This window comes from Kutzneria kofuensis, from assembly GCF_014203355.1.
Taxonomy (GTDB): Bacteria; Actinomycetota; Actinomycetes; order Mycobacteriales; family Pseudonocardiaceae; genus Kutzneria; species Kutzneria kofuensis.
Map to the genome: position 1 here is coordinate 115344 of NZ_JACHIR010000005.1, position 57671 is coordinate 173014.

The 57671-nt window shown below is 72.2% G+C and carries 43 protein-coding genes and 1 pseudogene (2 of these 44 cut by a window edge); 18 read left to right on the plus strand and 26 right to left on the minus strand.

The window, feature by feature from the left end; translation table 11 throughout:
* Positions 1–841 (plus strand): annotated as a pseudogene (locus BJ998_RS46185) (glycoside hydrolase family 3 protein) (its annotated part extends 971 nt beyond the left edge of the window); the annotation flags it as partial.
* Complete coding sequence (locus tag BJ998_RS48400) at positions 830–1186, plus strand: cellulose binding domain-containing protein (RefSeq protein WP_246490267.1); 357 nt, start codon at positions 830–832, stop codon at positions 1184–1186. The pseudogene BJ998_RS46185 and the gene BJ998_RS48400, both read left to right, overlap by 12 nt.
* Before the next feature lie 83 nt (positions 1187–1269).
* Here BJ998_RS48400 and BJ998_RS46190 read toward each other — a convergent pair whose 3' ends face one another.
* Positions 1270–1794, minus strand: a complete 525-nt coding sequence (locus BJ998_RS46190; RefSeq protein ID WP_184870558.1) for a dihydrofolate reductase family protein — start codon at positions 1792–1794, stop codon at positions 1270–1272.
* 109 nt (positions 1795–1903) lie between these two features.
* Between BJ998_RS46190 and BJ998_RS46195 the strand changes: the two genes are divergently transcribed.
* Positions 1904–2488 carry a TetR/AcrR family transcriptional regulator gene (locus BJ998_RS46195; RefSeq protein ID WP_184870559.1) on the plus strand — a complete coding sequence of 195 codons (585 nt, stop codon included), beginning with the start codon at positions 1904–1906 and terminating at the stop codon, positions 2486–2488.
* Between the two features lie 48 nt (positions 2489–2536).
* Here the strand turns inward: BJ998_RS46195 and BJ998_RS46200 are convergent, their stop codons facing one another.
* A complete protein-coding gene (locus BJ998_RS46200) occupies positions 2537–3184 on the minus strand; it encodes a LuxR C-terminal-related transcriptional regulator (RefSeq protein WP_184870560.1) in 648 nt (215 codons plus the stop codon).
* A 474-nt stretch (positions 3185–3658) separates the two neighbouring features.
* Here BJ998_RS46200 and BJ998_RS46205 point away from each other — a divergent pair, with 474 nt between their 5' ends.
* Together BJ998_RS46205 and BJ998_RS46210 are read left to right on the plus strand one after the other, a co-directional pair.
* Positions 3659–6445, plus strand: coding sequence for an AfsR/SARP family transcriptional regulator (locus tag BJ998_RS46205; RefSeq protein WP_184870561.1), 2787 nt, complete (start codon positions 3659–3661; stop codon positions 6443–6445).
* A gap of 125 nt (positions 6446–6570) precedes the next feature.
* The gene (locus BJ998_RS46210) at positions 6571–8694 is read left to right on the plus strand and encodes an ATP-binding protein (protein ID WP_184870562.1); all 2124 of its coding nucleotides are present in this window, start codon (positions 6571–6573) and stop codon (positions 8692–8694) included.
* Positions 8695–8704: 10 nt separating this feature from the next.
* Here the strand turns inward: BJ998_RS46210 and BJ998_RS46215 are convergent, their stop codons facing one another.
* Complete coding sequence (locus tag BJ998_RS46215; protein WP_184870563.1) at positions 8705–10051, minus strand: ABC transporter substrate-binding protein; 1347 nt, start codon at positions 10049–10051, stop codon at positions 8705–8707.
* 111 nt (positions 10052–10162) lie between these two features.
* On the opposite strand from BJ998_RS46215, the gene BJ998_RS49475 reads away from it, so the two are divergent.
* The 3 genes from BJ998_RS49475 to BJ998_RS46230 all read left to right on the plus strand — a co-directional run bounded on the left by BJ998_RS49475 (position 10163) and on the right by BJ998_RS46230 (position 13601).
* Positions 10163–12502, plus strand: coding sequence for an ATP-binding protein (locus tag BJ998_RS49475; protein WP_221339782.1), 2340 nt, complete (start codon positions 10163–10165; stop codon positions 12500–12502).
* A gap of 209 nt (positions 12503–12711) precedes the next feature.
* Positions 12712–13176, plus strand: a complete 465-nt coding sequence (locus BJ998_RS46225; RefSeq protein ID WP_184870565.1) for a hypothetical protein — start codon at positions 12712–12714, stop codon at positions 13174–13176.
* Positions 13177–13277: 101 nt separating this feature from the next.
* Positions 13278–13601, plus strand: a complete 324-nt coding sequence (locus tag BJ998_RS46230; protein ID WP_184870566.1) for a hypothetical protein — start codon at positions 13278–13280, stop codon at positions 13599–13601.
* Between the two features lie 73 nt (positions 13602–13674).
* On the opposite strand, the gene BJ998_RS46235 is transcribed toward BJ998_RS46230, so the two are convergent.
* Positions 13675–13938, minus strand: coding sequence for a hypothetical protein (locus tag BJ998_RS46235; RefSeq protein WP_184870567.1), 264 nt, complete (start codon positions 13936–13938; stop codon positions 13675–13677).
* A 307-nt stretch (positions 13939–14245) separates the two neighbouring features.
* Here BJ998_RS46235 and BJ998_RS46240 point away from each other — a divergent pair, with 307 nt between their 5' ends.
* A complete protein-coding gene (locus tag BJ998_RS46240; protein WP_184870568.1) occupies positions 14246–15646 on the plus strand; it encodes a GH1 family beta-glucosidase in 1401 nt (466 codons plus the stop codon).
* Positions 15643–17925, plus strand: a complete 2283-nt coding sequence (gene yicI, locus BJ998_RS46245; RefSeq protein WP_184870569.1) for an alpha-xylosidase — start codon at positions 15643–15645, stop codon at positions 17923–17925. Before BJ998_RS46240 ends, yicI begins: the two co-directional genes overlap by 4 nt.
* A gap of 73 nt (positions 17926–17998) precedes the next feature.
* Here the strand turns inward: yicI and BJ998_RS46250 are convergent, their stop codons facing one another.
* Both BJ998_RS46250 and BJ998_RS46255 read right to left on the minus strand, forming a co-directional pair.
* Positions 17999–19930 (minus strand): alpha-L-fucosidase, encoded by a 1932-nt coding sequence (locus BJ998_RS46250; RefSeq protein ID WP_221339783.1) that lies wholly within the window; start codon positions 19928–19930, stop codon positions 17999–18001.
* A gap of 206 nt (positions 19931–20136) precedes the next feature.
* Entirely contained in the window at positions 20137–21465 is a 1329-nt protein-coding gene (locus BJ998_RS46255; RefSeq protein WP_184870571.1) for a poly(ethylene terephthalate) hydrolase family protein, read from the minus strand.
* A gap of 293 nt (positions 21466–21758) precedes the next feature.
* Between BJ998_RS46255 and BJ998_RS46260 the strand changes: the two genes are divergently transcribed.
* The gene (locus BJ998_RS46260) at positions 21759–23084 is read left to right on the plus strand and encodes a cellulose binding domain-containing protein (RefSeq protein WP_184870572.1); all 1326 of its coding nucleotides are present in this window, start codon (positions 21759–21761) and stop codon (positions 23082–23084) included.
* 130 nt (positions 23085–23214) lie between these two features.
* On the opposite strand, the gene larE is transcribed toward BJ998_RS46260, so the two are convergent.
* Positions 23215–24018 carry an ATP-dependent sacrificial sulfur transferase LarE gene (larE, locus tag BJ998_RS46265; protein ID WP_221339784.1) on the minus strand — a complete coding sequence of 268 codons (804 nt, stop codon included), beginning with the start codon at positions 24016–24018 and terminating at the stop codon, positions 23215–23217.
* 64 nt (positions 24019–24082) lie between these two features.
* Here larE and larB point away from each other — a divergent pair, with 64 nt between their 5' ends.
* Together larB and larC are read left to right on the plus strand one after the other, a co-directional pair.
* Complete coding sequence (gene larB / locus BJ998_RS46270) at positions 24083–24784, plus strand: nickel pincer cofactor biosynthesis protein LarB (protein ID WP_184870574.1); 702 nt, start codon at positions 24083–24085, stop codon at positions 24782–24784.
* A complete protein-coding gene (larC, locus tag BJ998_RS46275; RefSeq protein WP_184870575.1) occupies positions 24781–25992 on the plus strand; it encodes a nickel pincer cofactor biosynthesis protein LarC in 1212 nt (403 codons plus the stop codon). Before larB ends, larC begins: the two co-directional genes overlap by 4 nt.
* A 73-nt stretch (positions 25993–26065) precedes the next feature.
* Here the strand turns inward: larC and BJ998_RS46280 are convergent, their stop codons facing one another.
* Positions 26066–26263 carry a hypothetical protein gene (locus BJ998_RS46280; RefSeq protein WP_184870576.1) on the minus strand — a complete coding sequence of 66 codons (198 nt, stop codon included), beginning with the start codon at positions 26261–26263 and terminating at the stop codon, positions 26066–26068.
* Between the two features lie 26 nt (positions 26264–26289).
* Positions 26290–26895 (minus strand): helix-turn-helix transcriptional regulator, encoded by a 606-nt coding sequence (locus tag BJ998_RS46285; protein WP_184870577.1) that lies wholly within the window; start codon positions 26893–26895, stop codon positions 26290–26292.
* 461 nt (positions 26896–27356) lie between these two features.
* Here BJ998_RS46285 and BJ998_RS46290 point away from each other — a divergent pair, with 461 nt between their 5' ends.
* Entirely contained in the window at positions 27357–28475 is a 1119-nt protein-coding gene (locus BJ998_RS46290) for an amidohydrolase family protein (RefSeq protein ID WP_184870578.1), read from the plus strand.
* The gene (locus tag BJ998_RS46295; RefSeq protein WP_184870579.1) at positions 28472–29776 is read left to right on the plus strand and encodes a condensation domain-containing protein; all 1305 of its coding nucleotides are present in this window, start codon (positions 28472–28474) and stop codon (positions 29774–29776) included. The genes BJ998_RS46290 and BJ998_RS46295 overlap by 4 nt, the downstream gene beginning before the upstream one ends.
* 42 nt (positions 29777–29818) lie before the next feature.
* Here BJ998_RS46295 and BJ998_RS46300 read toward each other — a convergent pair whose 3' ends face one another.
* The 16 genes from BJ998_RS46300 to BJ998_RS46375 all read right to left on the minus strand — a co-directional run bounded on the left by BJ998_RS46300 (position 29819) and on the right by BJ998_RS46375 (position 51565).
* Positions 29819–31441: a carbamoyltransferase C-terminal domain-containing protein gene (locus BJ998_RS46300; protein WP_184870580.1), complete on the minus strand. Its 1623-nt coding sequence runs from the start codon at positions 31439–31441 to the stop codon at positions 29819–29821.
* A 66-nt stretch (positions 31442–31507) separates the two neighbouring features.
* Complete coding sequence (locus BJ998_RS46305) at positions 31508–32545, minus strand: TRM11 family SAM-dependent methyltransferase (protein ID WP_184870581.1); 1038 nt, start codon at positions 32543–32545, stop codon at positions 31508–31510.
* Positions 32546–32577: 32 nt separating this feature from the next.
* Entirely contained in the window at positions 32578–33504 is a 927-nt protein-coding gene (gene surE, locus BJ998_RS46310; RefSeq protein WP_184870582.1) for a 5'/3'-nucleotidase SurE, read from the minus strand.
* Entirely contained in the window at positions 33501–34640 is a 1140-nt protein-coding gene (locus BJ998_RS46315) for a glycosyltransferase family 4 protein (RefSeq protein WP_184870583.1), read from the minus strand. The genes surE and BJ998_RS46315 overlap by 4 nt, the downstream gene beginning before the upstream one ends.
* Complete coding sequence (locus BJ998_RS46320) at positions 34622–35503, minus strand: glycosyltransferase family 2 protein (protein ID WP_184870584.1); 882 nt, start codon at positions 35501–35503, stop codon at positions 34622–34624. Before BJ998_RS46320 ends, BJ998_RS46315 begins: the two co-directional genes overlap by 19 nt.
* Positions 35500–36588: a radical SAM/SPASM domain-containing protein gene (locus tag BJ998_RS46325; protein WP_184870585.1), complete on the minus strand. Its 1089-nt coding sequence runs from the start codon at positions 36586–36588 to the stop codon at positions 35500–35502. Before BJ998_RS46325 ends, BJ998_RS46320 begins: the two co-directional genes overlap by 4 nt.
* Position 36589: 1 nt before the next feature.
* A complete protein-coding gene (locus BJ998_RS46330; RefSeq protein ID WP_184870586.1) occupies positions 36590–37597 on the minus strand; it encodes a DUF362 domain-containing protein in 1008 nt (335 codons plus the stop codon).
* Positions 37518–38594 carry a glycosyltransferase family 2 protein gene (locus tag BJ998_RS46335; RefSeq protein ID WP_184870587.1) on the minus strand — a complete coding sequence of 359 codons (1077 nt, stop codon included), beginning with the start codon at positions 38592–38594 and terminating at the stop codon, positions 37518–37520. Before BJ998_RS46335 ends, BJ998_RS46330 begins: the two co-directional genes overlap by 80 nt.
* The gene (locus tag BJ998_RS46340) at positions 38594–39625 is read right to left on the minus strand and encodes a radical SAM protein (RefSeq protein ID WP_184870588.1); all 1032 of its coding nucleotides are present in this window, start codon (positions 39623–39625) and stop codon (positions 38594–38596) included. Before BJ998_RS46340 ends, BJ998_RS46335 begins: the two co-directional genes overlap by 1 nt.
* Positions 39606–40598, minus strand: a complete 993-nt coding sequence (locus BJ998_RS46345) for a radical SAM protein (RefSeq protein ID WP_184870589.1) — start codon at positions 40596–40598, stop codon at positions 39606–39608. Before BJ998_RS46345 ends, BJ998_RS46340 begins: the two co-directional genes overlap by 20 nt.
* Positions 40595–41599, minus strand: a complete 1005-nt coding sequence (locus BJ998_RS46350) for a radical SAM protein (RefSeq protein ID WP_184870590.1) — start codon at positions 41597–41599, stop codon at positions 40595–40597. Before BJ998_RS46350 ends, BJ998_RS46345 begins: the two co-directional genes overlap by 4 nt.
* Positions 41596–42504, minus strand: a complete 909-nt coding sequence (locus BJ998_RS46355) for a glycosyltransferase family 2 protein (RefSeq protein WP_184870591.1) — start codon at positions 42502–42504, stop codon at positions 41596–41598. The genes BJ998_RS46350 and BJ998_RS46355 overlap by 4 nt, the downstream gene beginning before the upstream one ends.
* Positions 42505–42514: 10 nt before the next feature.
* Positions 42515–45064, minus strand: a complete 2550-nt coding sequence (locus tag BJ998_RS46360; RefSeq protein ID WP_184870592.1) for a type I polyketide synthase — start codon at positions 45062–45064, stop codon at positions 42515–42517.
* Between the two features lie 143 nt (positions 45065–45207).
* Positions 45208–45519 (minus strand): phosphopantetheine-binding protein, encoded by a 312-nt coding sequence (locus BJ998_RS46365; RefSeq protein ID WP_184870593.1) that lies wholly within the window; start codon positions 45517–45519, stop codon positions 45208–45210.
* Positions 45516–50750: a type I polyketide synthase gene (locus tag BJ998_RS46370; protein ID WP_184870594.1), complete on the minus strand. Its 5235-nt coding sequence runs from the start codon at positions 50748–50750 to the stop codon at positions 45516–45518. The genes BJ998_RS46365 and BJ998_RS46370 overlap by 4 nt, the downstream gene beginning before the upstream one ends.
* 32 nt (positions 50751–50782) lie before the next feature.
* Positions 50783–51565 (minus strand): thioesterase II family protein, encoded by a 783-nt coding sequence (locus tag BJ998_RS46375; protein ID WP_184870595.1) that lies wholly within the window; start codon positions 51563–51565, stop codon positions 50783–50785.
* 287 nt (positions 51566–51852) lie between these two features.
* Between BJ998_RS46375 and BJ998_RS46380 the strand changes: the two genes are divergently transcribed.
* Genes BJ998_RS46380 through BJ998_RS46390 form a run of 3 tightly spaced genes read left to right on the plus strand, consistent with a single transcriptional unit; the run spans position 51853 to position 57208 of the window.
* Positions 51853–54948 (plus strand): non-ribosomal peptide synthetase, encoded by a 3096-nt coding sequence (locus BJ998_RS46380; RefSeq protein WP_184870596.1) that lies wholly within the window; start codon positions 51853–51855, stop codon positions 54946–54948.
* The gene (locus BJ998_RS46385; protein ID WP_184870597.1) at positions 54930–56267 is read left to right on the plus strand and encodes a UDP-glucose dehydrogenase family protein; all 1338 of its coding nucleotides are present in this window, start codon (positions 54930–54932) and stop codon (positions 56265–56267) included. The genes BJ998_RS46380 and BJ998_RS46385 overlap by 19 nt, the downstream gene beginning before the upstream one ends.
* A complete protein-coding gene (locus BJ998_RS46390; RefSeq protein ID WP_184870598.1) occupies positions 56264–57208 on the plus strand; it encodes a UDP-glucuronic acid decarboxylase family protein in 945 nt (314 codons plus the stop codon). The genes BJ998_RS46385 and BJ998_RS46390 overlap by 4 nt, the downstream gene beginning before the upstream one ends.
* A gap of 15 nt (positions 57209–57223) precedes the next feature.
* Here the strand turns inward: BJ998_RS46390 and BJ998_RS46395 are convergent, their stop codons facing one another.
* Positions 57224–57671: the 3' portion of an ABC transporter permease gene (locus BJ998_RS46395; RefSeq protein ID WP_184870599.1), read on the minus strand. The gene runs 338 nt beyond the window's last position; the window shows 448 of its 786 coding nt (coding positions 339–786); its start codon lies off the right edge, out of view; the stop codon is at positions 57224–57226.

Below are 57671 nucleotides of genomic sequence, written 5' to 3' on the forward strand. Positions count from 1 at the left end.
CGACATGGTCATGGTGCCCACCGACTACAAGGGTTTCATCAACATCCTGCGCGCCGAGGTGAACAACGGGCACATCGCGCGGTCCCGGATCGACGACGCGAACCGACGCATCCTGACCAAGAAGTTCCAACTCGGCCTGTTCGAGCACCCGTACACCGACCGCTCGTACACCGCCACGGTCGGGTCCGCCGACCACCGCGCGCTGGCCCGGCAGGCGGTACGGGAGTCGCAGGTGCTGCTGAAGAACGCGGGTGGGGTCCTGCCGCTGGCCAAGTCGGCGAAGGTGTTCGTGGCCGGCAAGTCCGCCAACGACATCGGCAACCAGAGCGGCGGCTGGACCATCACCTGGCAGGGCGGCAGCGGAAACACCACGCCCGGCACCACGGTACTCCAGGGCATCCGCAACGCGGTGGCCGGCTCCGGCTCGGTCACCTACGACCGCAACGGCAGCGGCATCGACGGCAGCTACACCGCCGCGGTCGCGGTCATCGGCGAGACCCCGTACGCGGAGGGGCAGGGCGACCGGCCCGGCGGGCTTGGCTTGGACCAGGAGGACCTGGCGACGCTCACGCGACTTCGCGCGTCCGGGGTGCCGGTGGTCGTGGTGCTGGTGTCCGGCCGCCCGCTCGACATCGCCGCGCAACTGCCGAACTGGAACGCGCTGATCGCCGCCTGGCTGCCCGGAACCGAGGGCAACGGAGTGGCGGACGTGCTGTTCGGTGACTACGCGCCGACCGGGAAGCTGCCGATGACCTGGCCGCGGAGCACCTCGCAGGAGCCGATCAACGACGGTGACGGCCAGACGCCGTTGTTCCCGCTGGGCTACGGCCTGACCTACCCCGGCGGCGGCACGACCACACCGCCCACAACCACGACGACCACGCCCCCGCCCAGCAGTGGGTGCACGGCGGACTACACGATCACCGGCACGTGGCAGGGCGGGTTCCAGGCGGAGGTGAAGGTCACCAACCGGGGCAGCACGCCGATGGGCGCGTGGGCCGTGTCGTGGACGTGGCCGAGCGGCCAGGCCGTCACCAACGTGTGGAACGGCATGTACAGCCAGTCCGGGACGGCCGTCACCGTCCGCAATGCGAGTTGGAACGGCACGGTGGCGCCCGGCGCGTCGGTCACCTTCGGGCTCACCGGCACCGGCAGCGCCGAGATCCCGATCGTGACCTGCTCCTGACCCGAGGCCGTGGCGCGCCGGTCCCCGCGCGCCACGGCCCGGCCGCAGCGGGCGTCTCACGGCTCGACCTCCTGGGTTCGAGGTTAGGCGCGCAGCGAGTAGACGATCTCCACCGAGCCACCGGGCAGGCCCCGGGAGCTCTCGTAGGTCAACGTCGTGGCGGGATCCAGCGACTCCGTCAGCCGCATCCCCGCGCCGACCATGAACGGCAGCACCACCAGTTCCAGCCTGTCCACCGCGCCGAGCGCGCGGAAGGTCTCGATGGTGCTCGGGCCGCCGACGAGGTGGACGTCGCGGCCGGAGTTGTCGGCGCGCAGCCGCTCCAGCAGCCGGACGGGGTCGCTGTCGAAGACCACGTCGTCCGGCGCTCCGGGCGTTCGGTGGGAGCCGAGCACGAACACCTTCAGGTCCGGCCAGGGCCAGCGGTCGGCGGTCAGCGCGGGTTCGAAGGTGGTGCGGCCCATCACCACGGCTTCGCAGCCGGCGATGAACTCCCGGATTCCGTGGCTGCCGGGACCGTGCGCGGGGTCGATCACCTGGGGCGGCCAACCGTCCGGCGTGGTCACGTAGCCGTCGGCGGTCACGCACTGGCGGGCGAGGATTCGCATCAGACACTCCTAGCGAGACGGTTCGTATCGTCTCGCTAGGAGACTGCTCCCCCCGCATGCCCAGTGTCAAGACGAGACGTCTCTTCTCGTCAGAGGGTAGGATCGCGGCATGAAGCCGCCGAACGCCGCGCGTCGCAGCCAGCGGTCGCACCGGGCGATCCTCGAGGCCGCCTACGAACTGGCCCTGGATCGCGGCCCGGCGAAGGTGACCATCGACGCCATCGCGGCCCGGGCCGGCGTCGGCAAACAGACCATCTACCGGTGGTGGCCGTCCAAGGGTGCGCTGCTGCTCGACGTGCTCATCGACGCGGTGGGCGCGGTCAGCGAGATGCCGGACACCGGGGACGTGGTGGCCGACCTCACGACGCAGATGACCGCGGTCACCGACCTGTTCCGATCGGATTTCGCCCGCTTCTACACCGGCCTGATCGCCGAGGCGCAAGCGGACGACGCGGTGGCCCGCGGTCTGGCCGAACAGCTCGCCGACCGCGCGGAGGGGCCGCGGCGGCAACGCTTGGAGAAGGCCCAGCGGGACGGGCAGATTCGCGCCGACGTCGACATCGCCGCCGCCGTGGAGGCCCTCTACGCGCCGCTGTACTACCGGATGCTGCTCCGCACCGCCCCGCTGAGCGTCGACCACGTGCACGCAGTCATCGACGCGACCATCAAGGGGTTGCGGCCCAACCCGGTGTAGCGCCTCCCGCTCCGCGCGCCAGCACCGTGGCAGATCCGGGGCGAGGCGTCAGCCGCGTCCCAGGCCCGCGTCCCGGGCCAACACGATGGCCTGCGCGCGATCGGTGACGCCCAGCTTGCCCAGCACCGCGGACACCCGGTTGCTGATCGTCTTCGGCGCCAGCGCGAGGTCACGCGCGATCGCCAGATTCGACTTGCCGGCCGCGATCCGTTCCAGCACCTGCTGTTCCCGCGCGGTCAACTGCGGGAACGGATACGGCACGTGCCCGCCCAGCGGGCCGAACAGCGCCGGCAGCCGACCCGCGACGGACCGCCCGACGATCACCTCGCCGTTGGCCACCACCTGCACGCCGCGCAGCACCTGGTCGGCATCGGCGTCCGCGGCGACCAGGTAACCCCGCGCGCCGGCGTGCAGCGCCGACCGCACCGACGCGTCGTCGTCCACCGACGTGACCACCAGAACCCTTGTGCCCGGGGCGATCCGGGACACGTGACCGATCATGTCGGCCACGTCGAGATGGCCGAACTGGTGCGGGTCCACCACCAGCACGTCGGGCCGGTGCCACGCCGTCTCGGCGAACGTCTCGGCGGCGGTGGTGGCCTCGCCGACGATGACGAAGCCACCGGCCCGCTCCAACGTGGACCGGACACGGCGGCGGGCCACGGGATGGGCATCGGCCAGCAGGACGGTCACCATGGACGATCCGAATGTTTCGCCGACGTCATTCAGTTCCTCGCCGACCGCAGAGCCGGAACTGCTCACCAGCACCACTCCCTACTGCCAGGTTGCGCACCTACGCCCAACACCTGACGGCTCTCCTCGGCGGCGCGTCGACGTCAGCGTCAGCTTGTCGCCACCGATGCGGCGAAACTGGGGGTACACCGGAAGAAGAGCCTTGCTCGATCAGATCCTCACCAGCGAACCGAGTACTGCGATGTTTCATGCGACCCCTCCGACCCGGAGCAATCAGTGGGTGCCGCACCACCGTCGTGACGTCGGCGCAACGGCCCGACCGATCCCCTCCGCCAGTCGGGCCGTGCAGGGACCACGATGCGCCGACACCCCTGACCACACCTTGGCGAGAACCTTGATTCGGCACGTCAGGACCGCTGCGCCCACGACCGGGAGCCCTGGGACACACGGGAGTTCATGACACCTGAAGAGCCGCATATGGCGGTGGAGTTCCGATTGCTCGGCCCGGTGACGGCCGTCAGCGGCGGTCGCTCCGTCGACCTCGGGCCCGCCCAGCAGCGGTGCGTGCTGGCCACGCTGCTGGTGCAGGCCAATCACCTTCTGCCGGTCGAGCAGTTGGTGAACCGGGTGTGGGGACACGACCCGCCCCAACGCCACCGTGCGGTGCTCTACACCTACCTGTCCCGTCTACGGAAAACCCTCGCCACCACCGGAGTGACGATCGCCCGCCGCTCGGGTGGCTACGTCCTGAGCGTCGACGAGACAGCGGTGGACCTGCACCGCTTCCGCCACTTGGTCGCCAAAGCCCGCGCGAGCCAGGACGACCGGCAGGCCCTGGCCTTGTTCGAGCAGGCCCTCGGCCTGTGGCGGGCCGAGGCGTTCACCGACCTGGACACCCCCTGGCTGGTCAACCTCCGGACAACCCTGGACGCCGAGCGGAGGGCCGTCGAACTCGACCGCATCGACACGGCACTGCGCTGTGGCCGGCACGCGGAACTGCTGCCGATCTTGTCCACCCTCGCCGCGCAACACCCACTGGATGAACGCGTTGCCGGTCAACTGATGCTCGCCCTGTACCGCAGTGGCCGTCAGGCCGACGCCCTGCAGCACTACCACCACAGCCGCCAGCGATTGGCCGAGGAACTGGGCACGGATCCCGGCGCGCCGCTGCAGAGCCTGCACCAGCAAATCCTGACCGCAGATCCCGACCTGGCCAGCCCCACACACGGCACGGCCCGCTCACACCGGCCGCCGGTGCCGCACCAGCTGCCGGCACCACCACGATGGTTCACCGGCCGGACCGACGAACTCACCGCGCTCAGCCAGGCCCTGGACGCAGAGTCGGCGGCGACGGTGGTGATCTCAGCGATCGGTGGGGTCGGTGGGATCGGCAAGACCTGGCTGGCGCTGCACTGGGCCTATCAGCATCTCGACCGGTTCCCCGACGGGCAGCTGTACGTTAACCTGCGCGGCTTCGACCCCACCGGGCAGCCGATGCCGGCGGAGGCCGCGGTGCGTGGTTTCCTGGACGCTCTCGGCATTGCCCCCGACGCGCACCCGGTCGACCCGGATGCTCAGGCCGCGTTGTACCGCAGCCTGGTCGCCGGCAAACAGATGCTGATCCTCCTGGACAACGCCCGCGACGCCGCCCAGGTCGCGCCGCTGCTGCCCGGCAGCCCCACCTGCACGGTGGTGGTCACCAGCCGCGACCGGCTGACCGGACTGATCTCCACCCACGGCGCTCATCCGCTGGCCCTGGACGTTCTCGACGAGCCGGCGGCCCGCGACTTGCTCGCTCGCCGTCTGGGCGGTGACCGGTTGGCCGCCGAGCCGGAGGCGGTCGCGGAGTTGTTGGCTTTCTGCGCCGGGTTGCCGTTGGCGCTGACCATCGTCGCCGGCCGTGCCCAAACCCACCCGGACTTTCCGCTGGCGACACTGGCCGCCGAGTTGCGTGATGCCGCCACCCGCCTGATCGTGTTGGACGAGGACGCTCCGGCCGCCAGTCTGCCCGCGGTGCTCTCCTGGTCCTACCACGCCCTCGCCACGGAGCAGGCGCGGGTGTTCGGGCTGCTGGGCATCGCACCCGGCTGGGACATCAGCCTGCCCGCCGTCGCCGGCCTCACCGCTCTCCCCGCCGGCCGGGCCAGGGCGGTGCTGCGGGACTTGGAGCGGGTTTCCCTGATCCAGCAACAGGTTCCGGGCCGCTACCGAATGCACGACCTGATCGGCCTGTACGCCGCCGACCAAGCCCACCGCGACCACCCCGAGAACGTGCGGGAGGCGGCGCTGCGACGGCTGCTCGACTTCTACACCCACACCGCGTATGCCGCCGCCCGCCGCCTGGACCCCCACCGACCGGACATCCGGCTCGACCCGCCCGCCCCCGGCACCCATCCTCACCCACTGCCCGACGATCCGGCGGCGATGGCCTGGCTGGCCAGCGAGCACACCAACCTGCTGGCCGCCCAGCGCACCGCCACCACCCGCGCCCGGCACCACGCCGTGTGGCAGCTGGCCTGGTCCCTGACCACCTTCCACGTTCGGCGGGGGCACCTCCACGACCAGCTCGCCGTGTGGCGGTTCGCGCTGGACGCCGCCGAACACCTGCCCGACCCCACCACCCGCACTCTCGCCCGCCGGCGCCTCGGCGTTGCCTACGCCAAGCTGGGCCGCCACGAGGAGGCGATCGAGCACCTGCACCGGGCCCTAGCCCTGGCCGAACACCACCACAGCCCCGCCGAACAGGCTCACACCCACCGAATGCTCGCAATCGCGTGGGAGCGGCGCGGGGACGACCGACGGGCCCTGGACCACGCCACCCGGGCGCTGGACCTCCACCGCACCTTCGACCAGCCGGTAGGGGAAGCGCATGCGCTCAACCTGGTGGGCTGGTACGCCGGCCGCTTGGGCGAGTACGCCACCGCCCGCGCCCACTGTCTGGCCGCCCTCACCCTGCACCACCACAACGACCCTGACGGCGAGGCGCGCACCCTCGACACCCTGGGCTACATCGACCACCACACCGGCCACCACCACCAGGCCGTCCACCACTACCAGCACGCCCTCGACCTGTTCCGCAGCCTGGGCCACGCCTACGACGCCGCCGGCACACTCGACGGCCTCGGGCACCCCCATGCAGCCCTCGGCCAGCACGAGCAGGCCCGCACCGTGTGGCGGGAAGCCCTGGAGCTGTACCGGCAGCAGGGACGCGACGAGGACGCCGACCGCGTGCGGCGGCAACTCGACGCACTCGACCACGAGTAGCAACCCGGACCGGCGCCGCAGAACCAACGAATGGCTTGGGGGTGGCGCATTGGGGACGGCGACACGCGTCGGAGGCGCGGTCACGCCACGACACCACAGCGCCGTCCGTCCGTACCATCGACAGGATGTCGTCGCGCATCGCGTGCAGCCGTCGGCTGGGCAATGTCGATGTCGACTCCGCGCCGTTCGTGGGTCGGTCCCGCGAGCAGGCGCAGGCCAAGCGGCTGCTGGGCAAGGCTCGGTTGCTGACGTTCACCGGGACGCCCGGCGTCGGCAAGTCGCGGTTGGCCCGCCACGTGGCCAGGCAGGTGAATCGCCGGTTCGCCGACGGGACGTGGCTGGTCGACCTGGCCGCGCTGCAGACCGGAGAGCTGTTGCCGGAGACAGTTCTGAACGCGCTCGAAGTCCACGGAGTCTCGGGTGGGCAGCCGCTGGCGTCGCTCATCGACCACTTGGCGGACAAGCGCCTGCTGCTGGTGCTCGACAACTGCGAGCACCTGCTCGATGCCTGCGCCGAGTTGGTGGACACCTTGTTGGCGGCGGCTCCCCGACTGCGGATCCTGGTCACCAGTCGTCAGGCGCTCAACATGTACGGGGAGCGCATTATGACGGTGCCGTCCCTGTCGCTGCCCGAGGAGCCCGACCATCCGTGGCGGCAGGGGGACGGGCACTGCGAAGCGGTGGAGCTGTTCACGCTGCGGGCGGCGGAGGTCCGGCCCGGCTTCGTCGTGGCCGAGGACAACTGGTCGCTGGTGGCGCGGATCTGCCGGCGGTTGGAAGGCATTCCCCTGGCGATCGAACTCGCGGCCGCATGGCTGACCACGAAGTCGGTGGCGGAGATCTCGGTGGGACTCGACCACCGGTTCGGGCTGCTGAAGGTGGCGTGGCCGTCCGAGACGCTCGATGAGCGTCGCCCCTTTCCTCGACACCAGACACTGCGCGCCACGGTCGAATGGAGCTACAGCCAGTGCTCCTGGCAGGAGCAGACGTTGTGGGTCCGGCTGTCGGTGTTCGCCGACGGGTTCGATCTCGACGCCGCCGAGATCTGCGGTGACGCCCTGCTGCCCGCCGACGATCTCCTCGATGTCGTGGACGGGCTGATCGTGAAGTCCGTGGTGTCCCGGTGTGTGCGGGCGGGAACGGTGCGGTTCAGGCTGCCGGAGATGGTCCGCCAGTACGGCCACGCGATGTTGGACGCGAGCGGCCAGGACGTCCGACTGCACCGTACGCACCGCGACCACTACCTGAACCTGGCCGAGCGGGCCGACGCCGAGTGGTTCGGTCCGCGGCAGGGCAGGTGGCTGGAGCTGGTTCGGCTCGAACACGCGAACCTGCGAGCGGCGCTCGAATTCAGCCTCGTCACGCCGGGCGAGGCGGGGTTCGGGCTGCGCATCGCCGGCGCACTGTGGTTCTACTGGCTCGGCTGCGGCCTGCTCCGGGAGGGCCGGCACTGGCTCAACCGGGCGCTGCCACTGGCGCCGACCGGCGACCGGGAGCGGGCGAAGGCGCTGTGGGCAGACGGCTTTCTGTCCGCGTTGCAGGGCGAGGCCGACCCGGCCCTGCAGAGGCTGGCGCGCTCGTCGGAGCTCGCGTGTCAGGTCGGCGACGAGTCCCTGCTGGCGGGCGTGTCCTACGTTCGCGGGATCGTCAGCTACCTGAGCAACGACCAGTCGGGCGCGGTTGCCCACCTCGAAGAGACGCTGCGTCATGAGCGGGCCTGTGGCGAGGCCAGTGCGTGCACAGTGCTGAGCCGGGCGGTGCTGGCTCTTGCCTGCGCCCTGGTGGGCGACACCGACCGGGCCGCCTCGCTGTGCGAGGACGCCATCGCGGTGTGCCGGGCCCACCGGGACAAGTGGGTGCTGTCCTGGGTGCTGGCTGCGGCCGCGATGGTCTCGTGGAGCTGTGGAGACGTCCACGCGACGGACCAGCGGGCGCGCAACGGTCTACGGCGGAAGATGGTCTTCAGAGATCGCATCGGCAGCGCGCAGTGCGTGGAGTTGCTCGCGTGGACCGCGCTGGTCGACGGCGACGCTCGACGCGCGGCCACGCTGCTCGGCGCGGCGCGGAGCATGTGGGATGTGGAAGGCAAGCGCCTGTTCGGGTTCAGCACCTACCTGGCGTGGCACGACGAGTGCGTGGCGGGGGTCCGCGAGCTGCTCGGAGACCAGCTGTTCGAGGTCGCCTTCCGGCAGGGCACCCAGCTCGCCTTCGACCAGGCCGTGCGCGAGGCGCTGGCGAAACCGAGGTGAGGCCGGGCCGTCATCCGCCCCGGCGCTTCGCCGCGACCTTCGCCGCGAGGGCCTGCCCGGTGTCCAGTGCGGCATCCACCGTGACCCGACCGGCGATCGCCGAACTGACTTGTTGGGAGACCTGGGTTCCCAGGTCGGTGAACTCCGGAATGTCGACGAACCCGATGCCGCTCGTCGGCCGTGGCTGCACGCTCGTGTCACGCGGCGTAGCGCCCCTGATGGCCGCTTCCGCCTGCGCGCCAAACGGCGCGGTGGACACGCGGCACTCGGGGCGCTGGTAGGTCGACGCGCGCTTGCCGGACGGCACGCGGGACCAGCCGAGGCTGGCGCCCACCAGCCCTTCGTAGTCCTTGCCGCACGCCCAGGAGATGAACTTCCACGCCGAGTCCTGTTTCCCGCTGGCCTTCTCGATGGCGAACGCCCAGGTGTAGAGCCAACCGGAGCTGGCGGTGCGGACGACGGGCGCCTGCGCGTAGCCGAGTTTGCCGGCCACCGGCGAGTCCTTCGCCTCCAGCAGGCCGGCGGCCGCGGTGGAGTCGTACCAGATGGCGACCCTGCCCTGGGTCATGTCGTTGAGGCATTCGGTGAAGCCGGCCTGGGGGGCGCCGATCTCGCCGTGGTCCCGGACCAGGTCCACGTAGAACCTGGTCGCCCGCTTGAACTCCGGGGCGTTGACCTGCGCCCGCCAGTCCTGGGTGAACCAGGTCCCGCCGAAGGTGTTGACCACGGTGGTGAGCACACCGGCGAGCTCACCCCAGCCGGGCTGTCCACGCAGGCAGATGCCCCGCATGCCGGGCAGTGCGCCGTCGGCCTTGGCCGCCAGCTCCGCGACCTGCTGCCACGTCGGCCTGTCGGGCATGGTCAGTCCCCTGGCCGCGAACACGTCCTTGCGGTACATCACGAACGAGGACTCGCCGTAGAACGGTTCGGCGTACATCGTGCCGTCCGCGCCGGTCAGCGACTGGCGCATCGACTCGATGACATCGCCCTGGTCGAAGCCGGTGTCCCTGGGGAGGAACCGATCCAGTGGGGTCAGCCACCCGTTCTTGGCCCAGATCGGTGTCTCGTAGTTGCTGATGGTCGCGACGTCGTACTGGCCGGCCTGGCTGGAGAACTCCTCGCTGATCTTGTCTCGCACGTCGTTCTCGGGCAGCAGCGTGTAGTTGACCCTGATGCCGGTCTTCCTGGTGAAAGCGTCCGCGGTCAGCTTCACCAGATCCTTCATCTGAGGGTTGTTCACCATCAGGACATTGATCGACGAGTCGTCCGTCGGGTCCCCGCCGCACGCCGCCAGTCCGCTCACGGCGAGCGCCGCGACGGCCGCGCGCACGGCCAGACGCGCATGCAATGCCACCATCGATCCCACCTTCTCGATCAAGTGTCGACTGGTCGAAAGGCCTTCCCGGCACCGCCTCCCCCGCCGCGAACTCTCTACTATGGCCTAGTTATGGGCCGATCCCCAGTGCCTGTGGCGGCGACGAACCTCACCGCGGACGTGACCAGCTTTGTCGGTCGCCGACGCGAACTGGCCCAGGTCAAGCAGTACTTGTCCGCCTCACGGCTGGTCACGTTGACCGGGGTCGGCGGGGTCGGCAAGTCCCGATTGGCGGTGCGGACGGCCGCCGGTGTGCGGCGGGCCTTTCCGGACGGGACATGGTTGGTCGAGTTGGCCCAGCTGCAGGACCCCGGACTGTTGGTGCAGACGGTGGCGAGCACGTTGGGCCTGCGGGACCAGTCAGCCCGACCGCCGTTGGTCGTGTTGGCCGAGTACCTGGCCAATCGGCGTCTACTGCTGGTATTGGACAACTGCGAGCACCTGCTGGCTTCGTGCGGGCAACTGGTGCACGCGTTGCTCGCCGCCTGCCCGAAACTGTGCGTGCTGGCCACCAGCCGGGAACCGCTGGGCATCTCCGGCGAGATCGCCTGGCCGGTGCCGGCGCTGTCGGTGCCTGATCTGGCCGAACGACGGCCCAAGCGCGAATGGTCCCGGTACGAGGCCGTGACGCTGTTCGCCGACCGCGCCGTCGCGACGGTTCCGGAGTTCCGTCTCACCGCGGACAACTACGTCGCGGTGGCCGGAATCTGCCGCCAGCTGGACGGGATTCCGCTGGCGATAGAGCTGGCCGCGGTGCGACTGCGGGTCCTCACACCCCAGCAGATCCTGGACCGGCTGACCGATCGGTACGCGCTGCTGACCGGCGGCAGCCGGGACAAGGCGTCACGGCATCAGACTCTGCGCAGCTGCATCGAGTGGAGCTTCGAGCTCTGCTCGGCGGACGAGCGGTTGCTCTGGAGCCGGCTGTCGGTCTTCACGGGCAGCTTCGACCTGGACGCCGTCGAAGGTGTCTGCTCCGGCGACGGCCTGATCAAGGACGACATGCTGGAGTTGGTCGCCGGCCTGGTCGACAAGTCGATCGTGGCCACCGACAAGCATGACGCGGACCTGCGCTACCGGCTGCTCGACACGATCAGGGACTTCGGATTGCAGGAACTTCGCGCCCGTGGCGAGGAGACGCGGCTGCGGCGACGGCATCGCGACTGGTACGACGAGTTGCTGCTGCGAGCCGAACGCGAGTGGATCAGCCCACGGCAGGAGTACTGGCTCGGCCGGTTGAACCGGGAGCACCCGAACATCCGGTCCGCGCTGCAGTTCTGCCTCACCGAGCCGGGCGAGGCGGAATCCGCGTTGCGCATGGCCGTGTGCCCCTGGCGCTTCTACTGGTGGTCCCCCGGCCGGTTCAGCGAGGGCAGGCGCTGGCTCGACCAGGCCCTGGCCCAAGCAACGCAGCCGAGCGTGCACCGCGCCTGGGCGCTGCTGTTCAACAGCCAGTTGGCCGTCGTCCAGGGCGACTTCGACACCGGCAGAGCCCTGCTCGCCGAAGGCAAGGCGCTCGCGGAGCGGCTGGGCGACGCCGACAGCCTCGGCCGGCTCGGCTACGCCACGGCTCACCTCGCGCTGTGGGCCGGCGATGTCCCGGCCTCGATCGTGGCCTACGAACAGGCGCTCGCGGCCGGTTCCTCGGACCTGAGTCTGCGAGTCGACACCCTGCACGCCCTCCTGGTGGCCGTGGCCGTCGCCGGTGACGCGCAGCGCGCGCGGACGTGCCACCAGGAGGTCCTGAGCATCACCGAGCCCAACGGGGAACGCCGGCACCGGTCGCACTCGCGGTGGGCTTTCGGGCTGTCCGCCTGGCAGCAGGGCGATCTGCGCCGGGCGGCCGAACTGCAACACCAGAGCCTCCGGCTCAAGCACGGGCTGAACGACGTCCAAGGCACGGCATTCTGCCTGGAGGCGCTGGCGTGCGTCGCCGCCGCGGACCACCGCGAGCGAAGGGCCGCGACTCTGCTCGGCGCCGCCGAGATGTTGTGGCGGTCCATGGGTACTTCCCTGGCTCCGTTGCGGCCCGTCTTCGACTACCACCAGGACTGCGTGCGACGCGCCCGTCGCGCGCTCGGCGAGAAGAACTACCAGGCGGCCTTTCACGCTGGTGGCAGGCTGACGCTCGACGAGATGGTGGCCTACGCCCTTGAGGAACGTCCGGAGCCGACGTCGGCATTGCCCGCCCAGGGACCGACACCACTGACCGCACGCGAACAGCAGGTGGCCGAGCTCATCGCCCGGGGGGCGAGCAACAAGGAGATCGCGCACGCGCTCGTCATCAGCCAGCGCATGGCCGAGAACCATGTGGAGCACATCCTGGCCAAACTCGGTGTCACCTCGCGCATCCAGATCATGGCCTGGTTCCGCGAACAGCAGTCTGTGTCGCGGTCACCGGCGACGGGAGACGCGCCGCCGTCGAGTCAGTGACACGACCACTGTCGACACGAGCCGAGGCCCGGCGCGCGGAGTTAACTCTTGACGATCCATTTGAGACTTGGCGCGACCGTGCGACCATCTTGTTCGTGAATCATCTTCACGTTCGATGGTCGAGGCCGGACCTCGTGGTCATCCATGCGCCAGCGCGTCCACGGCGGCGGACGAACCGCCGCAGACGCGAAGCGCAGTAGGAGGACCACATGAAACCGACCCGCTTACTCGGCGGCATCGTCGCCGTCACCAGCAGCGTGCTCCTGGCAGTCCCCGCCTACGCCGCCAGCGGCCAGGTCGACGGCAACATCACCGTGGGCGGCTCGAGCTGCTCGTGGACCAACGCGACCACCAGCGACGTGCCGCCGAACACCCTGACGATCGACCACACCACCGTCCACCCGAGCTGCAGCGGCAGCATCTCGGCGAGCCTGACCAACGACCCGACGGTCACCTTCGACGACACGGCCGGCACGGCAACCGCGCCCGAGGTCGATGTCAACGGGACGGTGCTCGGCATCACCTGCTCGTACAAGGTGACCAGCGTGTCGTTCTCCCGCCAGGGAACGGCGCGGAACTACACCGGCGGCCCTTTCACCGCCAACCTGAGCAGCGGCGGCGCCCTGTGCCCCGCCTCGGAAACCGTCAACTCCGCCTCGTTGTCCTTCCACTGACCGGTAGCCGCGGGGCGACTCCTCTTCACGAGGGGTCGTCCCACGGCGCGCCGGTATTCGCGATAACGAACCGATACGCGGGCCGGCTAGCGTCGGGCCACATGCGCAAACTCGCTCTGCTTCTGGTGTTTCCCTTGCTGCTCGCCACCGGAGTGATCGCCCACGCGGCGACCGGCACCGTGGACTTCTTCGGGGGCACCTACCCCGACCTGAAGAACCCGCCCACGGGCCAGTGCATCATCACCGCGCCCCCGTTCCCGGGACCGCGCGGCCTCGACAACTACACCAACGCCAAGGTGACGGTCTACGAGAACAACACTTGCACCGCCGCCGAAAACAGCTGGGTCGTGCAGCCCGGCAAGCACTTCGAGCTCAGCGGCACGTGGTACCCGATCATCTCCATCGTCGCGGTCAAGGTGGGCTGACCCCGACAACCGCCGCCCCCGCCTCGACCACGTGCGAGGCGGGGGCGTTGTCGTTGGTGGACAACGGCGCGGTTCACGGTGACCATCCGGCCCATCGGTTGATCAGCGTGCGCGACGCACAGCGGCGGACGAAGTCCAGGACGAAGCGGTGGCGGCCGCCGTGGCGCGGGCGGTCGAGCGCATCGTCCACGTGGGACGACGCCAGCAGCTCGACGTCGGCGGTGGCGGCGCGCTGGGCAACGAAGACGACCATCTCGACCGTGCCGCGGCGGCCGCCGGTGCTGCGGGGCAGGGCGGCTTCTCGCGCCCCGGCCTCACGCGGCCGGCGCGGTTTCAAGTTGAACATTCGAAGCGCTTCGAACACGCCGGGTAACGGCAGGCCGGACCGCGCCGGACCGACGTCCGCCCCGGCAGGCGGCCAGGGAGACGAGGGCGGTTCTTCCCCATCGCGTGGTGAAGCGCTTAGATGATCTGACGTGCACGATGGCCCGTCACGGGTTCGGCAAGGTCGCTGGTCCGCAGAACTTCCCCACTGGTCGGACGGTTGACATGATCCCCTGGTTCATGTCAGCGTCGATGCGCTTCGACGTCCGCTCCGGAGACCGGCCTTCCCCAAGGGGTTTGCCCAGGAGGTATCGCGCCCCATGAGCGTTCCCGCTTTCCCGGTGCTGCCCGCCGGATTTCGGTTCGGCGTCGCCACCGCCGCCTACCAGATCGAGGGTGCCCACGACGAGGACGGCCGTGGCCCGTCCATCTGGGACACCTTCAGCCACATCCCGGGACGCACCCTCAATGGCGCGACCGGTGACACCGCCTGCGACCACTACCACCGCTACCGTGAGGACGTGGCCCTGCTGCGCGGGCTCGGCGTGGACAGCTACCGGTTCTCGATCTCCTGGCCCCGCCTGCTGCCGGAGGGTGTCGGCCCGGTCAACCCCAAGGGTCTGGACTTCTACGACCGTCTGATCGACGAGTTGCTGGCGGCCGGGATCGCACCCGCCGTCACGCTCTACCACTGGGACCTGCCCCAGGCCCTGGAGGACCGCGGTGGCTGGCGCGTGCGCCGGACCGCCGAGGCGTTCGCGGAGTACGCCGCCCTCGCCGGGCAGCGCTACGGCGACCGGGTGGCGCGCTGGATGACCCTCAACGAGCCGTTCTGCTCGGCCTTCGTCGGCTACGCCGAGGGGCGGCACGCGCCCGGCGCCACCGAGGGCCGCGGCGCGCTGGCGGCCGCCCACCACCTGCTGGTCGGGCACGGCCTCGCGGTCGCGGCGTTGCGTGCCGCGGACGCTCGGGAGGTCGGGATCGCCCTCAACCTCGATCGCATCCATGCCGCCTCCGACAGCCCCGAGGACCTCGCGGCGCTGCGTCGCGCCCAGGTCCTGCACAACGACATCTGGGCCGAGCCGCTGTTGGCCGGCCGCTACCCGGAGCACGAGGCCGAAACCTGGGCCGGCCTCGCCGACGGCCCGTGGCGGCGGCCCGGCGACCTGGACCTGATCGGCGGGCCGCTGGACTTCCTCGGCGTCAACTTCTACCGCCCGATCACCGTGGCCGCCGCGCCCCACCGCGAGGCGGATCCCGCGCTCCGCAGTGCCGTGGACATCGGCGTCGCCGAACTGGACCCTTACGGCACCCGGCACACCACCATGGGCTGGCCCGTTGTCCCGGCCGCGTTCACCGAGTTGCTGCGCGAACTGCACTCCCGCTACCCGCGGCTCCCGCCGGTCTGGATCACCGAGAACGGCTCCGCGGAGGTCGACGCCGTCGCCCCCGACGGTCTCGTCCACGACACCGACCGGATCAGCTACCTGGCCGAGCACCTCGCCGCCGTCGCGGACGCGATCGCCGCCGGGGTGGACGTGCGGGGCTACCACGCCTGGTCGCTGCTGGACAACTTCGAGTGGGCGCGCGGCTACGACCAGCGTTTCGGCCTGGTCCGCGTCGACTACGACACCCTGACCCGAACGCCCAAGGACAGCTACCACTGGTACCGGGGCCTGATCGCCGCGCACCGCGCGCGGACGGAGGAACCTGCCCGATGAAGTTCACCGACGGCTACTGGCTGATGCGGCCCGGCTGCACCGCGCGCTACGCCGCCGAAGTCGCCGACGTCCAGGCCGACGAGCACCGGTTGACGCTCTACGCGCCGGTCAAGCGGGTGCTCAGCCGTGGTGGCACGCTCAACAGCCCGCTGCTGACGGTCGAGTGCTGGTCGCCGGCCGAGGGCGTGATCGGGGTGCGCACCACTCACCACGCCGGATCGGTTCGCCGTGGACCCGAGTTCGCTCTGCCCGGTGCCCAGGAGGACGCCGGGAAGGTGCATCGGGACGGCACGGTGGCCGAGCTGCGCTCCGGCGAGCTGACGCTGCGGGTGGACACCTCCCAGCCGTGGCGGCTGGAGTTCACCGCCGACGGGCGGACGCTGACGTCGGTGGAGGAGCGCGGCACGGGTTTCGTGACCGACGCCGAGGGCCGCCACCACATGCTCGGTCAGCTGTCGCTGTCGGTCGGCGAGCTGGTCTACGGGCTGGGCGAGCGGTTCACCCCGTTCGTCCGCAACGGTCAGACGGTGGACATCTGGCAGGCCGACGGCGGCACCAGCAGCGAACAGGCCTACAAGAACGTCCCGTTCCACCTGACCAACCGCGGCTACGGCGTGTTCGTCAACCACCCGGGCCGGGTCAGCTACGAGGTCGGCTCCGAGGCCGTCGGCCAGGTTCAGTTCAGCGTCGAGGACCAGTCGCTGGAGTACTTCGTCGTGTACGGGCCGACGCCGAAGGAGGTCCTCACCCGCTACACCGCGCTGACCGGGCGTCCCGCGCTGCCCCCGGCCTGGGCGCTGGGCCTGTGGTTGACCACGTCGTTCACCACCGCGTACGACGAGGCCACCGTGACCCGCTTCGTCGGCGGCATGGCCGAGCGCGGCATCCCGCTGAGCGTGTTCCACTTCGACTGCTTCTGGATGCGCGACTACCAGTGGTCCGACTTCACCTGGGACGAGCGGACCTTCCCGGACCCGACCGGCATGCTGGCCCGGCTCAAGGAGCAGGGGCTGCGGATCTGCGTCTGGATCAACCCCTACATCGCGCAGAAGTCGCGCCTGTTCGAGGAGGGCCGGCAGGCGGGCTACCTGGTGCGCCGCGCCGACGGCAGCGTGTGGCAGTGGGACCTGTGGCAGCCCGGCATGGCGCTCGTGGACTTCACCAACCCCGCCGCCCGCGACTGGTTCACCGGAGAACTGCGCACGCTGCTCGACCAGGGCGTCGACTGCTTCAAGACCGATTTCGGCGAGCGCATCCCGACCGACGTCGTCTGGCACGACGGCTCCGACCCGGAGCGGATGCACAATTACTACACCCACCTGTACAACCGGGCCGTGTTCGAGCTGCTGCGCGAGGAACGCGGCGAGGGCGAAGCGATGCTGTTCGCCCGCTCCGCCACGGCCGGCGGCCAGCAGTATCCGGTGCACTGGGGCGGGGACTGCGAGTCCCACTTCAACGCGATGGCCGAGTCGCTGCGCGGCGGGCTGTCCCTCGGGCTGTCCGGCTTCGGCTTCTGGAGCCACGACATCGGCGGCTTCGAGGGCACACCCACCCCGACCGTGTTCAAGCGCTGGGTGCAGTTCGGGCTGCTGTCCTCGCACAGCCGCCTGCACGGCAGCAAGTCCTACCGGGTCCCGTGGGACTACGGTGACGAGGCCGTCGCGGTCACCCGTGAGTTCACCCTGCTCAAGCACCGCCTCGCCCCCTACCTGCACCGCGCGGCCCAGCAGGCGCACGCCACCGGCATCCCGGTGATGCGCGCGATGGTGCTGGAATTCCCCGACGATCTCGCCGCGGCCACGCTCGACCGGCAGTACCTGCTCGGCGACGACCTGCTCGTCGCCCCGGTCTTCACCGACGACGGCACCGTCGACTACTACGTCCCGGACGGCACCTGGACCAACCTCCTGACCGGCGACCGGGTCACCGGCCCGCGCTGGGTGCGCGAACAGCACGGCCACCACACACTGCCGCTGCTGGCGCGCCCCGACTCGGTCATCCCGCTGGCCGCCCACGACCAGCACCCGGTCTCGGCCTGGGCGGACGACGTCGAACTGCGGGTCCATGCCTTCGCCGACGGAGCCGAACGCACGGTGGTGATCCCCAGCGCCGCGGGACCAGGCGAAACGGCCCGCTTCCATCTGCGCCGCGAGGGCGACCTCCTGCGGGTGACCACCGACAGTCCGCACCCCTGGCGGCTGCGCCTCGGCGGACCGGACGGACCCTCGCACGCCAGTCCCGCCGGCACCCGGACGGCCGAGTTCCCGTTCCCGACCTGAACCCGGGGCGAACGGCTGCCGGTGCCGGGCCACCGCGGTCCGCGGTGGCTCGGCACCGGTGCCGAGCGGGTGATCAGCTGAAGGGCCGGTCGTATGCCTGGAACTCGCGGATCGACGCCCAGCAGCCGGTGTCCAGTCCGGTCACGGTCACCCGCAGATGGCGCGCGGTCGCGGTGAACGGCAGGGTGTGCACCTGACCCGTGTCGGTGTTGTTCGTCCGGTCGACCACTGTGGACCAGGTGTGGCCGTCGGTCGATCCCTCGACCCGGTAGCGGTAGGTCTTGCCCGGGAACTCCCAGGCGATCCGCGCACCGGTCAGCGCGGTGGCGGCGCCGAGGTCGACTTGCAACCAGTGGCCGGTGGCGCCGTCCGCGGCGCACCAGCGGGTCGCGGTGTCGCCGTCGGTGGCGCGCGCGGCGATGTTGCCCTTGCCCGCCTCCTCGCTGTCCGCGGAGGTGGCCCTGCCGACGGCGATGTCGGTGGCCACGACGGGCCGGTCCAGCACCACCGCGACCACGGAGTCCTGCGGGTGCACCGTGCGGTCGATGCCGGTGATGGTGACCGTGCCGTCCGAACCCACGGTGTAGGGCAGGGCCCGCCCGCCGGGCACGGCGTAGACCCGTCGCACCATGGCATCGCCGATCGACGGGGTGGTGACCGCCCCGCCGGCCCGGCCGGGCAACAGGTGCACGTAGAACGTCTTGTCCCGGAAGGTGTAGCCCACCTGGCCGTCGACCGGGTTCCACGGCCCACCACGGGTTCCGTACACCGCCTCGTCCACATCGGACAGGAAGGCGCCGACCCGGGTGAGCACCGCCGCCGAGTCGGCCGGCACGACGCCGTGCCGGTCCGGCCCCACGTTGATCAGCGTGGTCATGTTGCGCACCAGGGCATTGACCACCACGGCGAGGATCTGGTCGTAGCTCATCACCGACGCTCCCGCGGTGTAGCCCCAGGCGCCCCGGATGGTGAACGTCTTCTCCACCACCCCGGCCCGGATCGGCCCGGTCGGCACCGAGCCACCCTCCTCGACGCCGTAGTCACCGGCCCAGCCCGAACGCGGGGTGACCACGACGTTCGGCTGGTGCGCGCGGACCATGCCCATCAGTCCCAACGGTTTCCCGGTGGCGGGCTCGGTCTCGCCGTACCCGCCCACCGGCCACTCGTTGGCCGGGTCGCGGTACCGGCCGGGTTCCCAGAAGAACGCGCCGTCGGCGTCGCTGCCCTGCTCGGCCAGCCAGCCGCCGTCCCACCACAGGTCGTCGATCGGGCCGTAGTCGGACACCAACTGCTTGACCGCCTGGTACACCTCCTCCTTCATCACCTGGGCGTTCGCCCGGTAGTCGAAGCTCGCCGGGTCGGCGCCCTCGTAGTTCCACGGCGGGGCCGACAGGGCCGCGCCCCTGACGTTGTAGTAGCCGGGATAACGCCAGTCGATCGGCGAGTAGTACAGCCCGAGTTTCAGGCCGGCGGCGCGCACCGCTGACACGTAGCCGGCGACGAAGTCCCGGTTCAGCGGCGCCTGCGCGCTGGTCCACGCGTTGGGGTGCGAGTTCGGATACAGCCCGAACCCCTCGTGGTGCCGGGTGGTGAGCACCACGTACTTCGCGCCCATGGTCCTGGCCAGCTCGACCCAGGCGGTCGGGTCGTACTGGTCGGCGGTGAACTGCTGCGGCGACGGGCTGGTGAGGAACTCGCGGTACACGCTGGGCTTGACCTGCGCGCTGCGCTCGTACCACTCCCCCTGGGCCGGGCCGGCGTAGACGCCCCAGTGGATGAACATGCCGATCTTCGCGTCGGCCAGCCAGCCGACCGTCGCATCGGACTGTTGCGCCAGCCCCTGGTCGATCTGCGGCACCCGCAGCGCCGGTAGCGGCACCCCGGTCGGGGTGGTCGCGGTGGTCGCGGCCACGGCGGGCGCACCGGTGGGCAGGACGGTCAGGGCGCCGGCGGCGGCCGCACCGGCGAGAAAACGGCGACGGGGCAACGGTTCGGCAGGGGACATCGGCATCAACCTCCGGTGGCGGGCAGGAGGGAGGGACAGCCGAGCGCGGCGGCGGCCCAGCCCACGCAGGACATCCGATCTTTCGCGGACGCTACAGCGGGCCGGACCGCACCGTCAAGGAAACTTCTCTGGCACCGCAACCGTACTGCCGTCGATTCGTGAAACAATCGAATCGACACATCGGATCTCTGGTGCCGCGGCAGGAATCAGCCGAAACTCCACCGTTGGTTGCTGCCGCCGTTGCAGGACCACAGTTCGACCGGCGCGCCCTCGGCGGTCGAGGAACCGGTCACGTCCAGGCACAGCCCTGACTGCGCACCGGTGACGGTGCCGTTGGTGTTGAGGTTCCACTGCTGGTTGGCCTGGCCGTTGCAGGACCAGACGATCACCTTGGTGCCGGGACTGGTGCCCCGGCCGTTGGCGTCCAGGCACAGCGTGGTGCCGGCCAGCGTGACGGTCAACTGGGCTGCGGTGGTACGCGTCCAGGTCTGCCCGGCCTGCCCGTCACACGTGCCGATGGTCACCTGCGCACCCGGTGTGCCGGTCGAGGGCGCGGCAAGGCACTTGGCCGCGCCCACGGCGTGCAGCGCGCCGGTGTTCCCGCCTCCTGGCGCGCTGCCGCCGGGCACGTACGGGCACTTGGGGGAGTACATCGAGATGGAGCTGGGATCGGGAGGCGCCGGGCACAGGAAGGGCGTGTACCGGATGTCGTTGTCGAGGAAGGTTTTCAGCCAGGGGATCAGCAGTTTCATCTCGACGTTGTTGGGATGGGTGTAGTACACGTGGTCGGCGCCGGCGATCTGGGCGAAGTCGCTCTGCGTCGAGGCGGGCATGGTGGCGTAGAGGCCGCTGAGGTAGGACGGCGTGACCACGGCGTCGTTCTGACCGCCGATCACCATCGTCGGCACCGTGTCCGTGGCCAGCGACAGGTTGCCCACCGGTGAGCCGGGCGCGAGACCGACCGCGGCCTTGAGCGCGGGCTGCCTTTCCGCCGCGAGCATTGCCCCGGCCCCGCCCGCGGAATGGCCGAGCACCGACAGGCGGTTCGGGTCGACCCGGTCGCGCACCGGGCTCTGCGTGGTCAGATAGTTCAACGCGGCCAACAGTTCGGTGCCGCGGGCGTCGGCGCTGTCGGTGCGGGTGGTGGTCTCCACGCCGATCACGACGAAACCGAACGAGGCCAACCACGGCCCCATCCACGCTTCCTCGTCGGCGAACAGCGCCGAGTAGCCGGGCACGATCGCCAGCGCGCCCCAGGTGCCCAGGCTGGTGTCGGTCGGGTAGTACACCATTCCGCCGTTGAACCCGTAGCCCGCCGGCACGCTCGTCGACGCCGTCGCGAACGGGCCGGTACGGGACTCGATCATCGCTACGGTCGGATCGGGGCCCCGCTGGTACGGATTGCCCGCCGTGGTGTCCCATGGCTGGGCGAGGGCGGGCCGCGCCGCGAGCACGCCCGCGGCCAATGTGGTCACCACGGCCAGGATCGCCACGACGATCCCGGCCAGCCGCCGGGTTGTCCCGCCTCGTCCCATGATCGCCTCCAGCCAGGGGACATTCCACCCGAGGGTGACAAGAAGGCTGCGTCACCTCAACAACGACCGCACACCGGCGAGAGCCACCGCGCCCGCACGCCATCGGATCGCCGCTGGACACTCGCCTGTTTCGATCCCTTCGACGCGGGCGCCGCCGCACCGTTCACCGGCGGCGACCGGGAAAGTTACACCCGTGAGGCGGGGTTCTTCGCGGCCACGGCGCCCGGCCGTTGACAGCGGCCGACGGTTCACCGCGCAATGGACGCCGACGAGCAACGTCCGGAAGGGGTGTCATGCGCAGGTCGCGCGGGACCAGATTCGTGCTCGGCGCCAGGGTGCTGGCGGTGACCGCGTTCGCGGCCGTCGTCGGTCTGCTGCTGTTCCAGTCACCGGCCGCCGCGCTCGACGTCACCAGCACGCCGTCGCCGGTCACCGGCAACGCCACGTACTTCAGCGGCCTCGGCTCGCCGTACGGCGGTTGCGGGATACCGCAGGCCAACCTGGACAGCCAGGACTTCGTGGCGTTGAACGTGTTCAACACGCCCGGCAACTACGGCATGTTCCCCCGCCCGGTGCCGTCGTCGCAGTCCAGCATCCTGGGCATGTTCGACAACGGCCTCAACTGCGACCGGTACGTCCAGGTCACCATCGGCGACTACTGCACCGGCACCAACGACGGCGCGCAGAGCCAACCCTTCTGCCGCAACGGTTCCTGGGTCAGCGACAAGTACAACGGGGCCACGCTGACCATGGTGGTCGCGGACAGCTGCGCCGACTCCAACGCATGGTGTCGGGACGACCCGTACCACCTGGACCTGCACCAGGACTCGCTGAACCGGTTCGTGTTGAACGGCGCCCCGGTGGGCAGCGGGCTGGCCGACCACTGGAACAACCGCCACATCTCCTGGCAGTTCGTGCCGACGCCGAACTACACCGGCGACATCCAGATCGGTTTCCTGCAGGGCGCGCAGACCTGGTGGGGCGCGACCGCGATCTCCCACCTGCCCAACGGCATCCACGGTGTGCAGTACTTCGCCAACGGCGGGTGGACCAACGCCACGATGGACGGCGACATGGGGCAGGCGTACATCCTGTCCCCCACGACCTCCGGGGGCACCCAGTTCCAGATCCGCGTGCTGGACGCGAACGACACCCTGATCAACAACGGCCGGGTGTACACGTTCTCGCTGCCGGCGTCCTGCGGCACGCAGTGCGCCGCGGCCTACACGCAGGTCAGCTACACGACCGGCGACGGTGGCGGTGGCACCACCACGACCACTCCCCCGTCCTCGACCACCACGACGCCGCCCACCACACCGCCCGGCGGGTGCACGGCGAGTGAGTCGGTCACCAGCAGCTGGCCCGGCGGTTTCCAGGCCAGCGTCACCGTCACCAACACCGGGACGGCACCGATCACTTCCTGGACCGTCAACGGCACGTTCCCCGGCAGCCAGACCGTCGCCAACTCGTGGAACGCCACGGTCACCCAGTCCGGCGCGCAACTGAGCGCCCGCAACGCCGGCTACAACGGCACCATCCCGGCCGGCGGCAGCACCAGCTGGGGCATGACCGTCAACGGCGCCAACCAGCCACTGACCAACCTGACGTGCCAGACCTGAACCACGGCAGCCGAAACCGCCGCAAGGAGCCCGCCCCCGACTCGCACCCGGCCGGGAGTGGGCTCCGTAACGCGCACCACGACGGGCACGGTTCCGCGCTGCTCCCGGCGTGAGATCGGCTGCGCCCGGATCAGTGTCCGGACGGCGGCTCGCCGGTGCGGAAGACGTCGTTCATAGAACCTGAGCGGAAGGCGGCCACGGTGAGCGGCGACGAGTCGAATCCGGCGCGGCGTATGGCTTCCCGCACCTGCTGGCTCGCCTCCGCCTGCGCCACAAGGGATGCGTCGACCTCGACACGCACCGCGTCGCCGAGGTCACGGACGCGGAGGTCGCGTACGCCGGGCAGGGCCGCCCGCACGGCGATCTCGGCGCGTTCGACGCGGGCGAGGCGGGCGGGAGTGATGCTGATGCCGTAGGCGACCCGGCTGGCCATGCACGCCGCGGCCGGCTTGTCCCACACGGCCAGTCCCCAGTGCCGGGCGACCTCTCGCACCATGTCCTTGCGCAGCCCCAGATCGGCCAGCGGGGTGCGGGCGCCGCGCTCGGCGGCGGCGGCGATGCCGGGCCGGAAGCCGTCCGCGACGTCGGAGGCGTTGGTGCCGGTCGCGATCGTGTCGTAGCCGTAGGCCGAGGCGAGAGTCACGGCGGTGTCGGCGAGGACGCTCTTGCAGAAGTAGCATCGGCTGCGGCCGTTCTCCCGGTATCCGGACTCGGCCAACTCGTCGGTACGCGGGGTATGGTGAACCACGCCCAGGCCGGCGGCGAAGTCCCGCGCCGCGACGAGTTCGGCCGCGGGCAGCGAGGGCGAGACGGCGGTGATGGCGGCGACGTGAGTGGACCCGAGCGCGCGGACGGCGGCGGCGAGCACCACGCTGGAGTCCACACCGCCGGACAGCGCCACCAGTGTCCTGCCGTATCCTGACAGCTCCGCCATCAGGTGTTGAGCGTGGACACGAACGTCCATCCTGGGCCCCCAAATCCGGCGAGTGAGCGAGGAAATGACAATATCCCGGCCCGAAGGCCGCGACGACGGCAACGCGCTGCGGCTCGACCTCGACCGGGCCGCGCGGACCGGCGATCCCGAAGTCGTGTACGGCGAAGGCAAGACGCCCGACCAGGTCGTGACCGCGCTGCGCGCCCTGCACCGGGCTCATCCTGGACATCCGGTGCTGGCAACGAGGTTGTCCGCCGAGACGATCGACGCGTGCCGGGAGTCGCTGCCGGCGGCCGAGATCGACCCGGTCGGGCGGACCGCGATGCTGGGCCACGGTCCGATGCGAGGCCGGGTCGCGATCGTCGGGGCGGGCACGTCCGACCTGCCGGTGGTGCGCGAGGCGGCGACGACCGTGCGCGCGTTCGGGGCGGAGCCGGACGAGATCGTGGACGTCGGCGTCGCGGGCCTGCACCGCCTGCTGGCCCAGCGCGACCGGATCGCCGGTGCGGACGTGGTGATCGCGGTCGCCGGCATGGAGGCCGCGCTGCCCTCGGTGCTGGGCGGTCTGGTCGGCACGCCGCTGATCGCGGTGCCGACCAGCGTCGGGTACGGCTGGCACCTCGGCGGGCTCACCGCCTGGCTCGCGATGCTCAACAGCTGCGCGCCCGGCGTGCTGTCGGTCAATGTGGACAACGGGTTCGGCGCGGCGGTCGCCGCCGCCAGGATCGCCCGAACCGTCGCCGACGCGAGGAGGACCGACCGGTGAGGCTGCTGTGGGTGGACGCGGGCAACGGCGCCGCCGGGGACATGCTGCTGGCCGCCCTGCTCGACGCCGGAGCGCGGCTGGACGTGGTGCGTGACGGCCTGCGCCGGCTCGCCGTCGAGCCGATCGGCCTGGACGTGCGGAGTGTGCGCCGGCACGGGCTGCGGGCCACCCAGGCGATCGTGGACGCGCCGCCCGGCGCCCACCACCGCAACCTCGCCGACATCCTGGCCGTGGTGGACGCCGGCGGGTTCGACGAACCGGTGCGCCGGTTCGCGCACGACACGTTCACGCGGCTGGCCAGGGCCGAGGCGAAGGTGCACGGCGTCGACGTCGCCGAGGTGCACTTCCACGAGGTCGGCGCGCTGGACGCGATCGCCGACGTGGTCGGCTGCACGCTGGCCCTGGCGGACCTGGACCTGCTCGGCGCCGCCCGGAGGGTGGTGTCGCCGGTCGCCGTCGGCTCCGGCGTCGTCACGGCGGCGCACGGGCCGATCCCCGTGCCCGTGCCGGCGGTGCTGGAGCTGTTCACGCAGGCCGGCGCGCCACTGGCGGAACACCGGGCCACCATGGAGCTGTGCACGCCGACCGGCGCGGCGCTGCTCTGCACGCTCGCCACCGAATGGGGAACCGTGCCCAGCTGCGTTCCGGTGGCGACCGGGACCGGGGCCGGCAGCCGGGACCCGGCCGGCCATCCGAACGTCGTGCGCGTCCTGGTGGGCACGGCGGCCGCGACCGCCGATCCGGTCACCAGCGAGATGTACCGGATAGACACCACAGTCGACGACCTGGATCCCCGGCTGTGGCCGGACGTGCTGGACGAGCTCGGCCGCGCGGGCGCCGCCGACGCCTGGTGCACGCCGGTGCTGATGCGCAAGGGCCGGCCCGGTCACGTGCTCAGCGCGCTCGTGCCGTCCGACCGGGTGGACCTGGTGTGCGAGCTGGTGTTCGAGCACACCACGAGCCTGGGCGTCCGGATATCCCCGGTACGCCGCCGCTCGCTGCGCCGCGACCAGGTCGAGGTGACCGTGGACGGCGCGGTGGTGCACGTGAAGCGCGGACTGCTGGGCGGTCGGGTGGTCACGGTCCAGCCGGAGTACGACGATGTCCGCCGCGTGGCGGCCGCAACCGGGCGCCCCGTCGCCGAGCTGCTCGACGAGGTCCGGCACACCGCCCGGGACGGCCAACGGCGTCAGTCGCCCGACCGGTAGGGGCCGAAGAACGGCTGGGCCGTCCACTCCTCGCACCGCGGGTCGCCGTCGGGGAAGTCCAACAGGCCGGCGGTCACGGACGGCAGGACCAGGTCGAGCGGTGTCGGGTCCAGTCCCGGCACGAGTATCCGATGTGGACGGTCAGCCCGGACTGGTCGACATCCCGGGCCGAGCAGTACTCGGCCAGCCGGAACAGCACCGTGGAGATGCCTACCATCACCTGCTCGACGGTCGCCAGCCGCCGCTGGACGTCCGTCGCGGCTCCGGTCACCAGCCAGTCCTTCCGGTACGCGCCGGTCAGCCGGCGAGGGTCAGCGGCGTCAACTGGCCGGCCATCGCGGCCCGGGTCAGTTCGGCCTTGTTGCCCAGCTGGAGCTTCTTGCGCGCCCGCTTCACGTACGTGTCCACGGTGTGCTGGCTGATCCCCAGTGCCCGCGCGACCTGGTAGTGGGTGCGGCCCTGGGAGATCTGGGCCAGCACCTGGCGTTCGCGGTTGGACAGCACGTCGGCCGTGTCCGGACAGGGAATCTGCGCGCCGTCTCCCTCGGGGAACCGGCGGCCGGCGGCGACGCAACGCACCGCGTTGAGGATCGTGGCCAGCGAAGCCGAGGAGTGCACGTAGCCGAGCGCGCCCGCGGCGAACCAGTGCTGCGCGTCCGCCGGATCGGTCGACCTGCTCACCACGAGCACCGACGACACCGGCGCGACCGCGCTGATGTCGACCGGATCGGGAAGGCCGCGGACGCTCACCACGACGACGTCGGCCGGCTTCGCGTCAGCCGGACCGGCCCAGCGCTCGTCGTCCGGCCCCGGGACGACTTCGAACTCGTGGACGGTCCGCAGCAACTCGGTGAGCCCGAACGCGAACAGCGGATCCGAGCCGAGAATACGCACGACGTTCATTCATCCCCCCGGACGCAGAATTAGCGAAACAATCCCAGAAGCATCCGGGAGCATTCCTATTCATTGCCCATTCCGGCCGAATTACTTGTGACTGTCCCCTCGATCATTGACCGCCCCCAGTCGGATTAATTGCGATGCTAGTTGCGCCCCGACGACCTGTCAAGGGAAACATCTGTGCCATATCCGGCCGTGGCCTGGAGATACTCGGCAGCTGTAGCCGATTCAGGGGACTTGTCGCGACGACCGCCGACGATATGTTCTTGACACCCTCTGTCCGATGTGTGCGGCCTGGCGTGCGTGGCTGGTCCGACCCACTGACGTACCGGCAATAGGGCGAAATCGATCGGCGTTCGGGTGATCGGAGGTCACATTCACTCCGCCGAACGGCGTCCATCGAAAGGATGGCGACACGGATGCCGGAAGTCGCACGGCGACTCAGGTACGACGCGGACAGTCACCTCATGGAAACTCCGGGTTGGCTGGAAAGCTACGCCGACGAAAAAATCCGCCCCCGCCTCGCGGAATTCGGCCCCTCCTCCCTCAACAGCGACATGGCGGACGCGCTCGCCTTTTCCACCCTGCGCAAAGAGGAGCGCTGGTTGCAGGAACAGGCAGAGGCGAATCCGTTCTCGGCGATGGGATGGGCCGCGCTCGGCGCGGTCGACCCTCAGGAACGCCGCCGAATCCTGGACATCCTCGGCTTCGGCGCCCAGCTGGTGCTGAGCACGTACGCCGGCGGCCAGTTCCTCACCTCCACCGACCTCGAGCTGCGCACCGCCGCGGCGATCGCGCACAACCGGGGCGTGGCGGACTTCTGCTCGGCCGACCGCCGGCTGCTGCCGGTCGGCATGGTTCCGCTGGACGACGGGCCCAGCGCCAAAGCCGTCCTGGACCACGCGCTGTCGGTCGGCTGCTGCGCGATCTGGATCGCGCCCACCCGACCGACCGGCAACTCCCCCAGCCACCCGGACTTCGACCCGTTCTGGGCCACCCTGGCCGAGGCCGACACCCCGTTCCTGCTGCACGTCGGCACCGGCGGCGGCCAGCTCGACCCGGTGTTCAACCGCAACGGCCGGCCGCTGCCGGCCGACTTCCTGGGCGGCGGGGAGAACATGCGCAGCAAGGACTTCATGGTCGCGCACCAGCTGCCGGAGACGATCCTGTCCGTGCTCGTGCTGGACGGCGTTTTGGACCGGTTCCCGGCCCTGCGCGGGGCATGCGTCGAGCACGGCGCGTCGTGGGTGCCGGCCTGGATGCAACGGCTGGACCTGGCGCACGGGTTCTTCCGCAAGACCGAGGAGACCCTGGCCAAGCTGCGCCTGCGGCCGTCGGAGTACGTGCGCGACCGGCTGAAGTTCACGCCGATGTTCGCCGAGCGGGTCGCGCCGCTGGCCACCGCCGAGCCCGGCCTGTTCATGTTCTCCACCGACTACCCGCACCCCGAGGGCGGCCGTGACCCGCTCGGCGCGTTCGAGACCCAGCTGGCCGACACCCCCGCCGACGTGCAGGAACGCTTCTACACCGGCAACTTCGCCGAGCTGCTGGGCTCGCGGCTGCCCGCCGCCGAGGCCGGCGCGTGACCGGCACCGCGATTCCCCAGCGGGATAGGCCAATCGGCCGAGAGCTCGGTTTCCTGATCCTGCAGACGCTGGCCCCCGAGGCCGGTCTGAGCAACATCGGCTGGGCCTTCGAATGCGCGCCCGACTTCGACGCCCGCATGGTCGAGCGAGCGATGGAATGGCTGCTGCGCCGGCATCCGGCGCTGCGCACCACGTTCCCCCCGGACGGCGAGGGCGGCTTCGTCCGTCGCACGACGCCGCGCCACGACGTGCGGGTCGAGCTGCCCGTCGTCCAGGTCGATCGGGGACGGCTGGGCAGCGTGGTCGAGCGGCTGGTGGCGCGCCCGTTCGATGTCACCCGCGAGCTGCCGCTGCGATCGGCCCTGGTGGCCGAGGCCGGCGCGGGTCCGGCCGTGCTCGTGATCGTCGTGCATCACATCGCGGTGGACGCCACCTCCGCGGCCACCCTGCTGGACGAGCTGGACCGCACCTACCAGCTGCTGGGCCAGGGCGGCTCGCCGGACGAGGAGGAAGTGACGCCCCCCGAGCCGCCGGCCGTGAGCGTGCCGCCCGCCTCGCTGGCCTACTGGCGTGACCACCTGGCCGGGTACGACCCGCGGGACATGGTTCTGCGCGGTCACCAGCGGGTGTCGGAACCCCGCACCTTCGCCGGGCACACGCGGGTCGTCGCCCTGGACGACCGGGTCCTCGCCAGCCTCCAGACGCTGCGCAAACAGCTGCGCGCCACCAACAACATACTGCTGCTCGGCGGCTTCTACGCGCTGCTCATGGCGCACGGCGCCGGCCCCGACCTCACCGTCGGGACCCTCGTGACCGAACGCCGGGACGAGCGGGACCGGCCCCACGTGGGGCACAAGGCCGGCATGCTGGCGCTGCGGGTCCGGGCCTGGGCCGACATCAGCTTCCGCGACCTGGTCCTGGCGACCCGGCAGTGCTTCTTCGACGGCATGGCGCACGCCGACGCCGACTTCGACGCGGTGCTGCCGCTCATCCGGCCGGCCGACGACTGGCGCACCCCGGTGTTCCGGCAGGTGTTCACCTACTGGCCCGGCGGCATCAGCCTCGCCGACGCGGACCAGCGGCTGAGCATCGGCCGCACGGTGCCGGTCCAGCACGTGCTGAGCCGGTACGAGCTCGTCTTCAACGTCATGCCGGCCGGCGCCGGCCTCGCGGTGAAAGCCACGTACAGCACCGAACTGTTCGACCACGACACGGTCGATCGGCTGCTGGACCGGTACCTGGCGCTGGTCGCCGCGGCCGCGGCCGACCCGGACGCGCGGGTGGCCGACCTGCTGGTCTGACCGAGGCAGCCCGGTGGGGTGACGCCCACCGGGCCGCCGACGCTACAGCTGGCGGCCGCGCTTGGCCGCCACGTGCTCGCCGAGGACGAGGAAGTCCAGGCCCAGCCGGGTGAAGGCGCGGACCGCGTCCGCCGCCGAGTCGACTATCGGCTCGCCCGGCCCGTTGAACGAGGTGTTCATCAGCACCGGCGGCACACCGGCTTCCTCCATCGCCGCCAGCACCCCCTCCAGGATCGGCGCCTTGCCGCCGGACACGACCTGCGGCCGGGTCGTGCCGTCCACGTGCACCAGCGCTGGCATCACCTCGCGCCCGTACGCGCCGACCGTGGCCGTGCCGACCATGTACAGCTCCCGCATTCCCTGGCTGGGCCACAGGCGCGGGGCATGACCGGGCAGCGTCACCGGCGCCAGCGGGCGCCACTGCTCACGGCCCTTGAGCGTGTTGACCCGGTCGCGCGTGCCGGCCGGATTCGGCACGGCCACGATCGACCGGTGGCCCAGCGCGCGGGGCCCGATCTCGGCCCGTCCCTCCACGATCGCCCCGATCCCGCCGTCCATCAGCAGGTCGAGAACCCGGGCCGGGGTCAGCTCGCGGACGTCGAAACCCGCCTCGCGCAACGCGTCGACCTCGCCGCCGATCCGCGGGCCGGCGCCCAGGTACGGCGAGTCCAGCAGCGCCGGCCGCCGGGGCGGGCTGATCGACCACGCCGCGCCGAGCGCCACCCCGGCGTCGTGCGGGAACGGCGGGATGTAGACCGGTTCCGGCAGCTGGCCGTTGGCCACGCAGTTCAGCGCCACGCCGCCGGCCAGGCAGACGGCCGGGCTGCCGGTGGCGCACACCGTCTCGGCGTGCAGGGCCCGGACAGCGCGTTCGACGGTCCGCTGGGCGCTGGCCGCCAGCCGCACCGCGACCGGGTCCGCGTCGAGGTGCTCCGCCGGCTTGGTGACCTCGCCGAACCGGTCGGTCATCGCCGACATCCACTGCTCGCAGAAGTCGTTGTAATGCATCTCGGTCGGCCAGTCGAAGGGCGGCCCCGGCCGGGCGCCGGGGCCCTCGACCAGGTCCCCGATCGCGAGAACCGTGCTGTCGCTGTCGTTGCCGTACGGCGCGAGCCCCATCGTCTTGCCCGCGCCCAGGGCGCCGAAGCCGAGCAGCCGGGTGGCGGCATCGTACATCGCGCCCAGCGAGTACGCCCGCGGCCAGTGCCGTTTCAGGGTCAGGGCGCCGGCACGGTCGGCGGCGAAGATGGAGATCGCCTCGTCCTCGCCGGCGCCGTCGACCACGAGCACCCCGGCCGAATCGAAGCCGGAGGCGTGGAACGCCGAGTACGCGTGGGCCAGATGGTGCTCCACGAACACCAGCTCGGGGCCCGGCCCGTGCGCGGCCGCCGGCCCGAACAACGCCGTGTACAACTCGGCGCGCTGCTCGTCCTGCCACGGGATCAGCCGGGGCAGATCCCAGCCGATCGCGACGTGGTCGAGGTCCCGCCAGGTGATCCCGGCCTGCGCCAGGCAGTGCTGCACGGCCCGCGTCGGATAGGTGTCCCAGGCGTGCTTGACCCCGGTGAACCGCTCCTCCTCGGCGAGGGCGACGATCCGGCCGTCACCGTCGACCAGCGCCGCCGCGCCGTCGTGCCACTTCCAGTTGATTCCCAGAACCCACATCCGTCGCCCCTCCCGTGTTGTCGACGTCCGCGAGCCGGCGCGCCCGCGAAGGGGGCGTCGCCCGGGTCAGTTCGCGGGCTTGCGCGCCACGATCAGGTCACGCACGATCGCCTGGTCCACCCGGTGGCGGAAACCCAGATAGGCGTCCGAGTCCTGAACCTGCAGCCCGTTGTCGCGCAGGATCCCGGCGAGGGCGTCCCGATCGCCCACATAGGTGTTCCACGACAGGCCCAGCGCGCCGCCGGGACGCACCAGCTGGACCCACACCGGCACGGCGCTCTCCAGCAGCCGCAGGGGGCTGCGCGACAGCGCGTCCTCCCGCGTCGAGCCGTGCTGCACCCCGTAGGGCGTGTCGGTGACGAGGATGTCGAAGCTGTCCCGGCCGAAGAACTCCCGGGCCCGCAGGGTGTCGGCGTTGACGTAGTCGATGGTGCGGACCTCGCCGGCCTTGTACAGCTCCTTGGTCACGCCGAAGCCGATCTCCAGCCGGCGGCCGAGCATCTCGCGGTTGCGCCGCACCGGCACGGTCTGCGCGGTGTGCTTGAGCCGCTTGTTCTTCAGCCACGTGCGGATGAAGTGCGAGTACGCCTCGAAGTCCTTGCCGTCGATGTCCACACCGTACGCGTCGAAGCCGTACATGCTGGCCTGGTTCAGCGTGGTCCCGCGGCCGCACATCGGGTCGAACACGCGCAGCGGGCGGCTCAGGAAGTCCCGGGGCGCGTCGGTGGACACCGCGGTGACGTTCAGCAGCAGCTTGGTGAACTGCTCGTTGGTCTTGCCGACGTACTTCTGGATGGTCAGCAGGTCGCTGGAGAACCGGTCCAACGGGGTGAACGGCAACGGTTTCAACAGCTCGCCGCGCACCTCGAACAGCGCGTACACCGAGGACAGGTTGGACAGCGCCGAGATGTCCTCATCGGACAGATCGTCGGCCACCATGCGCAGGTACGGCACGCCGCCGATGGTGGTGTCGGCCAGCTCGTGCACCCGACCGTCCAGAATGGTCTGCCCGAACACCCCGATCTCGCTGCGCATCATCTGCTGCGCGGTCTCGGCGTAGACCCGGTTGGTGGACGGCGAGATGAGGATCGCGTACTCCGGCATCTCAGCTCCCCGCCCTCGGGGTGACGCGGACGTCACGGACTTCGGACGGCATGTTCGGGTTGCTCCTGAAGACTTTCGGGGATGTGCCGGGGCTGTGATCCTACCAGCCGGTGGCCGGTCGCGATCTCGGCCGCCGGCGAACCGCCGCGCGGCCAACGGTCGCGGATCCGCTCCAGCAGCCGACCGCGCCAGCCGGCGTCGGGCCGCGGGGCGTGCGGCAGTGCCAACCACGTCAACGTGACCTCGCCGCGCAGGAGCGCACCACTGTCGCCATCGGCATCGAGCTCCCGCGTGGTCTGGTCGAACACCATGCGCACCGCCGTCGCGCCGCCCGGCTCCGTGCGCCGTTCCAGCCGTCCAATAGAGGTGCCGAAGGTGGCCAGCGGCCGCCAGGCGACGCCCGCCGGGTCGGTCGGCGGCGCCGCCGGCAGGTTCACGTTCAGCGCCCCACCGGGCGGGACCGGCTCCAGCGCCAGCGCCGCGACCACCGCGGCGACGACCTGCTCGCACAGCGTCCACCGGACCTCCTTGGACTGCCTGCCGACCGACACGGCCAGGGCGGGGATGCCGGCCAGGCCGGCGGTCAACGCGGCGCCCACGGTCGCCGAGTGCACCACGCCGATGCCGGTGTTGGCGCCGTGGTTGACGCCGGCGAGCACCATGTCCGGCCGCGACCCCAGCGCGCCGTTCGCGACCAGCGTCACCAGCGTGGCCGGGTAGGCGGGGGCCTGGTACACCGGCACGCCGGCCAACCCGTGGCCGGACCAGTCCACCTCGTCCGCCCGGACCCAGACGCCGGCGAACTCGCCCAGCGCCATGGCACTGCCCGACTGGTCCCGGTCCGGCGCGACCACGAGCGGCCGCGCGCCGGCGGCCCGCACCGCCCGGGCCGCGGACACCAGGCCGGTGGCGGCGATGCCGTCGTCGTTGGTGACCAGCACCAGCGGCTGCGCGCTCATCCCACCGGCTCCTTCACGACCATGCGGTAGCGGGCGACCAGCGTCGGGACCACCTGGCCGGCGACGAGCCGGGCGACGTCCCGCCGGGCCTCCCGGCCGGCGAGGGCGAGCCGCTCCGGGTCGGCGAGGCACGCCGCCAGGGCGTCGGCCAGCGCGTCCGGGTCGTCCGGCGGGACCAACCAGCCGGTGCGCCCGGGTCGGACGATGTCGTCGAACCCGCTGCCGGCCGTGGCCAGCACCGGCTTGCCCCGGGCCATCGCCTCCAGGCACGTGTAGGGGAAGTTCTCGTACCGGGACGGCAGCACCACCAGGTCGCACCGGTCGATCTCGGCGCGCATCGCCGCCGGGGGCTGCGCCGGCAGGAAGCGGCAATCCACCCCGGCCGGCCGATCCTGCAGCCGGTCGCGGACGAGGTCGGTGACCGACCGACCCTGCCAGCGGGTGTCGCCGCCGGCGAAGGTCAGTTCGGCCGGCGCGGCGAAGTGCCGGGCGACCGCCTCGGCGAGGGTGAGCACGCCCTTGCGGTGCTCCATCCGCCCGAAGTACAGCAGCCGTGGCGGCCCGTCGCGGCGGGCTGCGGGCGCCGGCACCAGCCAGTCCGCGGCGACGGGGTTGGGGATGACCACAGGTGGCTCCGGCAGGTCCCACAGCGCGACGGCTTCCCGCGCCAGCCACCGGCTGGGGCTGGTCAGCTGGGCGGAGTGCCGGACCTGCCGGCGCTCCAGGTCCATTCGCCGCTGGTCGTCCCGGTAGATGCGGCCGCCGCCGTTACGGCGGATCAGCAGTTCCAACGGCAGGTGCAGGCGGGTGGTGACCGGCGGCGCGCCCGGCGACTCGGCCACCAGCGCGGCCACACCGCAGTAGTCGGCGGCCTCGATCACGTCCGGCCGGTCCGCCGCCGGCAGGTCCAGCCACGCGTCCCGGAACGCCTGCGCGCAGCCGAACGCGTCAGCCGGGTCGCAGACCACGGGCCGCACGCCGGCGTCCGCGGCGCGGCCGTCCCGCGCGGTGGCGGCGAAGACCGTCACCCGATGGCCGAGCGCCGCCACGGCGGCCGCGGTCACCCGGCAGTACGTGCCGATGCCGCCGCCGGGCTCGTCCTCGAACCACTCGGGTGTCATGAGTCCGAGGTGCACCCGGCGCCTCCGTGCTCGGACCGGGTCGGGACCGCGCCGCGCCGGCTGATGCCGTGCCGGTAGCGGGCGAACCCGTCGATCATGGTGTCGGCGATGGCGAAGTTGTGCCGGCGGCCGGCGGCCCGATCCGCCGGCGACAGCGAGCCGCCCTCCTGGTGGTACACCGCAGCCTCCGGCACGTACCGGAACTTCCGGCCGGCCTCGTGCAGCCGGTAGCCCAGTTCGATGTCCTCGTACCCCCACCGCCCGTCGAACACCGCCGCGAACCTCAGCTCGCCCAGGCAGTCCCGGTGCATCGCCATGTTGCACGCGTACATGCAGTCGTACGGGCGGGGATGGTCGGCCAGGGCGAGCAGTTCGGGCATCCGGCGCTCCACCGGGCTGCCGTAGTTGCTGGTCGACGCGACCGGCTCCAGCTTGTCCAGCAACCCGCGGTCGGCGGCCAGCTCGTCGGCTCCGACCGGCGCGCTGTCGACGAACACCCGGTGGCCGACGAACACGGTGTCGCGCCGTCCGCCGGCCAGCCGCCGGTAGGTCTCGACCAGGCCCTCGGCGGGGATGCAGTCCGCGTCGAGGAACACCAGGCACTCGTGCCGGGCGTGGTCCACGCCGAGGTTGCGGGCGGCGCCGGGCTGGAAGTTCCGGCCGGCCAGGTCGCGCCGGGCGACCAGCCGGACGCCGTCGTTGTGCCGCACGAACTCGCCGGCCCGCCGGTGGAACTCCGCGCCGCTGTCGTTGTCGACGACAAGGACCTCCCACGGCGCGGCCAGCAGCCGGCAGTCGTGCACCACCGCGGCCAGCGTGCGGTGCAGGATGGGCCACGCCTCGTAGGACGGGACGATGACCGACACGCCGGTGGTCACGCCGGGCCCCCGGCCACGCTCGGCATCCCGATCATGGTCAGCCGGCCGGCCTCCTCGTTGAAGCTGCGGTACCGCGAGCAGCTCCGGCAGGCCGGCAGGGTCGCCGGTCGCAGGTTGGCCAGGCAGCTCCGGTACGCGTCGCCGGCCAGCATCTCCGCCACCGACTGGGTGGCCAGCCGGCCGATCCGGTTGGGCTCGTCCTGCACGTGGCAGCACGGGTAGACGTCGCCGTCCGGCTGGATCACGAAGTGCCCCATGGGAACCACGCAGTCGCCGGTGAACGGACCGTCGTGGTGCAGCCGGTCCAGCTCCACGCTGACCCCGGCCTCGGCCGCCCGCTCGGCCAACTCCCGCAGGTGGCCGCGCACCTCGGCGACGGCCTCGTCGGTCAGCCGCTCGGTCTTCGCCTCGTCCGCCCACGGCCCCCAGTCGTTCTCCGCCACCCCGGACAGCGAGTCCAGCCACGCCATGTCCAGGCCGACCGGGAACACCCGGAGGTGGTCCGGGGTGACCGGCAGCGTGAGCAGGTCCTTCACCGTGGCGGCGGTGGAGGCCGACACGACCGTGTTGACCACCAACCGGATGTGCGGCGCCAGCTCGCGCAGCCGGGCCATGCCCTTGGTGGCGCGCCGGAACAGTCCGCGCATCTTGCGGACCTCGTCGTGCACCGCCGGATCGGCGCTGTCCAGCGAGACGGTGATCTGCTCCAGTCCCTTCAGCGCCGCCAGCCGCCGGACCCGCTCCTCGTCGAGCAGGCTGCCGTTGGTGATGATCGCGGTGTGCACGCCGAGCGAGTCGACGTGCTCGATGATCGGCAGGAAGTCCGGGTACAGCATCGGCTCGCCGCCGGTGAACAGCACGTGGGCCAGGCCGAGCCCGGCGAGCTCGTCGAACAGCTCCTGCCACCGGCTGACCGGCAGCATGCCGTCCCGGCTGTACTTCCACACGCCGCAGAACTTGCACTTGGCGTTGCAGCGCCAGTCCAGCCGCACCTCGATCTCGAAGCGGCCGATGGGGCGCAGCTCCCGGTACGCGGCCAGGAACTCCTCGCGGTGGTCCTGGATGTGCTGCTGCACGATCTGCATGTCATCCTCCTCCTTCGGCCGCGGGTTCCCGCGCGGTGGCAGCGGACAGCAGCCGGAAGGCCTCGATCGCGTGCCAGGGGTTCTTGCCGTGCAGGCGTTCCAGGGTGTGCCCGGACTCGGTGCGGGCGGCGTCGGCCGGGACCATGAAGTCCGGCAGCGCGGCCGGGACGAAGGGGGCGTCCTGCACCGCCCGCAGCGTCGCCTCGTCCACGTCGGCCGGGTCGTGGCCGAGGAACAGCCCGATGTCCGGGACGAACGACGGCGACGACAGCCCCCAGCAGTCGCAGTACGGGTGCACGTTGAGCGCCACGTTCAGGCACAGCACCTTCTCCCGCTCGAAGCCGCGCAGCACCTCGTGGGCCGAGCGGGCCAGCGCGTAGGAGAAGTGCCGGCCGCCGTCGGTGTCCTGCGCGAGCGCCTCGTGCGGCCGCTCGGTCCGCTCCAGCACGTCCAGTCGCCAGTTGTCGTGGTTCTCGAAGGTGTGGATGTGGTTGCGCGTCTGCTGCGCGACGCAGCCGATGCCGATGTTCTTGATCGCCGCGCCGAATCCGCAGGATGCGTGCCCCTTCGCGTGCGAGACCACGATCAGCCCGTCGGCGTGGGCGACCATGCCGGACACCTTGATCTCGTCGAAGTACGGCGAGTCGGTGACCGCCCGGTCCTCCAGGTAGCGGTCCACCACACCGGAGATGGGGTACACGGGCGCGCCGAGCGTCTCCTGCGTGTAGCCGCGCTGCCAGGCCGTGCGCACGGCGCGGTGCTCGTCGACCACGTAGAGGAAGTTGTCCCGGTCGGCGAACCGGTCCACCAGCGCTCGCACGAACTGCGGGTGCACGGTGGTGTAGCTGTCCGGGCCGCCGACGTGCATCTTGATCGCGATCTTGTCGCGGGCGCCGAACGCCTCCTCCGGGCGCAGCCGCGCGAGCAGGTCACGGAACCTGCGCAGCAGCGTGGCGTCCCGGCTGACCTCCGCGATCTGCGCCGGCAGCGCGTACACGTGCTCGCCCATCCTGTCCCTCCCTCACCGGTGCCGTCACGTCCTCGGAGGCGGCCGGCCGGATCCGGCCGACCAGGTAGCCGACGCCGGCCGCGGTCATCGCGGCCGCGTGCAGCCCGACCAGCGGCAGCACCGGAAACCGCCGGTCGCGTTTGGACCATCCACGCGGATTGCGGGCACCGGCGGCGATCCAGAGCGCCGCGCCGGCCAGCAGCCGCACGGCCGGGACGCTCGGCACCGCCGCGGCCACCGCGGCACCGGCGAGCAGACACGCGGCCGACCGCATGGTGGCCCGCCGCCAGCCGAACAGGTCCGGGAAGCCGGGACCGTGCCGGCGCGCCAGCAGGCCGAGCGCGACGCCTTCCCGGTACAGCTTGGTCAACGCGGCGGGCACGCTCTCCCGCGCGATGTGCTCCGGCCGGTGGCCGAGGGCACCGACCCGCGCGCCGACGGCCCGAAGGCGCACCGCCAGATCCTTGTCCTCACAGGCGGGCAGCCGCTCGTCGAACGGCACCGCCGCCAGGATTTCCTTGCGGGCCAGCAGATGCACGGTGCTGCACCGTTCCACGAACGGATCGTCGGTGGACGTCGGGTAGACGGTCGTGGTCAGCGCGGCCAGCCACGGCCGGCGGCCGGGCGGCGTGGTCAGCGTGAACCGGCCGAGCAGCACGTCGTACTCGTGGACCGGCACACGCTCCACTTCGGCCAGCCAGTCCGGACCGACCCGCACGTCCGCACTGACGAAGGCCACCCAGGGGTGGCGGGCCGCGGCGACGCCGGCGTTGCGCTGGTGGGCGTAGCCGGCGCGGGTGCACCGCACGACGTCCAGGTCCAGCACGGGCCGCCAGGCGGTGGCGACCGCGACCGTCGCATCCGTCGACCGGCCGTCCACGACCACCACCTGCACGGCCATCCGGGTGTGCTCGGCGGCCCCCCGGATCGCCGCGAGACACCCGTCCAGGTAACGGGCCTCGTTGCGGCAGATGACGACCACGCTGATCCCGGCCATCAGCCGCTCCCCACGACCGGCGGCGGCCCCAGCAGCGGCGACGGGAACCCGACGTAGCACGGGCTCGGGCAGCTGCTGCAGAAGTCCTCCTCGATGGTCTGCACGATCCGACGCCGCTGGTCGCCGAACCAGACCTCCTCGAACGTGTTCTCCGCGACCGAGCCGAACAGCAGGTCCGACGAGCGCCAGCACGGCCGCACCTCGCCGGTGGGCTCCAGGAAGAAGCCACCGCGCTGGAAGATGCACGGCGCGGTGCGCCGCTCCCCCCGCAGCGTCGCCTGCAGGCTGCGGTAGAACGACATCGGCGGGCTGATCCGGTCCGCGTGCGGCTCCAGCGTGTCCAGGAACGCCACGAACCGGTCGACCATCTCCCGGTCGGCGTGGAACCGGCCGACCCGGTCGGCGTTGTTCATGTAGACGTCGGTCTCCATCGGGAACGTGAACGACACCGCGATGTCCCGCTCCACGGCGAACTGGAGCACGTCGCCGAGATGGTCGATGTTCTTGTACGTGGCCGTGGCCGAGACGCCGAGGCTCAGCTGCGTGGCCGGCACGTTCAGCGCGCGCACCGCGTCGATGGTCCGCACGGTCTTCTCGAAGGCCCCCCGGACACCCCTGATCTCGTCGTGCAGCCGGCCCACGCCGTCCAGGCTGATGAACAGGTAGAGCTTCTTGCCGCGGGAGCGGGCCACGTCGATCACGCCGCGGATGCGCTCGAAGCTCGGCCGCAGCATGCCGTTGGAGTTCAGCGAGAAGCTCTCCAGGTTGGGGCACGAGTCGACCAGCCGGGCCACCAGCTGCGGCAGGTCCTTGCGCAGGGTCGGCTCGCCGCCGGTGAAGTTGATGGCCCGCAGCGTGTCCGCCACCGACGCGTGGCCGAAGATCTCGGCGAGCCGGTCGTCGGACAGCCGCTCACGCTGGTTGAGGTCGCCCAACGCGCACATGTCGCAGTGCGCGTTGCACAGGTACGTCACCGGGAGGACCGCGACCTCGGGCCAGCCGATCGCGGGGTCACGAGGGTACTGGTCCATCGGAGGTCCTCCACGCGAAGCAGTTGGTGGTACAGGTCTGGCACGTCTGCCCGGCGCCGGCCGCCAGCAGCTGCGGCCGGCGGTCCAGCGCCGCGGTCCACGCGGGAGCCAGCTCCGCCCCGTCGGACGGCAGCTTCTCGGCGAGCACCATCCGCTGGCTGGTCCCGCAGATCGCGGTGGCGCCGTCGGAGGTCAGCAGCACGCCCTTGTGCAGCAACCGGCACGGCAGCTCCCGCGGCTCGCCGCGAAGCACCCGCCGCAGGTCGGTGTCCAGGCGCTGCCGGCTGCGCCGGGTGAGGAAGTCGACGGCCCGCGCCGACTGCTCGGCGTCGAGGCTGACGTCCTGGTAGAGCGGCAGGCTGTTGATGTAGTGGTCGGACCGGTTGACCACGGCGTAGGACACCGGCAGGCGCTGCGCCTCGGCGTAGTCGGCGAGCTCGTCCAGCCGGTCCACGTTGAGCCGGTTGATCACGCACGTCAGGGCGATGTGCACGTTCTCGCGCCGGCGGGCCTCGGCCACGAACCGGGTCGCCTCGGCGAACGCGCCCGGCCGGCGCCGGACCCGGTCGTGCACCTCGCCGACCCCGTCGAGGGACACGTACAGGTCGAGCGGGTGGCCGTCGTCGAGGGCCTGCAGGCCGGTCAGCGCGGGCCCGGCCGGGACGCCCGCGCTGGACACGCTCAGCCGCTCGTAGCGGTCACGCCGGGCCAGCAGGTCCGGGAACAGCCGGCGGGCGGCCGGGATCACCAGCGGGTCCCCGCCGGTGATGTTGACCTCCTCCCAGCGGTCCCCGTCCGGCGGGTGCTCCAGCGCCGTGACCAGCGCCGACCGGTCGAGCACGGTGTGCGGCCGGCTGTCGGGCAGCCCGCAGAACACGCAGTCGCACCCGCACGCGGTGGCCAGCGACATGATCAGGATGCCGTCGCCGGACCGCCGCGCCGTGGCCCGCTCCGGGCCGACGGCGGTGCTCATACCAGCGCGCCAACCGCAAGATCCCAGTCCTCGTACGAGTTCGAGAAGCAGGACTCGCACTTGCCCGGGATCAGGTTCTCCCGGCAGCTGCGCCGGTCCGCGCCCTCCCAGATGGACTGGAAGTCGTCGGTGAGCAGGTTGCCGATGAAGAAGTCGAGGAACGTGCCGCAGATGTAGGCCTTGCCGTCGGGCATCAGCACGAAGCCCTTGTCCGGGAAGAAGCAGCCGCGCTGGCGCCGGCCGCTCTCCAGCGTCTCCAGCATGGTGTTGTAGAACCGGCTGGAGAAGTTGATGTTCTCCGGGTGCTGGCAGACCTCCGCGATGGCCGCCCGGACCTGCTGGAACTGCTCGTCGCTGACCTGGAACCGGCGCTCGAGGCCGGCGCCGCCGATGAACACCTCGGGCCGCGCCGCCAGGTTGTAGTCCACCCGCACGCCCAGCGACCGGACGTAGTGGAACACCGGCAGGATCTGGCTGACGTTGCGGTCGGTGATGGTGAAGCTGGCGGTCACCCGCAGCGTGTCCGGCCACTCCTTGGCCTGCGCGGCCAGGAAGTTCAGCGCCTCGTCGGCCAGCTGGAAGGCGCCCGGGTGCCGGCGGTGCCGGTCGTGCGCCTGGCCGATGCCGTCCAGGGAGATGTAGACCCGCAGCTTCACGCCGCGCTCCCGGCACCGCGGCAGGGTCAGCTCGAGCGCGTCCTTGATCTCGCGCTTGAGGTGCCCGTCGGTGTTGATGCAGATCTCCTTGATCCGCTCGTAGTTCTCCAGCATGCCCAGCATCAGCCTGGCGATCCGGGGATGGGTGAACGGCTCGCCGCCGCTGAGGTTCACCGACTCCACGTGCGCCCGCAGGAACGGGTCGCTCTCCACCTTGGCCAGCAGGTCGGCGCCGGAGTGCTCCTTGTCCGACTCGGGCAGCCGCCAGATGCCGCAGCTGCGGCACTTGCTGTTGCACGTCATGGTGATCGGGAAGATCATCACTCGCGGGAAGCTGTTGCTCATCGTTGTCCTCGGGTTGAAGGGGCGGGCGGGGACGTGCGGACGCCCGCGGCGACGAACATCGTCAGCGAGGCGGCGAGCAGGCCCAGATCGACGGCGAGGAAGCCCAGGCGGGCCGCTTTCAGGTCGGCCCTGATCGCGGTGCGGATCTGGTCGTGGGGCCGGCGGTGCATACGCACGAAGGCCCGCAGCGCCCCGCCCACGCCGTGGTACGGACCGACCGAGGTGCTGAACGCCCCGTAGGACCACACCTTGCGGGGCAGGGTTCGCAGCGTCTCGTGGTGGTCGTGGTCGACGGCGGCCGCGGCCCGATAGACCAGGCGCTCCCCGGCGGCGCGCAGCTTGCGGCAGAACGCGACGTCCTCGTAGGCGATGGTGTGGGCCGGATCGAAGTCGGTGCCGTGCAGGCGGGTCAGGTCGATGACGAGGTTGCCGCCGGACAGGAAGTCGGGGTCGTCGATGTCTCGGTCGCCGAGGTCCTGGCGTAGGTGCACCGCCTTCCACCGCTCGGCGATCGTGCCGTCGCGCAACTCGTCCTGCCGGCCACCCGCGATCACGGCGCCCGCGGCGGTCAGTTCCGCGTGCAGCACCCGCAGCCAGTCCGGGTGGGGGTAGCAATCGGAGTTGAGGAACGCGAGGTACCGGGTGCGGCAGCTGCGCAGGGCGAGGTTGCGGGCGGTGCCCAGGCCGCCGGTGCCGGGCGGGGTGTTGACCACCTCCGCGCCGGCCCGCCGGGCGATGTCGCCGGTGCCGTCGGTGGACCGGTCGTCGATCACGACGATCCGCACGTCCGCGCCGACGCACCGGCGCGTGGTCTCGACGCAGCGGCCCACCGTGCGGGCCGCGTTGTGGGCCGGGATGAACACCGACACGTCGGCGATCCCGGCTCCGGTACTGGCTTCTGCCATGACACCCCCGTCACTTCGCCGCTGTCCGGTTGTCACGCGACTCGGTCACCGTCCGCGCGATTCGTTCGACGGTGCCGAGTTCGAACACCGTGATGGGGTCCAGCTCCACGCCGAACCGTTCCTGCACGCACATCGCCACCCGGATCGCGCCGAACGAGTCGACGCCCAGATCGAGCAGGTCGTCCTGGTGGCCGAGCTCCGGCAGGTCGAGGGTTTGCGCGCACATCGACAGCAGAACCCCGGCCACGTCGTCGGTTTCGGGCGCCGGGCGGGCCGGCTGCGGTTGCGCGGGCACGTCGACCCAGTGCCGCGTTCGCTGGTACGGGTAGCCGGGCGCGGGCACCCGCCGGTAGCCGCGACCGGCGTCACGGCGCCCGAAGTCGATCGGCTGCCCGGCGGTCCACAGCTCGACGAGCGCCTCATCCACCGTGCCGGCGCCGATTTCCACGACGAGGGCGTCGTCGGGTACCACGCCCGAGTGCGCCTCACGGTCACGCCAGGCGGCCCAGAACGACACGGTGGCAACATCTTCGGCCGGCACGGGCCCACCGGTGCTGGCGAACGCCAGCTGCCGGCGCGGCAGCCGCGGTGTGCTGGCCGCCAAGGCATCCGCGTACCGGTCCTCGCTTCCCGACGCCAGCGCGGCGGCGATGCGAAGCCCGTCCGCCATCCCGAACACCCCCGCGACGGCGGCGGCGACCAGTTCGCCGATGCCCTGCCCGGTGAGCAGCGCGGGCCGGACGCCGAGATGGATCAGGTAGTGCGCGAAGGTGTACTGGACGACGAACTGCAATGGCGCCAAGGCATCCGCGTCAATTGGACCGTCGTCGGCCAGCCACAGTGCGCGCAGATCGACGTCCAACAATTGCCGCAGCAGGTCGAAAGCGGCGTCGCAGCCGGTGCGGACGACCGGCTCGCCGTGGTAGCCCCGCCGCGCGGACGTCAGCTGTTCCGGGCCCATCGGGGCGAACCGAAGCCAGACCGGGCGCGAGCCGTTCCCGCGGCTGACGTTGTCAGCACGCAGGAGCTCGGCGGCCTCCTTGCCGTCCCTGGCCAGCACCGCGCCGCGATACGGCCGAGGCGTGCGGCCGACCCGGAGGGTGTGAGCCGCGTCGGCGAACTCCGCGCCGGCCAGGTCGGCGAAGTATCCGGCGAGCGACTCCCGCAACTGGTCCGCGGCGACACCGTCCATCGCGGACCACACGATCAGTTCCCGGTCCCGCGCGGGCGTGTCGCGGCCGTCGGGTTCCGGCGCCTCCTGGAGCACGACGTGCGCGTTGGTGCCGCCGACGCCGAACGAGCTGACGCCGGCCCGCCGCGGCGATCCCGGCTGCCGGGGCCACGGCCGCAGCGTGTCGTTGACGAAGAACGGGCCGCCGGCCAGGTTCAGCTCCGGGTTCGGTTCCCGGAAGTTCAGGCTGGCCGGGATGGCCTCGTGGGCCAGCGCCAGCACCGCCTTGATCAGGCCGGTGATCCCGGCGGCCTGTCCCAGGTGACCGACGTTGCCCTTCACTGAGCCGATGCCGCACCAGCCGGTCGGCAGCGGGGCGTCACCGGCCAGGCGTCGGTAGGCCTTGGTCAGCGCGGCGACCTCGATCGGGTCGCCCAGCCGCGTCGCGGTGCCGTGCGCCTCCACGTAGGACACGCCGCGCGGGTCCACGCCCGCGCGGGTCATCGCCTCGTGCACGCAGTCGGCCTGGCCGGCGACGCCGGGAGTGGCGAACCCGGCCCGCTGGTCGCCGTCGTTGGTGACCGCCGAGCCGAGCACGACGGCGTGCACCCGGTCGCCGTCGGCCAGCGCCGACGACAGCCGCTTGAGCACGACTGCCCCGACGCCGGAGCCGAAGTTGGTGCCGGTGGCGTCCCGGTCGAACGGCCGGGGCACGCCGTCCCGGGCGGTCAGCCCACCGTCCACATAGGAGTATCCGCGGCACACCGGCAGCTCGAGGTCCACCCCGCCGGCGATCGCCAGCCCGCAGTCCCCCGCCCGGAGGGCGGTGCAGGCGACGTGCACCGCGACCAGCGAGGTGGAGCACGCGGTCTGCACGGCCATGCTCGGGCCGCGCAGCCCCAGCTTGTACGACACGAAGGTGGGCAGGTAGTCCGGATGGGTGGCGAAGTCCACCGCCCGCTCGCCCACCGACGCGGCCGTCCCGGACCGTTCCAGGTTCTCGGCGCGGTAGCGGCTGCCGTTCGCGCCGGCGAACACGCCGATCCGGTCCGGGTGCCCGTGCGGGTCGTGGCCGGCGTGTTCCAGGGCCGCGTGGGCGATCTCCAGGAACACCCGGTGCTGCGGGTCGCGCAGCCGCGCGTCCTGGTCGGTCATCCCGAACAGCGTGGTGTCCATCAGGTCCATGGCCGGCGGGCACGGCCGCACCCGGACGTAGGCGTCGTTGGCCACCCGCTCCGGCGGCTCGCCGTGCGCGACCAGGAGGTCGTCGTCGAAGCGCACGAAGCTGGCGCGGCCGGCGACCAGGTTCGACCAGAACTCGCCGACGTCGTCGGCACCGGGAAAGCGCCCGGCCATGCCGATGATCGCTACCGGTTCCGCCTGGTCCACTGTGGTCGTTCCTCCGGTGACTGCTCGCGGCCGGCGACCGCGGCGCGGTGCCGGCCGGCCCGGCCGGGAAGTTGGGTCGCTCCAGCCAGCATGGCTCCGGCCGGGTGCCCCTAACACGTCCCCAAAAGAAGGGGCCGGGCCGGTCAGGTGTCCCAGGGCAACGCGTCGTCGTCGGCCGGCACGGGCGCGCCGCTCATCCGGGCGCTGAGCTCCACCGCCAGCAGCCGGACGTTCTGGAACTGGAAGAAGTCCAGCAGCGCCACCGGGACGCCGACCCGCTTCAGGTCGACCACCACCGAGGCCACCTTCATGGACGTCAGGCCGGCCTCGAAGAAGCCGTCGTCCTCGGTGAGATCGCGGGGCGCCAGCCGGCGGCGGCAGCTGGCCATCAGCGCGTCGGTCAGGGTCCCCGGATCCGTGGCCCCCGCGGCGATCGCGGTCAACGGGTCGGTCATGTGGCTACCCCCGGGTCGGCCGGTGCTGGTTCGCGCAGCGCGAGCACTTCCGCGGCCAGCAGCTCGGGCGTGCTGCGGTCGAACACTGTGACGGCGCTGATCTCCACACCCCAGCGCAGGTTGATCCGGGACACGAGCTGGACCGCCGACAGCGAGTCCCCGCCGTGCCCGAAGAAGTCGTCCCCTACCCCGAACCGGCCGACTCCCAACGTCTGCGCGCACATCTCCGCCACCATGAGCTCGATCTCCTCGGCTCCGTCCGGGGTGCCGGCGGGCCGGCGCTCCACCGGTCGGGCCACGGGCCGCGGATCCGCCGCCGGGGCAACGGGGTCGGGGCGGTCGTCAGCGGTGTCGCGCAGCCACAGGTCGCGGACGGGCAGCGCCCGGTTGTCCGGCAGTGTCACCAGCACGTACGGCGGCAGCGGCAAGGTCAGCAGGTCCCGCAACGCCTGTACGCCGTCCGCCGGCGACAGCGCCGCACGGTCCGTCGGCGCCGAGGGCGGTGTTTCGACGAACTCCGACGGCTGGACCTCGCGCAGCACGAACCCGGTCACGGTGGCCAGCACCCGGCCGTCGGCGGCGTCGAGGATGTCGAAGTCCATCTCGTAGCGGCGGTCCACCGCCGCGTTCCTGGTCACGTGCACGGCGATCCGCGCGGTCAGCGGCGCGAACCACTCGAACCGCCGGTAGCAGAACGGCAGGTAGTCCCGGCCCGCCCGGTCGCTGACCGACGTCGCCACGTCGATCAGGGCGGGGTGCAGCGGATGGTCGGCGAGTTCGGCGTGGAACTCTTCGGGCAGGCCGAGTTCGGCCAGCCAGCGCCCGTCTCGGTGGCGCACGCCGCCGACGACCTGCCAGCGGGGGCCGAAGTCGATCCACGACGAGAGCTGGACCGGCGGGGCCTCGTCGAGCGTCGCGGCCAGCGCGGCCACGTCGACCGCCGCCGGCACGGCGGCCCGGCCGGGGCCGATCGAACCACGCGCGTGCTCCGTCCACTCCGGACCGTCGGCCGGGTGCCGGGCGTGCACGCGGACGTCGTGGCGGCCGGCCGACGGGGTGAACGTCACCCGCACCTCGACCGGGTCGTCCCCCACGATCGGCGTGACGAACGTCAGCTCCCTGACCTCGGCCGCGGTCCCCGCCGGCCACAGCCCGCGCCGCGCGGCGGCGGTGCAGATCAGCTCCAGCACCGCGGTCGCCGGCAACACCCGGCGGCCCTTGACCCGGTGCTCGTCGAGTTCCCAGTCACGGCCGGGCTCGAAGGTGCGGGTGACCTGCCACTCCGCTCCGGCCACGGGCCGGCCGGCGACCGGCGACCCGACGGCCATGCCGACCTCCGCCCAGGCCGGCCACGCCACCGACACCGTCCGCCCGTCGCGGGGCATGCGGGCACGGGCGTGCGCGTCGAGGAAGGCGTTGGCGGCCGCGTAGTCGGCGCTGCCGTAGAGCCCGGCCAGGCCGGCCTGGCTGGAGAAGTGCAGCACGAAGTCCAGCGGCTGCCCGGCGAGCACCTCGTCCAGCACGAGCGCGCCGCGGACCTTCGGGGCCAGCACGCGCCGCACATCGGCCGTGGACCGCTGCTCGAACAGGCCGCCGCCGGGCACGCCGGCGCAGTGCAGCACGCCGTGGATCTCCCCGAACCGGGCGACCACGTCCCGCACCACGGCGCGCATCGCGGCGACGTCAGCGACGTCCGCGGCGAAAACCTCGACCTCGGCCCCGGACTGCCGGATCCGTTCGAGCCACGGCCGGACAGCCGGATCGTCCTCGGACGCCGTCCGACCGACCAGGGCGATCCGCCGCGCCTGGACGTCCGCGAGCATCGCCGCGACCTCCCGCCCCAGGCCGCCGAGGCCGCCGGTCACGAGGTACGTGCCGTCCGCGCGCAGTCGGCCGGGACCGGTCGGGCCGCCGCGCAGCAGGCGCAGCCGAGGCACCCAGCGGACCGCGCCGCGCAGCGCGACCTGCGCCTCCCCCAACCCCCCCAACTCCGCCAGCTCGGCGGCGAGGGATCTCGGGTTCACGTGTGGTCCCAGGTCGACCGTCACGCACCGGACGCCGGGCGCTTCGCGCTCGATGGTCCGCAGGGCCCCGACGAGCATGCCGGCCGCCGGGTTGACCGGCTCGTCGCCGGACACGTCCACGGCGTACCTGGTCAGCACGCACAACGTCACCGGGCGGCGCAGCCGCCGCTGGTACCTCGCGCACGCCGCCGCGCAGGCCAGCAGGCCGTGCAGGCCCTGGTCCAGCTGCTCGTCGATGTCGTCCAGGCCGGTCTCGGCGGGCAGCCGCAGGGCCAGACCGTGCACCACGAGCTCGGGCGGTTCGGTCGATCGCGCGCAGTCGTCGAACACGGCCGTCCAGTCCACGGTGGACCCTTCAGTGCGGACGGCGCGCACCGGCCGTCCGGTGCTGTCGAGGGCGGCCAGCACGGGATCGGCCACCGGCTCGGCGGGCAGGACCGCCAGCACGCCGCCCGGCTGTGGCTCGCCGGCCGGGCCGGCCGCCCGCACCCAGTCCATCTCCGCGAAGGCGTATCCCCGCCGCTGCCCGGTCACCGCGGGCCGGCTCCGGGCGGCGGACGCGCCCGTGCGGTGCCGCGCGAGGTCGATCCAGTGCCGACGGCGCTGGTACGGGTATCCGGGCGCCGGGACGCGCCGGTAGCCGCCGTTGTTGTCGTACCGGTGGAAGTCGATGTCCTGGCCGTGCACCCACAGCCGGCCCAGCAGGGTGGGGAACGCCGTCGGGTCGCCGGCCCGGCGCGCGCCGGGCAGGGCCGCGACGACCACGGCGTCATGGTCCGCGGCCTTGGCCTGGTCCCGCAGCGCACCGCCGAGCACCGGCGGCCCGACCTCGACCGCGAACGGCGTCCCGGCCGTCGCCAGCACGTGGTCGACGGCGTCGGCGAACCGGACGGGCTCGGTGAGCTGCCGCGCCCAGAACTCCGGTGACGCCGCCTCCGCGGGGTCGACGGTCTGGCCGGAGCAGCCGGACACGAGCGTCAGCCTGGGTTGCTTGAGCCGCAGGCCCGCCAGGGCGTCGGCGAACCGCCGCGCGGCGTCGGCGGTCGCCGGCGTGTGGAAGGCGTGCGACACCGCCATCCGCCTGCTGGCGATCCCGGCGGCCCGCAGCCGCTCAGCCGCCTCGACGAGGTCCGCGTCCGTGCCGGCGAGCACGACCTGCCGGGCGCTGTTGACCGCCGCGACGGTGACTTTCTCGTCGACGACCGGCAGCACCTGTTCCGGTTCGGCGGCTACCGCGAGCATCCCGCCCGCGGGCGCAGTGCCGAGCGCCTGCGCCCGGGCGGCCACCGCGCGCAGCCCGTCCTCGAATCCGAACACGCCCGCCACCGCACCGGCGACCAGTTCCCCGAGACTGTGTCCCAGCACCACCCGGGGCCGCACGCCCAGGTACATCAGGTAGTGCGCGAGGGTGTACTCGATGACGTACAGCAGCGGCTGCGCGACGAGCGTGTCGCTCAGGTCCGCCGGCTCCTGCGCGGTCAGCCACCGCGAGCGCAGGTCCGTGCCCAGCAACGGGCTCAGGACCTCGAACGCCTGGTCACAGCCGCGTCGGAAGATCGGCTCGGTCTCGTACAGCGTCCGCGCGATGCCCGGATGTTGGGCTCCCTGACCGGGAAAGCAGAACACCACGGCCCGCGACCGGTCGTCGCCGCGCAGCGTGCGGGACGAACCGACCAGGTCGCCGGCCTCGGCCGGTCCGGTGGCGACAACCGCTCCCCGGTGTGCGCGCGGAGTCCGGCCCACGCGCAACGTGTGCGCCGCGTCGGCGAAGGTGGCGGGGTCCGACCCGGCGAAGTGCTCGGCCAGCCGCCCCACCAGTTGTTGCTCGGCGGTGTCCTCGACCGCCGACCACACCACGAGCTCGGCCCGCCGCACCGGTTTCGTCGCCGGAGGCAGCGGCGCCTCCTCCAGCACCGCGTGCGCGTTGGTGCCGCCGATCCCGAACGAACTCACCCCGGCCCGCCGCGGCAGGCCGGGGACCCGGGGCCACGGCCGGTTCTCGGCCGTCACGTAGAACGGGCTGCCGCCCAGGTCGAACTCCCCGTTCGGGGCGCGGTAGTGCGCGGTGCCGGGGATGACCGCCCGCTCCATCGCCAGCGCGGTCTTGATCAGCGCGACGATGCCGGCCGCCTGGCCGAGATGCCCCACGTTGCCCTTCAACGACCCGACACCGCAGTACCCCGACGGCAACGGCCCGTCCGCGACCTGCTTGAACGCCGTCGCCATGGCGGTCAGCTCGATCGGGTCGCCCAGGCGGGTCCCGGTGGCGTGCGCCTCGATGTACGAGATCGTCCGCGGGTCCACCCCCGCCTGCCGGATGGCCGCGGCGATGCAGGCGCTCTGTCCTTCGGCGCTCGGCGCGGTGAACCCCACCTTGCGGTCGCCGTCGTTGTTCACCGCGGACCCGACGATGGTCGCGTAGATGTGGTCGCCCGCGGCCTGGGCGGCGCTGAGCGGGACCAGCAGCACCGCGCCCACCCCGGACCCGAAGTTCGTGCCGGACGCGTCCCGGTCGAACGGCCGCGGGATGCCGTCCCTCGCCCGGACCCCGCCGTCCACGTACAGGTATCCGCGGCACAGCGGCATCTCGATGTCGACGCCGCCGGCGATGGCCATGTCGCACTCCCCGGCCCGCAGCGCCATGCACGCCTGGTGCACCGCGACCAGCGATGTGGAGCACGCGGTCTGCACGCCGAGGCTCGGGCCGCGCAGGCCGAGCTTGTACGACACGAAGGTGGACAGGTAGTCGGGCCAGTTGGAGAAGTCGATGGCCTCCCAGCCGACCGTCGCGACGATGTCGGTGGCCGGCTCGATCGAGTCGATCCGGTAGCGGTTGCCGTTGGCCCCCGCGTACACACCGATCCGGCCGGAGTAGGCGTGCGGGTCGTAGCCGCCGTTCTCCAGCGCCGCGTGCGCGGTCTCCAGGAACGCCCGGTACTGCGGGTCGCGGATCTCGGCCTGCCGCGGGGTCATCCCGAACAGCTTCTCGTCGAACGTCTTGATGTCCGGCATCACCGGCCGGACCGCCACGTAGTCCGGGTGCGCGACCAGCCGCGGGTCCTCGCCGTAGTCCAGCAGCTGGGCCTCGGTGAACCGGGTGAACTCCGACCGGCCCCGCACCAGGATGTCCCAGAACCCCTCGACGTCGTGCGCGCCCGGGAACCGGCCGGCCAGTCCGACGATCGCGATCGGCTCGTTCGAATCCACGGCGATGGGCTCCTTCTGCTCGGGCCGGCGGCTCACCGGCCGCGGGCGGCGCCGGCGAGCTGCTCGGCCAGCGCCGCGGCCAGCCCGGCCGGCTCGTCCTCCAGCAGCCAGTGCCCGCCGCGGATCAGGTGCAGCCGGAAGTCGCCGGCGGTGCGGTCCCGCCACCGGGTCAGCTCGGCCACGTCCAGCAGCGGGTCGTCGCGGCCGGCGACCACGCTGATCGGCGCGCCGAGCACCGGCTCGTCCGCCGCCGGACGGTAGCCCGCGAGCAGGGTGAAGTCGCCGCGCAGCGCGGGTTCGAACACCTGCCGGGCGTCGGGGTGGGCGGCGAGCCGCTCGTGCACCCCGCCCAGCGCGCTGATCCGCTCCCAGAACCGCGCGGACGGCAGCGTGTGCAGGTCCGGGTCGGCCGGCACGCGGCCGGGCGTGGCGTACGAGACGAGCACCAGCCGGGCCGGCGGCTCGGCGCCGCGCCGCTGCAGCTCGGCGGTGAGCAGGTACGCCAGCAGTGCGCCCGCGCAGTAGCCGACGATGCCGTACGGCCGACCGTCCCGATAGGACGGAAGCGCGTCGGCCAGCTCGGCGACGAGCGGCTGGATCTCGGTGCGGCACGGCTCCAGGAACCGCGCCTGCCGACCGGGCAGGTTGGCCGTCCACACGTCGAGCACGCCGGACAGCTCCGCCGTGCACTCGCCGAAGGCGGCACAGCCGGCCCCGGCGTGCGGGAACGCGAACACCTGCACGCCGCCCGGTTCTCCGCCGGGCAGGCGCACGAACCAGTCGGCCGCCACCCCGGTGCCCGGCGAGGCGGTCATCGCGTCGCCGCCCGGACATCGGACCCGTGGGCCGGGCGGGGCTGTGGTCGACGCGGGTGTTCTCGGCGCACTGTACGGCTCGCCTTTCGCTGCTGGGCCTGACCGCGACGCTAACCTCGGCCGGAAGGATCACACCCGTCACCGGTTTACGTGACATGTCCCGGCCACCGGGAAGCGGACACGATCCTTCGGGTGGCGGCACGACGGAGGACCCGGGCCGGACGGCACGCTCGGCGCGTCCGGCCGCCGGCCACGTCCGGACCCGGCTGCTGGACGGTGATCTGACCTTGGCGCTTCCTGGCCCGCCGCTCGGCCCGCACGAGGAGGCCCTGTGGCTGCTGCAACGCCTGGCCCCGGACCGTGGAGTGTCCAATGTGGCCGTGTCGGTCACGGTTCCGGGCGCCGTGCGGTGGTGGTCGCTCAACGAGGCGTTCGGCTGGCTGGTCGCCCGGCACGAGCCGCTGCGCAGCACGTTCCCCCTGGTGGACGGCCGGCCCACCCGGATGGTCACGGCGGCCGCCGAGGTGACGGCCGGCGTGGACGTCGCGATGTCGACGGCCGACGACGCTGCCGCGGACCTGCGCCGGTACGCGGGTGAGCCGTTCGACCTCGACGCCGGGCTGCCCGTGCGGGTGGGCCTGTTCACCCTCGCCGACGGTCGCTCGCTGATCTGCCTGGTGGCGCACCATCTCGTGGTCGACCACTCGGCGCTGCGGGTGCTGGTGACCGAGTTGATGGCCGCCTACCAGGCGTTCGCCGACGGCCGGGACGATCCCGGCCTGCCGCCGCCGGCCGCGGTCCCGGTGGTGGAGCCACCGTCCGACGAGGCCGTGCGGTACTGGCGGGACCAGGTGGCCGGGACGCGGCCGGGCATGCAGCTGCGCGACACGCGGCCGGCGCCGGCCGTCCCGACCTTCGCCGGTGACTGCCTGACCTGTGAGATCCCCTCGGACACGCTGGCCGCGGTCGACACGCTGCGCCGCGAGCTGCGGGTCACCCCGAACATCGTCCTGCTCAGCGCGTACTACCTGCTCCTGCTTCGGCAGGGAGCCGGCCCGGACATGGCCGTAGGGGTGATGCTCAACGCCCGGCCGCCCGGCGCCGAGCGGGCGCTCGGCTACCGCGTGGACACCGTGCCGCTGCGCGTGCGAGCCGACCCGGACGCCGGCTTCGCCGACCTGGTCGCCGCGGTGCGCGACGCGTTCCTGGCGGCGCTCGCCCACCCGCGCGTGTCCTACGAGTCGCTCACCGGCGGCGGCGAGGACGATGCCGCCGAGCCGGGCGCGTGGCGGGCCCGGCTGTTCCGGCACCTGTTCAACTTCCGGCCGACGGCGGTCACCGCGGGCGACCCCGCGACCGGTCTCGAAGTGTCCCATGTGGACACCGGGCTGGCCCGGTTCGACCTCGAGCTCAGCATCGACGTCAACCACGACCGCACGCTGTGCCAGCTGGTGTTCAGCACCGAGGTGCACGACCGGGACCAGGCCGGCCGCTACCTGGCGCAGTACGTCGCCCTGCTGCGGGCGGCCGCGGCCGCACCCGGCGAACCGGTGCGGCGGCTGGACATGCGCACGCCGGCCGACCACGCGCTGACCGACCGGATCAACCGCACCGACCGCCGGTGGCCGGGCCCGGCGACGGTCGCCGGCCTGGTGTCCCGGCAGGCACTGTCCACTCCGGACGACCCGGCGGTCGTCGACGCCGGCGTGACCACGACCTACCGCCGGCTGCTCGCCGCGGCCAACGCCATGCGCGAACGGCTGGCCCGGCACGGTGTCGGCGCGGGCGACGTCGTGGCGGTCGCCGGGCCGCGCAGCGCGCGGACGGCCGCGGCGCTCCTGGGCATCTGGGCCGCCGGCGCCGCGTACCTGCCGCTGGACCCCGGCCTGCCGGCCGCCCGCGTCCGGCACCAACTCACCGACAGCGGATGCCAGTGGGTCGTCGACGGCCCGGGGTCGGCCCTCGGTTCGGTCGACCCGGCCGACTGCGCCGCCGACCCGGCGCCGCTGCCCGAACCCGACCCGGCCGCGCCCGCCTACCTGATCTACACCTCCGGCTCGTCCGGCCCGCCCAAGGGCGTCCGGCTCACCCACGGCAACCTGCGCAACGTCGTCGGGCACTTCGCCGAGCTGCTCGCGGCGGGCGCGGACGACGCGATGCCGTGGCTGACCACGCTCACGTTCGACATCTCCGCGCTCGAACTGTGGCTGCCACTGGCCACCGGGGGCCGGGTGGTGGTCGTACCGGACGACTTGCGCGCCGATCCGCGGGCGCTGACCGAGCTGCTGGCCAAGGAACGCGTGACCGTCGTGCAGGCGACGCCGACCACGTGGCGACGGCTGGCGCCGGAGGCCGGCCGCCAGCTCCACGGCCTGCGCGTGCTCTGCGGCGGCGAGCCGCTGTCGCCGGCCCTGGCCCGGCAGCTGCTGGACGCCGGCTGCCGGCTGTACAACGTGTACGGCCCGACGGAGACGACCATCTGGTCGACCGTGGCCGACATCGAGCCGGACGACGACCAGGTGACCGTCGGCCGGCCGATCGCCAACACGCGGGTGCACGTCCTGGACGACGACCTGGCCGAGGTGCCGACCGGCCAGCAGGGCGAGCTGTGCATCGGCGGGGACGGCGTGGCCCTGGGCTACGTGAACCTGCCGGCGCAGACCGCGGCGGCGTTCCACGAACATCCGCGGCTGGGCCGGATCTACCGCACCGGCGACGTGGCCCGGCTGCGCCCGGACGGGTCGCTGGAACTGCTGGGCCGCCGCGACCGCCAGGTGAAGCTGCGCGCCCACCGGATCGAGCTCGGCGAGGTGGAGTCGGCGCTCGAGACGCATCCGGCGGTCCGCGCCGCGGCGGTGATCATGGTGCCCGCGGACGACGGCGAGGACGTGCTGGCGGCGTTCGTCGTGCCCGACGGGGACGGCTGCGACCGCGAGGACCTGTGGCGGCACGCGACCGAGCAGCTGCCGGGCTACGCCGTGCCCGCCCGGATCGCCGTGCTGGACCGGCTGCCCGAGACCCCCAGCGGCAAGGTCGACCACCGGCACTTGGCCGCCATGACCGACGGCGTCCCGGCCCGGTCCGGGCGGCCCGTCGAGCCGGCCGACGAACTGACCGGGCGGCTGGTGGAGCTGTGGCGGACCGTGCTGGCCCTGCCCGGTCTGGACGCGGACGCCAACTTCTTCCTCAGCGGCGGCCATTCGCTGCGCGCGCTGGAGCTGGCCGCGCGGGCGAGCGAGGTGTGCGGCGAGCGGATCGAGCTGCTGACCATCTTCCAGGCGCCGACCCCGGCCCGGCTGGCCGGCCTCGTCCGGCAGCGCCGGGAGGCGCCGGGGGCACGCGACGCGACGACCAGGGGGGCCACATGCCCGCACGACGGGTAGCGGTAATCGGAGCCGGTTACGTCGGACTGACCACCGCCGCGTGCCTGGCCTCGCTGGGCCACGACGTGGTGTGCGCCGACGTGGACGCCGGCAAGGTGGACCGGCTCGCCGCGGGTGTGGTCGACCTGGCCGAGCCGGGACTGGCCGACCTGGTCGCGGCGGGCACGGCGGCCGGCCGGCTGAGGTTCGTGCTCGGCGCCGCGGCCGCGGTCGGCGGCGCCGAGGTCGTGATGCTGTGCGTGCCCACGCCCATGGGCCCGGACGGGTCGGCCGACCTGACCGTGGTCGAGTCGGTGGTGGCCGACGTGCGGGGCCTGCTGGCGCCGGGCTGCGTGCTGGTGGCCAAGTCCACCGTGCCGATCGGCACCACTCGGCGGCTGGCCGCCCTGCTCGGCCGCGCGGACGTGCCGGTCGTCGGCAATCCCGAGTTCCTCCGCGAGTGCAGCACGGTCACCGACTTCCTGCGGCCGGACCGGATCGTGATCGGCGCCGACGACCGGGCCGCCGCGGACCGGGTCGCCGGCCTGTACGCCGGGCTCGACGCGCCCGTGCTGCACACCGACCCGGCCAGCGCCGAGTTGATCAAGTACGCCTCGAACTGCTTCCTGGCGATGAAGCTGTCCTACGCCAATGCCGTCGCCGAGCTGTGCGAGCGGTTCGGCGCGGACATGGCCGATGTCGGCAAGGGGATGGGCATGGATCACCGGATCGGCCCGCAGTTCCTCGCCCCCGGCCCGGGCTGGGGCGGGTCGTGCCTGCCCAAGGACACCGTCGCCATGGTGCGGATGGCCGCCACCGCCGACGTCGACTTCGCCCTGGTCCGCGCCACCGTCGAGGCGAACACGCGGCAGCACGAGCGGATGGTCGCCAAGATCCGGCAGGCGGTGACGGGACGGCCGGACGGTTCGCTCCGCGGCGTCCGGCTGGGCCTGCTCGGGCTGGCCTTCAAGGCCGGCACGGCCGACCTGCGCGACTCCCCGGCGCTGGCGGTCGCCACGCTGCTGCGCCGCGCCGGGGCGACCCTCGTCGGGTACGACCCGGCGGTGCCCCCGACCGCCACCCTGGCCGGCATCGAGCTGGTGCCGGACGCCTACCGCGCCGCGCTGGACGCCGACGCCCTCGTGGTGCTGACCGAGTGGCCGCAGTTCGACCGGCTCGACTGGGCCCGGATGGCCGCGCTGGCCCGCCGTCCGGTGGTGGTCGACACCCGCAACCTGCTCGATCCGGGACGGCTGGCCCAGGCGGGGCTGAGCTGTGCCGGCGTCGGCCGTCCGGATCACGGCGTGTCCGCCGACCTGCAGTGGGAGCTGGTCCGATGAGGCCACGGGCGGTGATCACCGGCGGCGCCGGCTTCCTGGGCTCGCACCTGTGCGAACGCCTGCTCGTCGAGGGCTACGAGGTGGTGTGCCTGGACAACTTCCGCACGGGCCGGCCGGCGAACGTGGCCCACCTGCCGGAGATCGGACCGTTCCGGCTGGTTCGCGCGGACGTCACCGACTCCGTGTCCGTGCCCGGCCCCGTGGACGCCGTGCTGCACCTGGCCTCCCCCGCTTCGCCGGTGGACTACCTGCGGTGGCCGATCGAGACGCTCAAGGCCGGTTCGCACGGCACGCTGCACGCCCTCGGGCTCGCCCAGGAGAAAGGCGCTCGGTTCGTGCTCGCGTCCACGTCGGAGGCCTACGGCGACCCGCAGGTCCATCCACAGCCGGAGGACTACTGGGGGCACGTCAACCCGGTCGGGCCGCGCGCGGTGTACGACGAGGCCAAGCGGTTCGCCGAGGCGCTGACCATGGCCTACCGCAACACGCACGGCGTGGACACCGCGATCATGCGGATCTTCAACACGCACGGGCCGCGGATGCGGGCGCACGACGGGCGCGTGGTGCCGACGTTCATCCGGCAGGCGCTCAGCGGCCAGCCGCTCACCGTGACCGGCGACGGCAGCCAGACCCGGTCCATCCAGTACGTGGACGACCTCGTCGAGGGCTGCCTGCTGCTGTTGGCCTCCCGGCATCCGGGCCCGGTGAACATCGGCAACCCGCACGAGGTGACCGTCGGCGAGCTGGCCGACCTGGTCCGCCGGCTGACCGGCTCCGCCAGCCCGGTCGAGTACGTGCCGCGGCCGCAGGACGACCCGTCGATCCGCCGGCCCGACATCTCGCTGGCCCGCCGCGTGCTGGGCTGGCAGCCCCGGGTGCAGCTGGCGGACGGGCTGGCCAGGACGATCAAGTACTTCGAGTCGGTGGCGGCCGGCGGGTGAGAGGCGTGCGAACCGTCAGCCGAACTCGATGGTCCCCCGCCTGCGCCCGGCGGCGATGAACCGCCGGTGCCCGGCGTAGGCCACCACCAGCCAGGCCAGGCCGACCGCGGCCTCCAGCACCACCCCGCCCAGCACGCCGGGCGTGCCGTCGAGCACGGCGCGCACGGCTGCGAGGCCGTGGGTCACCGGGAGGATCTCGGCGACCCAGGACAGCCAGCCGGGCCAGAACGCGACCGGCACGTTCACCCCGGCCAGGGTCATCACCAGCAGGTAGCCGACGTTGAGCACGAGCCAGTCGATCCGGCCGAACCGCAGCACCAGCCCGGCCAGCGCGCAGCCGTAGCCGTAGCTGGCCAGTCCGACCAGCCACACCACCGGCAGGGCGGCCAGCAGCCGGTCGACCGGGTACTGCACGCCGAGCACGGCCGGCACGGCGAGCAGCGCGACGGTGGACGACACCATG

Excerpts from the sequence above, each read along its gene's own strand:
- larB (WP_184870574.1), top strand. The coding sequence starts at position 24,083 with ATGACAATATCCCGGCCCGAAGGCCGCGACGACGGCAACGCGCTGCGG.
- BJ998_RS46365 (WP_184870593.1), bottom strand. The coding sequence starts at position 45,519 with ATGACCGACCCGTTGACCGCGATCGCCGCGGGGGCCACGGATCCGGGG.
- BJ998_RS46205 (WP_184870561.1), top strand. The coding sequence starts at position 3,659 with ATGGCGGTGGAGTTCCGATTGCTCGGCCCGGTGACGGCCGTCAGCGGC.
- BJ998_RS46350 (WP_184870590.1), bottom strand. The coding sequence starts at position 41,599 with ATGAGCAACAGCTTCCCGCGAGTGATGATCTTCCCGATCACCATGACG.
- BJ998_RS46215 (WP_184870563.1), bottom strand. The coding sequence starts at position 10,051 with ATGGTGGCATTGCATGCGCGTCTGGCCGTGCGCGCGGCCGTCGCGGCG.
- BJ998_RS46335 (WP_184870587.1), bottom strand. The coding sequence starts at position 38,594 with ATGGCCGGGATCAGCGTGGTCGTCATCTGCCGCAACGAGGCCCGTTAC.
- BJ998_RS46385 (WP_184870597.1), top strand. The coding sequence starts at position 54,930 with ATGCCCGCACGACGGGTAGCGGTAATCGGAGCCGGTTACGTCGGACTG.
- BJ998_RS46240 (WP_184870568.1), top strand. The coding sequence starts at position 14,246 with ATGAGCGTTCCCGCTTTCCCGGTGCTGCCCGCCGGATTTCGGTTCGGC.
- BJ998_RS46330 (WP_184870586.1), bottom strand. The coding sequence starts at position 37,597 with ATGGGCGAGCACGTGTACGCGCTGCCGGCGCAGATCGCGGAGGTCAGC.
- BJ998_RS46210 (WP_184870562.1), top strand. The coding sequence starts at position 6,571 with ATGTCGTCGCGCATCGCGTGCAGCCGTCGGCTGGGCAATGTCGATGTC.
- surE (WP_184870582.1), bottom strand. The coding sequence starts at position 33,504 with ATGAGCGCGCAGCCGCTGGTGCTGGTCACCAACGACGACGGCATCGCC.
- BJ998_RS46230 (WP_184870566.1), top strand. The coding sequence starts at position 13,278 with ATGCGCAAACTCGCTCTGCTTCTGGTGTTTCCCTTGCTGCTCGCCACC.
- BJ998_RS46225 (WP_184870565.1), top strand. The coding sequence starts at position 12,712 with ATGAAACCGACCCGCTTACTCGGCGGCATCGTCGCCGTCACCAGCAGC.
- BJ998_RS46355 (WP_184870591.1), bottom strand. The coding sequence starts at position 42,504 with ATGGCAGAAGCCAGTACCGGAGCCGGGATCGCCGACGTGTCGGTGTTC.
- BJ998_RS46200 (WP_184870560.1), bottom strand. The coding sequence starts at position 3,184 with ATGGTGACCGTCCTGCTGGCCGATGCCCATCCCGTGGCCCGCCGCCGT.
- BJ998_RS46340 (WP_184870588.1), bottom strand. The coding sequence starts at position 39,625 with ATGGACCAGTACCCTCGTGACCCCGCGATCGGCTGGCCCGAGGTCGCG.
- BJ998_RS46250 (WP_221339783.1), bottom strand. The coding sequence starts at position 19,930 with ATGTCCCCTGCCGAACCGTTGCCCCGTCGCCGTTTTCTCGCCGGTGCG.
- BJ998_RS46345 (WP_184870589.1), bottom strand. The coding sequence starts at position 40,598 with ATGAGCACCGCCGTCGGCCCGGAGCGGGCCACGGCGCGGCGGTCCGGC.
- yicI (WP_184870569.1), top strand. The coding sequence starts at position 15,643 with ATGAAGTTCACCGACGGCTACTGGCTGATGCGGCCCGGCTGCACCGCG.
- BJ998_RS46260 (WP_184870572.1), top strand. The coding sequence starts at position 21,759 with ATGCGCAGGTCGCGCGGGACCAGATTCGTGCTCGGCGCCAGGGTGCTG.
- BJ998_RS46375 (WP_184870595.1), bottom strand. The coding sequence starts at position 51,565 with ATGACCGCCTCGCCGGGCACCGGGGTGGCGGCCGACTGGTTCGTGCGC.
- BJ998_RS46255 (WP_184870571.1), bottom strand. The coding sequence starts at position 21,465 with ATGGGACGAGGCGGGACAACCCGGCGGCTGGCCGGGATCGTCGTGGCG.
- BJ998_RS46305 (WP_184870581.1), bottom strand. The coding sequence starts at position 32,545 with ATGCCGGAGTACGCGATCCTCATCTCGCCGTCCACCAACCGGGTCTAC.
- BJ998_RS46285 (WP_184870577.1), bottom strand. The coding sequence starts at position 26,895 with ATGAACGTCGTGCGTATTCTCGGCTCGGATCCGCTGTTCGCGTTCGGG.
- larE (WP_221339784.1), bottom strand. The coding sequence starts at position 24,018 with ATGGCGGAGCTGTCAGGATACGGCAGGACACTGGTGGCGCTGTCCGGC.
- BJ998_RS46390 (WP_184870598.1), top strand. The coding sequence starts at position 56,264 with ATGAGGCCACGGGCGGTGATCACCGGCGGCGCCGGCTTCCTGGGCTCG.
- BJ998_RS46290 (WP_184870578.1), top strand. The coding sequence starts at position 27,357 with ATGGAAACTCCGGGTTGGCTGGAAAGCTACGCCGACGAAAAAATCCGC.
- BJ998_RS46190 (WP_184870558.1), bottom strand. The coding sequence starts at position 1,794 with ATGCGAATCCTCGCCCGCCAGTGCGTGACCGCCGACGGCTACGTGACC.
- BJ998_RS46325 (WP_184870585.1), bottom strand. The coding sequence starts at position 36,588 with ATGCAGATCGTGCAGCAGCACATCCAGGACCACCGCGAGGAGTTCCTG.
- BJ998_RS46300 (WP_184870580.1), bottom strand. The coding sequence starts at position 31,441 with ATGTGGGTTCTGGGAATCAACTGGAAGTGGCACGACGGCGCGGCGGCG.
- BJ998_RS46195 (WP_184870559.1), top strand. The coding sequence starts at position 1,904 with ATGAAGCCGCCGAACGCCGCGCGTCGCAGCCAGCGGTCGCACCGGGCG.